Here is a 56057-nt window from a genome sequence, read left to right as displayed (position 1 = left end):
CCGCCGCACCAGCGCTCCACGTCCAGCGGGAGGAGCCAGCCGTCGGCGCGGCGCAGGAAGAGCGGACCGCGCCCGGTCCGCAGGGCCTCGGCGTAGAGGTCGTGGTCCCAGGTCGTGGCCACCGACGTGAGGGTCACGCGATCACCGTGCCCAGCTTCGCCGCTCGGGCCGCGAAGCGTCCGTACGGGGCGAGGGCGGCGACCGCGGCGACGTCGGCGGCGGTGTCCACGTCGCGCAGCGGCGGCAGCTCGCCGACCGACAGTCCGGCCGCGACGAGCCGGGCGCGTTGCTCGCGGCCGGTGTCCGCGGTCGACATCGGCACACCGAGGATGAGGGAGGCGTCGGGCCGGGCGAGGCCCAGCGCCCAGAAGCCGCCGTCGGCGGCGGGCCCGAAGTAGGCGTCGTGGCGTGCCCAGGCGTCCTCGGCGAGCGCGGGCGCGAGCTCGGCGAGTCCCGCCTGGGGCGTGTCCATTCCGATGAGCAGCGCCGGGCCGCCGGCGTGGGCGAAGGCGCCGGCGAGGCGTTGGTCGAGCCCGCCACCGCACTGGGCGACGACCTCGAACCCTTCGGGAAGCCACGGGCCGGGTTCGCCGTCGAGGACGAGGATCCGGCGGGCGACGGGCAGCGCGGCCGCCGTGGCGAGGGTGTCGGCGAGCGCGGCCTCGGCGAGGGACGCGGCCTCGGCGGGCGAGTAGGGCGGGGTGAGCCGGGTCTTGACCCGGCCCGGGATCGGGGCCTTGGCGATGACGAGCAGCGCGGTCACCGCAACACCGCCCGCATGTCGCGCACGGCGTGCCAGGTGCCCTTCCAGGTGCCGGTCACCTTCGACCTGCCGGTCCGGGGGAGGTAGGGCACGTCGATCTCCCCGACGCGCCAGCCGGTGTCGGCGGCCTTGACGACCATTTCGAGCGGGTAGCCCGAGCGCCGGTCGGTGATCCCGAGGTCGAGGAGGGCGATGCGGCGGGCGGCGCGCATGGGCCCGAGGTCGTGCAGGCCGACACCGGTGCGGCGGCGGATCATGCGCGACAGGACGAGGTTGCCGAGACGGGCGTGCACCGGCCAGGCGCCGGCGCTGGTGGGCCGCCGGCGGCCCAGGACGAGGTCGGCGCGGCCGTCGGCGACCGGGTCGGCGACGGTGGGGAGGAGGCGGGGGTCGAGGGAGGCGTCGCAGTCGCAGAAGCACACGATCGGCGCGGTCGCGGCCTCCAGACCGGCGTGGCAGGCCGCGCCGAACCCCCGGCGGGGCTCGGTGACGACCGTCGCGCCGAGCTCCGCGGCGATCTCGGGGGACCCGTCGGTGGAGCCGTTGTCGACGACGATCGCGCGGTAGCCCTCGGGGATCCGCGCCAGGACCCACGGCAGCGCGGCGGCCTCGTCGAGGCACGGGAGGACGACGTCGACGGCGTTCACGCGGGCACCCCTTCGCGCGGACCGGCGGAGGCGAACTCGGCGACGCCTTCGGCGAATCCGACGCGCGGGTGCCACCCCAGCGCGGCGATCCGCTCGATCGAGGCGGTGACATGCCGGACGTCGCCGAGCCGGTACTCCCCCGTCACCACCGGCGCCGGGCCGCCGCAGGCGCGGGCGAGTTCGGCGGCCAGTTCGCCGACGGTCCGCGGCCGGCCGCTGGCGACGTTGAAGGCAGTGAGCGCTCCCTCCTGGACGTTTCCGGCGGTCAGCGCGGCGAGGTTGGCGTGCGCGACATCGCCGACGTGCACGAAGTCGCGGCGCTGGGCTCCGTCCTCGAACACGCGCGGTGCCTCGCCCCGGGCCAGCGAGGAGCGGAAGAAGGACGCCACCCCCGCGTAGGGCGTGTCGCGCGGCATGCCCGGCCCGTACACGTTGTGGTAGCGCAGGGAGACCGCCCGGCCCCCGGTCATGCGGGCCCACGCCGAGGCCAGATGCTCCTGGGCGACCTTCGTCGCCGCGTAGACGCTGCGCGGGTCGACCGGCGCGTCCTCCCCGACCAATCCCGGCTCCAGCGGCTCACCGCAGCGCGGGCACGGCGGCTCGAAACGCCCCGCGTCGAGGTCGGCCCTGGCCCGTGGCGCGGGGCGCACTGCCCCGTGCTCGGCGCAGCGGTAGGCGCCCTCCCCGTAGACGACCATCGACCCGGCGAGCACGAGCCGCCCGACGCCCGCCGAGGCCATCGCGGCCAGCAGCACCGCCGTGCCGAGCTCGTTGCACGAGACGTAGTCGGGGGCGTCGGTGAAGTCGCGCCCGAGGCCGACCATCGCCGCCTGGTGGCACACCGCGTCCACGCCGGCCAGCGCGGCGTCCACGGCCGCGCGGTCGCGGACGTCGCCGTGCAGCCGTGTCACACCGGGATCGCCACCGCCGGGCGGCGCGGGCCTTGCGGCGTGGACGGCCGCGAGCAGCGCGTCCAGCACCACGACCTCGTACCCGGCGTCGCGCAGCGCGCCGACGACGTGTCCCCCGATGAAACCGGCGCCGCCGGTGACCAGTACCCGCATGACCTGCACCGTAAGTCCGCCAGAAGCCCGGTGTGGCCGTTATCGCCGGGTCGTCAGGGATTCGTAAGGTCTCGGCCGCCGCCCGGTCCGTAGTGTGGGCGGCGTGAACCAGTCGACATCACCGCACGGCGCGATCGGCGTCATCGGCGGCTCCGGCCTGTACTCGCTGCTCGGCGACGCCCGCGAGACCACCCGGGAAACCCCGTACGGCGCGCCGAGCGACGCGCTCACCACCGGCACCTTCGGCGGCCGCGACGTCGTCTTCCTCCCCCGCCACGGCCGCGGGCACCTCCACCCGCCGCACAAGGTCCCCTACCGCGCCAACCTCTACGCCCTCCAGACGATGGGCGTGCGCAGGGTCATCGGCGTCGGCGCCGTCGGGAGCCTGCGCGCCGACGTCGCGCCCGGCAGCCTCGTCGTCCCCGACCAGCTCGTCGACCGCACCACCGGCCGCGAGCAGACCTACTTCGACGGGCCGGGCGTCGCCCACGCCACCTTCGCCGACCCCTACTGCCCCGAAGGGCGGCGCGACGCCGTGAAGGCCGCCGCCGCGACCGGATGGCCGGCCCTCGACGGCGGCACGCAGGTCGTCATCCAGGGCCCGCGCTTCTCCACCCGCGCCGAGTCCCAGTGGTACTCGGCGCAGGGCTGGTCGATCGTCGGCATGACCGCCCACCCCGAAGTGGTGCTCGCCCGCGAGCTCGGCCTCTGCTACATCCCGCTGTGCCTGGTCACCGACTACGACGCCGGCGTCGAGGCCGGTGGCGGTGTGACGCACCAAGAGGTGCTGGCGAACTTCGCGCGCAACGTCGACCGGCTCCGCGACGTGCTGGCGGCCCTGCTGAGCGCGTTGCCCGCCGAGCCCGGCTGCGACTGCGCGTCCCTGCGGCCGCAGCCGATGTGAGTCACGGGCCCGGCAGCACGCGGGCGATCACGTCGTCGGGCAGGATCCCCGCCCCGAGCGCGTTGAGGGCCTCGACGATCTTCTTCTCCTCGTAGAGGAAGTGCGTCTCCAGGAGCGCCGAGAGGGTGTCGAGTTCCCGGCCGACGCGCAGCGCCTCACCGGGATCGGTGCCCTCGTCCAGCCCCTCGACCAGGGCCTTGATGCGGTCGAGAGTGTCGCTCACCATCACGTGGTCGGCGCGCAGCTCGTCGAGGACCGGGGCCAGTTCGGGGAACCGGGCGGCGACGGCGCCGAAGACCTCGCCGTCCTCCTCGGTGTGGTGCCGGGTGAGGACCGAGCAGAAGGTGAGGCAGTGAACGCGGAGCTCACGGGGCCGCTCACCGCCCCCCGAGAGGTAGGCGTCCACGCCGTCGGCGAGTGCCGCGAGTTCCTCACGGAGCCAGACGTGCACGGCGACGAGCTGGTTTCCGAACGCCGCGAGGCGCCCGTCGTGGTCGGTGGTGGTCATGCGTTTTCCTTGCCTGCCACGCCTCCGCGCCCTCGGCGGCCAATTGTGCCGGGTGCACTGCGACGCTGGCGACGAGTGGATCATGACGGCGGGCGCCATGTCAAGTCCTCGGCGCTAGCAGCTCTCGCCGTTGATGGTGCAGGACTTGACCTCGGGATCGCCCTCATTGGGGGCGGCGCCCTCAAAGGTGAACTCGACCGCGCCCTTGCCGGGCACCCTGGAGTTGCCGTCGGGCTCGAAGGTCACCGTGTGGCCATCGACGCGGTAACGCGCCCCGTCGGCGCCGTGCACGGTCATTCCCTCGGAAAGAACCAGCACCACCGTCCAGCCGTCGGCTTTCGCGTTCGAGGTGTTCTCGATGACGACCGTGCTGTAAACCGTCCAGAACTCCCTGTCCCAGCTGTACTCCGCCCGCAGCTCGGGCTTCTCCGGCGGTGCCTCCGGCGGCGGCGGTGGCGGGGTCGGGGACTTCGAGGAGGGTGACGGCGACGGGGACGGGGATGCCGCCGCGCCGACGCCCTTCTCCGTCCGCTCCGGGGAGGGCGAGGGCCCGTCGTCGAAGTCGGGGATCACCGGGAAATCGCTGTTGCCTTCGGGCCGGGGCGCGGCCTCGCCGCTCTGGTTGATCAGCCAGACGGCCACGAACACCACGGTGAGCACCGTGAAGACCGCGATGATGGACGACCAGCTTCCGAAGGTCCACCGACGGCGGGCACCGCTCATTGACTCCACACTTCCTTCGACGCCACGGCGGCGCCGGAGGGTCGTCTAGTCGGACATGCCCTTGGAGCGCCGGCCCATGGCCCGGGCGATCTCGCGGTCGGCGTCGCGCTTGGCGATGTCCTGCCGCTTGTCGTAGCTCTTCTTTCCCTTGGCGAGGCCGATCTCGACCTTCGCCCAGCCGTCCTTAAAGTACAGCGACAGGGGGACGAGTGTAAGCCCGCTCTCGTGCACCTTTCCGATCAGCTTGTCCAGCTCACCGCGGTGCAGGAGCAGCTTGCGCGCCCGGCGTGGCGTGTGGTTGTTCCACGTGCCCGCAACGTATTCGGGGATGTGCGCACCGTGCAGGAAGAGCTCGCCGTTGCGGATGTCGCCGAAGGCGTCGGTGAGGGAGGCGCGACCGGCGCGCAGCGACTTCACCTCGGTGCCGGTGAGCACCAGCCCGGCCTCGTAGGTGTCGAGGATGGTGTAGTCGTGGCGCGCCTTCTTGTTCGACGCGATGACCTTGTGGCCCTTCTCCCTTGGCATCCGGCCATCCTATCGAAGCCCGCGTTCACCGGCGATCGGATAACGCGCCGAGCGGTTTCAGCACAGGCAGCCGGGCAGCCAGCCCTGCGGGTTGACCGGACCGCCGTTGACCCGCACCTCGAAGTGCAGGTGGTTGCCGGTGGAGGCGCCGGTCGTGCCGACCGCGCCGATGTGCTCGCCGCGCTTGACGTGCTGCCCGACCCACACGCCGATCGACGACTGGTGCGCGTAGCAGGTCGAGATGCCCTTGCCGTGGTAGATGCAGGTGTAGTTGCCGTAGCCGCCGTTCCAGCCCGCCTGCACGACGCGCCCGCCGGCCGCCGCGCGGATCGCCGCGCCCCCGCCCGCGGCGAGGTCCATGCCGGCGTGCAGCTGCCACACGTTGTAGTACGGGTCGTAGCGCATGCCGAAGTCGGAGGACTTCCAGCCGTTCACCGGCATCGACAGCCGCCCGCCGTTCGATGAGGGCGGAGGGTCGTCATCGCCGCCGCCGTCGTCGTTCGACGAGGGGCCGTTGTCGTTGGCCGCCGCGGCGGCCTTGAGCATGCGCCCGATGCGCTCGCTCTCCTTCTCCAGGCGGTCGTAGCGCGCGAGGCTCTCGTCGCGTTCCTCCTCGGCGATGCCGGCGGCCTCGTCGCGGATGCGGTAGAGCTCGGCGAGGGCCTCCTGGTAGGCCTGCGCCTCGGCGGCGCGGGTCTCGGCGCCGGCGAGGGCCTCGTCGGCATCCTGCTTGGCCTCGTCGGCCTCCCGCTTGGCGACCAGGGTCTCGTTCTCGCGCTCCTTGGCGGCCATCCCGGCCCTCAGCACGCCGTCGAGGGCCTCGTCCTGGTTCTCGGCGAGCTTGTCCATGTACGAGAGCCGGTCGACGACCTCGCCGGGGCTCCTGGCGTTGAGGACGCTGGTGAACGCGACGGCCCCCAGGCCCTGGTAGGCGGCCGAGACGCTGGCGCCGACGGTCTCCTTGGCGTCCTCGACGGCGAGGTCGGCGGCGTCCATCCGGTCGCTCGCCGTCTCGAAGACGAGCTGGGCGGCCTCGGCCTCCTCGGCCGCGGCGCGCGCCGCGATGCGGGAGGCGGCCAGAATCCCCTCAGCCTCGGCGAGGGCGTCCTTGGCCCCTGGCAGTCTGCCCTTCACGTCCGCGAGGGCGGCAACGGCCTCCTGAGCGCGTTCGGTGGCGCCTTCGAGAGCGGCTTCGGCCTTGGCGAGCTCACGGTCGACACGCGCCTTGTCGTCGGCCGGGTCTGCGTTGGCCGACCCCGCGGTCAGCATCAACAGTCCGATGGCGACGGTGGCGGTGGCTCCGGTAAACCAACGGTGACGCATGTGCCATAACTTACTCGTGTTCGTCGGTCTGATGTGGATTTATCCCTTATATACATGAGACGGTGGCCCACTCCGAAGAGTGGGCCACCGTTACTCGTGTCCGCTGAGCGCGTGGGTTCTAGACCTTGATCTGGAACCTCAGGGTGATCCAGCCGGTGACGGCGGAGACCACGCCGGCGATGCCGGCCAGGATCGGGAACATCAGGTGCACGTTCGACCATGGGATCGGTGTCAGCACCGTGCTCTGGAACAGGCTCTTGAACGTCCCGTCGATGATGAAGATCTTCACCCCGATGAGCGTCAGGTAGGCCATGATCGCGCCGATGACGCCGGCGAAGACCGCCTCCAGGACGAAGGGCGCCTGCACGAACCAGTTCGAGGCGCCGACCAGTTTCATGATCGCCACCTCCCTGCGTTTCGAGAAGGCCGCGACCTGGATCGTGTTGGCCACCAGGAGCAGTGCCGCCAGGCCCTGCACGATCGCGATGACCAGGGCGAGCTTCTGCATGCCGCCGAAGATCTCGAAGATCTTCTCCAGCACCTTGCGCTGGTCGACGACGTTGGCCACGCCCTCCTTGCCCTTGTACTTCTCGATCAGGACCTGGGAGTTGTCGGGATCGACCGGCTTGACGCGGAACGACGCGGGCAGCGACTCGGGCTGCGCGGCGTTGACCAGGTCGGGCGCCTCCTTGAACATCTCCCGGAAGCGCTCGTAGGCCTTCTCCTGGGTCTCGAACTCGAAGCCCGCGATGAGCGGGTCGTTCTCGATCTCGACGCGGATGGCGTCGATCGCCGGCTGCGCGGCGTCCTTGTCGAAGAAGATCGAGACTTCGAGCTTGGTGTAGTAGTACTCCTCCATGTCGCTGACCTGGAAGTAGAGCAGGAGGCTGGCTCCGAGCATGGCCAGCGAGACCGCCATGGTGACGATCATGGCGATGGTCATCGTGACATTGCGCCACAGACCGACCAGTACCTCGGACAGGACGTATTTCGCGCGCATCGCTTCTCTATTCTCCTGCCTCGACCGTCAGCCGTAGACGCCGCGGGACTGGTCACGGACGACGTGGCCGCCCTCCATCTCGATGACGCGGCGGCGCATCTGGTTCACGATGTTCGAGTCGTGGGTGACCATGACGATCGTGGTGCCCGTCCGGTTGATCCGGTCGAGCAGCCGCATGATCTCCACGGATGTGTCGGGGTCGAGGTTTCCAGTCGGCTCGTCGGCGAGTAGCACCAGGGGCCGGTTGACGAACGCGCGCGCGATCGCCACGCGCTGCTGCTCACCACCGGACAGCTCATGGGGGTAACGGTGCTCTTTTCCGCCGAGGCCGACCAGTTCGAGCACCTCGGGCACGACGCGACGGGCGACGGCCTTGGACTTGCCGATGACCTCGAGCGCGAACGCCACGTTCTCGGCGGCGGTGCGGGTCGGCAGCAGCCGGAAATCCTGGAAGACGCAGCCGAGCGAGCGACGGAAGGCGGGCACCCGCCAGGAGCGCATGCCGACGACCTCCTTGTCGTTGACCCAGATCTTGCCCTTGTCGGGCGTCTCCTCACGGAGCAGCAGCTTGATGATCGTCGACTTGCCGGCACCCGTCGGGCCGATGAAGAAGACGAACTCACCCTTGTCGATCGAGACGTTGATGTCCTCGATCGACGGCCTACTGGCCCGCGCGTACTTCTTGGTCACGTGCTCAAGGCGAATCACGGGTCGAGAGTCTACGCGCGCCACCTGCGAGCGACACCACACCCCTTGGTGATTGCCGCGAACCTGGCTCTACTTCCTAGAACGACTCGACCGTTCAGCCGAAGGGTCCTCAGTCGTTGGCTCCAGAGGCTGCCGCTTCGGCCGATTCCCGCTGCTTGCGCCAGCGGACCCCGGCCTCGATGAGGCCGTCGATATCGCCGTCGAGGACCGAGTCGGGCTGATTGGTCTCCCAGCCGGTCCGCAGATCCTTCACCATCTGGTACGGGTGCTGGACGTAGGTGCGCATCTGGTCGCCCCACGACGCGGTCACGTCGCCGCGAAGCTCGTTGATCTCGGCGGCCTCCTCGGCGCGCTTGCGCTGGAGGAGCTTGGCCATCAGGACGTTCATGGCGCTGGCCTTGTTCTGGAGCTGGCTGCGCTCGTTCTGGCAGGAGGCCACCAGGCCGGTCGGCAGGTGCGTGATCCGCACGGCCGAGTCGGTGGTGTTGACGCCCTGCCCGCCGGGACCCGAGGCGCGGTAGACGTCCACGCGGATCTCGTCGTCGGGGACCTCGATCTGGTCGGTCTGCTCGACGACGGGCACCACCTCGACGGCCGCGAAGGCGGTCTGGCGGCGACCCTGGTTGTCGTACTTCGAGATGCGCACCATCCGGTGCGTCCCCTGCTCGACCGAGAGCGTCCCGTAGGTATAGGGCGCTTTGATCGCGAAGGTGGCGGACTTGATGCCCGCCTCCTCCGCGTAAGACACGTCGTAGACCTCGGTGGGGTATTTGTGCCGTTCCGCCCAGCGCAGGTACATGCGCATCAGCTGCTCGGCGAAGTCGCTGGCGTCGGCACCACCGGCGCCGGACCGGACGGTGACCAGTGCTTCCCGCTCGTCGTACTGGCCGGAAAGGAGGGTGCGAACCTCCAACTCGTCGACGAGCTTGCGCAGAACCGCGATCTCCTGGCGAGCTTCCGAGAGGGTTCCCTCGTCGCTCTCGTCGGAGGCCAGTTCCAGCAGTACCTCGGCGTCCTCGAGCCGGTGCCGCAGCCCGTTGACGCGGTTGATCTCGCCCTGTACATAGGAGAGCCTCGATGTGACCTTCTGGGCCTTGTCGGGGGTGTCCCACAGGCCCGGCTCGGCCGCGGTGGCCTCCAGCTCGGTCTTCTCCTTGGCCAGGGCGTCGAGGTCGAGCACCGACTCGACCGTCTGCAGTGTCGAGTCCAGATCACGGAGTTCGGCAGTCAGATCATGGCTGGTCACAACCGTCAACCCTACGCCCACCGCAAACCATGATCCTCAGGCGTGGCTCAGGAGACCGACTTGAGCCACGCGAGGGCGGCCTTGTGGTACCCGACGGCGAACTCCAGCGCGGCGGCGGCGTGCGGGTCGTCGCCGCGCTCCTTCGCCTCGGCGCGCACCTCGTTGAGGGCGGCCTTGTGGTACTCGTTGGCCGACTCGTACATGGACTTGACCTCGCCCGGAGACAGGTGATCGGCGAACGCCGTACGCAGGGCGACGGGGTTGCGAAGCTGCTCGAATCCGGTGTCCTCACTCAGCCAACGAGTGAACGCCTTCTTGCCGGTAGCGGTAATCTTGTAGGGAACACTGGCCCGCGGGCCGGGCTTGCCGACCTTCACGTAGCCTTCCTCGGCCAGGGCCGGGAGTTCGCGGTAAACCTGACTGCGCGTCATGCTCCAGAACGGACCGAGACGACGGTTGGCTTCCGCGATGAGTTGGCCACCGGTCATCGGCCCGTCGTGCAGTAGTCCGAGCAACGCTGCCGCAGTGGCATTCACATTCTTTTTCGCCATGTGATCAAGAATGCCATAGGGCCACTTCGGAGGTTGGCATTTGGGTCATCCAATGTGCACCGTCTCACTCGTACGCTGAACTGCGGTGACGCTCGGTCCACTGTCGAGTGACAGGCGTTTTGCCGCCCTGCAACGGAAATCAGGGGAACTGCGGCAACGGTGACCCAAGTTGGTCTTGGCCCGGGACTTGTGGAATTTCACCATTGTCATTGCCATCACCCGGATCCGTCGGCGTGTCGTCCTCTGTAGAGTCCGTTTCCGGCCCCAGTGTCGGATCCTGCGAGGGGTTCGACTCGTCCGTCGACTCGTCCTCGGGATCGGCGGGATCCGTTGTGGGAGAAGGAATCTCCGGATTTTCAGAGGTGACGGCGGCCGGTGGCTGCCCGGTTTTGTCGGTCTCCTCCGCAGGGCTCCCTCCGAAAAGGACATACGCACCAAGAGTCGCCAGGGCCACCACGGCCCCCACTCCGGCTCCAATGAGGACCCGCCGATTCCGGCGCTCCGGGGTCGTCCCCTCCACGACCCCGGAATCGGCCGGTGCGATCTGCGTCACGATCGTCGGCGGAGCCTCCGGAAGGTGCATCTCGATGGGTGGCACCGTCCCCTCTGGACGGTTCATGCCCGCCTGTCGGGATTGATACGTGTGCATACCCGCGGGCATCAGTGGGAGTGGTGGGAGATGCGTCAGCGAGGGCATCGCGAGCTGGATCCGGGAAGGCAGTTCGGCGGCGTCGGGACGCAGCTGCGGATTCAGCTGCGTGCACGCGATGATGAGCGACCACAGCTGTGGCGGACAGTTCGGGAAAGGCGCCGGCGCGCACTCGCGATGGCGTTTGAGAACCTCGTCGACCGGGCCGCCCCGATAGGGACTGCGGCCGGAGAGGGCCTCATAGAGGATCAGGCCGACGCCGTACACGTCGGACTTGCCGGAGCTGCCCGCGCCGTCGATGATCTCGGGCGCGACGTACTCGGGCGTCCCGTGCGTGGGGCCGTACTCCTGCCGGATGCGGTGGGCGACGCCGAAGTCGGCCAGCCGCACCGAACCGCCGGCGGACGGGACCAGGACGTTGCCGGGCTTGATGTCGCCGTGCACGATGCCCACGGCGTGGATCGCGCCGAGGGCCGCCGAGAGCTGGCTGACGACCGTCGCCGCCTGTGCGGGGCGCAGGGGGCCCTGCTCGCGGATCTGGCGGCGCAGGTCGACGCCCTCCACGAGGTCCATGACCAGGGCCATGACCTCGTCGGTGGACACGAAGTCGCGAGGCCGGACGATACCGGGGTGGTCGATCTCGGCGAGCACCTCGGCCTCGTCGAGGAAGGCGGACACGACGCCCGGCTCGGCCGCGGCGTCATGGCGGAGCACCTTGACGGCGACCTTCTCACCGGTGGCGGTGTCGGTCGCGCGGTAGACGGTTCCGGCGGCGCCGCGCGCGAGTTCGGTCTCGAGTACGTACCTGTCGGCCAGCCGCTCGCTCATGGTGTCTCCCCGGTCTTCGACGGTGGTGTCCCACCGACCGGTCCACGGTATGGCGGGAGACCGCCGAACGCCCGCCCACCCGGGGAGCGTGGCACGAATGAGGGAGTCGGGGCGAGCACGGGTCCCGCCCCGCCGCTCACAGCACGCTGCGCAGCTCCCACAGCTCCGGATAGCAGCGCAACTCCACCCGCGACCGCAGGTAGGCGCCGCCGGCGCTCCCGCCGGTCCCGGGCTTGGTCCCGATCTGCCGCTCGGCCATCAGCACGTGCCGCGCGCGCCAGAGCGAGAGGAGCTGGTCGTGGTCGACCAGGGCCTCGGCGAGGTCCCACAGCTGCCCGTAGTTGCCGCGGTCGGCGGCGATGGCCTTGTATGCCTCGACGCGGCGCTCCTCGGTGTCGGTCTTGAACCCCGCGTGCCGCAGCGCCGCCAGGAACCCGTCCCACAGCGACGGCTGCTCCAGCCTCGCCGTCAGCCGCGCCTGCTCGTCCTCGGTCAGCCCGCGGAAGCGCTTGAGGTAGCCCGGGTCCTTCATCCCCGAGATGAACTCCACCTCGCGGAACTGCACCGACTGGAATCCCGAGGCCGGCGCCAGCCGGTTGCGGAACTGGAGGAAGTCCTGCGGGGTCATGGTGTCGATGACGTCGACCTGCCCGACGAGGACCCGCATGATCGAGTGGCAGCGTGTCAGCCGCACGCGCGGCACGTAGGCGTCGCCCTCCATCATGCGGTCGCGGGCGTCGTCGAGCTCGTGGAGCAGCAGCTTGAACCACAGCTCGTACACCTGGTGGATGGTGATGAACAGCAGTTCGTCGTGCGCCTCGGGATCGGAGGCGGGGTGCTGCTGGTCCAGCAGTTGCGGGATGCGCAGGTAGCTGCCGTAGGTGAGGACGCCGCCCTGCTCGCCGAAACGGGGGGTGGTGGGTGTATCGGTCACGTGCTCACGGTAGCTCGTGAGGATGACGACCGTCGCGGGGACGAGTGACCCATGATCACGGGCACGCGAAGGCGGGCGCCGCCCATCTCTCGATGAGCCGCGCCCGCCCGGGGTCTCGCGGGGCTTCTACCCCTGGTGCGGGTAGCGGTGGTCGGTCGGCGGCACGAAGGTCTCCTTCATGGTCCGCGGGGAGACCCAGCGGATCAGGTTCTGCCAGGAACCCGCCTTGTCGTTGGTGCCCGAGGCGCGCGCGCCGCCGAAGGGCTGCTGGCCGACGACGGCGCCGGTCGGCTTGTCGTTGATGTAGAAGTTGCCCGCCGAGAAGCGCAGCGCCTCGCTCGCCCGCGCCACGACCGCGCGGTCGTCGGCGAAGACGGCGCCGGTGAGTGCGTAGGGGGCGGCGTCGGCGGCCTGCGCGACGACCGAGTCGAAGTCGCCGTCGTCGAAGACGTGCACGCCCAGGATCGGCCCGAAGTACTCGGTGTTGAACAGCTCGTGCTCGGGATCGGTCGACTCCACGACGGTCGGCCGCACGAAGAAGCCGACACTGTCGTCGGCAGTCGCGCCGGCCAGGACCGTGCACGACGCGTCGTCGCGGATCCGGTCGAAGACCGCGGTGTGCTTGTCGAAGGCGCGGCGGTCGATGACGGCACCACCGAAGTTCGAGAAGTCGGTGACGTCGCCGTAGGTCAGTGAACCGGCGATGTCGGCGAGCCGCTCGCGCACGCCCGCCTTCCACAGCGAGCGCGGGATGTAGGCGCGCGAGGCCGCCGAGCACTTCTGGCCCTGGTACTCGAAGGCGCCGCGGACCAGCGCGGTGACCAGGGCGTCGACGTCGGCGCTGCTGTGCGCGACGACGAAGTCCTTGCCGCCGGTCTCGCCGACCAGGCGCGGGTAGGTGCGGTAGCCGGCGATGTTCTCGCCGATCGTGCGCCACAGGTGCTGGAAGGTCGGCGTCGAGCCGGTGAAGTGCACGCCGGCCAGGTCGGGGTCGACCATCGCGACGCGGGAGACGGCCTGGCCGTCGCCGGTGACCATGTTGATGACGCCCGGGGGCAGACCGGCGGCCTCGAACACGCGCATCACGTAGTGGGCGGCGAGCTGCTGGGTCGGCGAGGGCTTCCACACGACCGTGTTGCCCATCAGCGCCGGGGCGCTGGGCAGGTTGCCGGCGATGGCGGTGAAGTTGAAGGGCGTGATCGCCACGATGAAGCCCTCGAGCGGGCGGTGGTCGAAGCGGTTCCACACGCCGGGCGAGGACTGCGGCTGGTCGGCGATGATCTGCTCACCGAAGGCCACGTTGAAGCGCAGGAAGTCGATCAGCTCACAGGCGGAGTCGATCTCGGCCTGCTGGACCGTCTTCGACTGGCCGAGCATCGTCGCGCCGTTGAGGGTGTCGCGCCAAGGGCCGGCGATGAGGTCGGCCGCCCGCAGAAAGATCGCGGCCCGGTCGGCGTACGACAGGGCGCGCCACGCGGGGGCGGCCTTCTTCGCGGCGGCCACGGCGGCGGCGACGTCGGCGTCGGTCGCGTTGTGGGTGATGCCGAGGACGTGCTGGTGGTTGTGGGGCTGCACGACCTCGATCGGGTCACCGCCCGCGGCGCGCTGCTCGCCGTCGACGGTGATCGTCAGCTCGTGCTTGACGGCGGCCAGTTCGGCGAGCTTGGCCTGGAGGCTCGCGGCCTCGGCACTGCCCGGCGCGTACGTGCCTACCGGCTCGTTACGCGGAGTCGGCACCTCAAACAGGGCGTCCATCACTGTTCTCCTCGCGGTTCGACGGCGTTGTCGGGGATCTCTGGCAGATCTCATGCTGCCACGGCGCCTCGGTTCTCGGTGCGGGGCGAGGCGAGACTGTGAGTCCCCGTACCCTGACGTGCGTGGCTAGCACGAAAGAACGGTCCGTGAAGTCCCCGCCGAAGCCTGTCGCGCCCCCTCCGCCCGGCGGTGCGACGCTCAGCGCGCTCGCGATCGTGGCGGCCCTGTGGGTCGGCCTCCAACTCGACGGCCTGCGCAAACTCCTGCGGCTGGTGGTGGTGGACGACCCTCAGGGCGTCGTCCAGCTCGTCATCTACCTGTCCGGGATCATCGTCGGCAGCACCTTCGCCGGCGCGGTGTGCGGGACCATCCTGCTGTGGTGGCTCGCCTCGCGGCCGAAGTCGTGGGCGGCCCGGCAGCCGCGGTACGTGCTCGGCGCGGGGGGCGGGTTCCTCGTCGGCGTGCTGGCCGGCGGGCTGGTGTTCTGGACCTTCGCCGACAAGCCCGGCGTCGCCTCGCTGGTGGGCGGTGTCATCGGGATCACCGCGATCGTCGGCGGGCTGATCTCGGCCGCGCGGCCGCAGATCATGGTCGCCGCGGGCCTGCTCGGCGGGGTCGCGCTGCTGGCGGTGTGGTTCATCCGGGGCTACCGCTCGGTGCAGGACGGGATCCTCGACCTGCTCAACGCCGGTACGACCGCGCGCGACCAGTTCAACGCCTACGGCTGGTACGGGCTGAGCACCTCGCTGCTCGCCGGTTTCATCGTGGGCCTCGTCGTGCACTTCTACCTGCGCCGCCGCAAGGCGAGGCTGACCCTGCTCGGGCACGTCTTCGCCGGGGCGCTGCCGGGTCTCATGGCACTGATGGCCGAGATGCTGATGTGGATCGTCGGCAACCAGCTGCTGTCCTTCGCCGGTGAGCTGAGCGTGCTCGACGAGACGAGCATCGGGCTGGCCAGCGAGGCGCAGTTCAACGGGGCCCTCGCCGTGCTGTTCGCCGGTGCGATGACCTCGCTGCTGGCGGTGGGGCTGCTGGCGCCGAAGGACGAGATGCTCGTCGCGAAGGGCAAGGGCGGCTCGTCGAAGGCCGTTCCGGCTCCGCGCAAGACGAATGGCGCGGCTCGCGCCGGCACGGGCGCCGCCGCGAAGAAGCCGGCGACGGGTAAGTCAGTGAAAAGGGAGACGCCGAGCGCCCCCGCCGAGGCGGAGAAGGCCGTGCCGGACGCCGACGAGGCTTCCGGGCCGGCCGAGGGCGTCAAGCCGGCGGGCGCAGCGAATCGACGAGGTCGCTCAGCTCAGAAGGGGCGTACCACTCCAGATCGTGCCCGTCCAAAGAATCGGCCGTAGCCTCGGCGACTCCCCCGCCGCTCAGTTCCGCGACAGCCTCATCGACGAGCCGCGTCACCTCGGGCTCGTCGCTGTCGACGTGCACGGCCGCGACGGCCTTGAGCGGGACGGGGGCGTCCACCTCGAACAGGCCGGGGCCGCCGGGGCGAAGTGCGGCGTCGGGGAGGTCGGCGGCGACCACGACGCGCCGGTGCGCGGATTCGGGGCGCGCGGCGATCCGCACCAGCGACCCGTAGGCGGCCGAGGTGAAGGCGACGTACTCGCACAGCTCCTCGTCGGCGGTCCCGCCGTTCTCGGCGAGTTCGGTCCGCAGCTCGTCGGTGACGGCGTAGGCGCCGCTGACGGGGAGCGAGCCGGTGTCGCGGAGTGCGGCGAGGTCGGCCTCGGTGGCGGGGAGATAGATACGGGTCACCCGATCATTGAACCTTCCGGGGCGTTCGTTCGTGTCAGTGGGTGAGGAGGTGACACGCGGGCGTTTTGTGCTTGGAACGTGGTCGAGTGTGCACTTAGAGTACTACTAACGAGTAACTTTCGCGTCTTTCGTGTGAGAGGGCTGGCGTTCTTACCAAAACGCCGAAACAATCACAACAACAAAAGTGGAGGCACACCTTGACCGTTGTCTCAGCCGCCGACTGGCCCCTTGAGGGCCCCCGGGTCATCGGGCTGTACGGCGCGTTCGCGACCGAGAACAGCTACGACGCCGCCGTGGCCGCCTACCCCGCCTCCGACGCCCCACCGATTCCCAAGGCACTGGGGCGCAGCCCCGGCCACGGGCCCCCGAAGGTCCAGCAGTCGGTGTGGAAGGCCGCCCACCGCTTCGTCGAGGTGTCGACGGCGGTGCTGGGCGCCCGCTGCGGCCCCGAAGTCTTGCGCCAGCTCATGAGCGAGTCCGCCTACCAGGAGTTCACCCAGGTCCGCACGCTGCTGGCCGCCGACGGGGACCGCCCCGGCTCGGCGCGCCTGTCGTCGGTGCGGATGCGCACCGCCGAGCGCGTCGAACTCGTCGCGGTCCTGCGCGGCGCACGCCGCGACCGGGCCCTGGCCGCCGCGCAGGAGTTGCGCGGCGGGCAGTGGTGGTGCACCCGCTTCCAGCTCGTCTAGGGCACGGCGGCTCCGCCTGCGGGCGGGTCGAGACGACGGCCCCGTCCTCGGGCGGGGCCGTCGCCGTGTCCGGGGGGCCGTGGCGGGGCGCCGTGGCCGGGGATCGCGGGAGTGGTGGGTCGCCGTGGGCGGGTGGGCGCCGTGGCACCATGCCCGCATGATCGCCATCGGCAAGCTCACCCCCGAAGACCGCCCCGCCTGGCAGGAGCTGTTCGCCGGCTACAACGCCTTCTACGGCCGCCCCCACGTCCCCGCCGAACTCTTCGACCGCGCCTGGGCCGAGTTTCGAGAGGACACCCGCATGCACGCCCTCGGCGCCAGGATCGAAGGCCGCCTCGTCGGCATCACCCACTTCCTCGTCCACCCGAGCACCACCTCGGCCGACGTGTGCTACCTGCAGGACCTGTTCACCACGCCCGAAGCACGCGGAAAAGGCGTGGCGCGAGCCCTGATCGCCGAGGTCGTGGAGTGGGCGCGGGCGCGCGAGTGCGACCGCGTGTACTGGTCGACGCACGAGTCGAACGCGACCGCACGGCGCCTGTACGACCAGGTGGCGGAGAACGCGGGGTTCATCCTGTATCGCGTCGGGTTGTAGCGAGGGCTTCGGCGGGGCTGCTGGGCGGGGCGCTTAGGCGAGGGCGGGCCGGGGTGGGGGCGGATGGCACGGCGACACAGCACGCATGGGCGCCGCAGCACGGCCTCGGCCCGGCAGCTCCCCCACCCAAGCGAAAGCGCCCCGGTCACCGACCGGGGCGCTTCCTCGTTCCCAAACTCCTCGCCTACGCCCGGCGACCGCCGGGCGCAAGCACCGCTACCACCACGACTATCGCAGCCGCGACCACCGCAGCACGGCTACCGCAGCCACGGCTCCGCCGTCGCTACTCTCCCCCACCGGGGGCGCCGTGGCAGCGCTTGTACTTCTTCCCCGACCCGCACGGGCACGGCCCGTTGCGCGAGGGTCCGGAGCCGACCTTCTGCCCGGCGGAGGCCTGCTTGCCTCCGACGGCGGTGTTCGACGACGGCCCCTTCTTGCGGCCGCCGCCGAGGGCCTCGGGCGTCTCCGACTCGACCTGCACGGCACCGGAACCGGCCTCGCCGTCGATGGTCGGCGACGAGTACTGGAGCCGCTCGGGCTTGCGGGGCTCGGTGAGTCCCTTGACCTGCACGCGGGGGGAGGGCTTGCGCTTGGCCGCAGCGGCGATGTCGCTGGCCTTCAACCCGACCTGCGGCCCGGCGCCGACCTTCGCGGCGGTCGCCTCGTCGGCGTCCTCGTCGGCCTCCTCGACCTTCACCTCGATGTTGAACAGGAAGCGGGCGGTCTCTTCCTTGATGCCGTCGAGCATGGCGCTGAAGAGGTCGAACCCTTCCCGCTGGTACTCGACCACCGGGTCGCGCTGCGCGTAGGCGCGCAGGTTGATGCCCTCTTTGAGGTAGTCCATCTCGTAGAGGTGCTCGCGCCACTTGCGGTCGATGACCTGGAGCAGGACCCGGCGCTCAAGGTCGCGCATGACCTCGTCGCCGATGGTCTCCTCGCGCTTGGCGTAGGCGGCGTGCGCGTCTTCGAGGACCTCTTCGAGGAGGCCGTCGGCGTCGAGGTTGTCGCGCCCGTCCTCCTCGTCGAACTTGTCGAAGTCGATGCCCACCGGGTAGAGCAGCTTGAGAGCCTTGCCCAGCTCCTCCATGTCCCAGTCCTCGGCGTAGCCGTCGGACGTGGCGCCCCGGACGTAGGCGGTGACGACGTCGTCGATCATGTTGGTGACCTGGTCGTTGACGTCCTCACCGTTCAGCACGAGGCGACGCTCGTCGTAGATGACGGTTCGCTGCTTGTTCATGACCTCGTCGTACTTGAGGACGTTCTTGCGCTGCTCGGCGTTCTGCTGCTCGATCTGCGTCTGCGCGTTGCGGATCAGGCGCGTGACCATCTTCGACTCGATCGGCACGTCGTCGGGGATGTTCAGCCGGTTCATGACCGCCTGTACCGCGGCGGCGTTGATGCGGCGCATCAGGTCGTCCTCAAGGGACAGGTAGAAGCGCGACTCACCGGGGTCGCCCTGACGTCCGGCGCGGCCTCGGAGCTGGTTGTCGATACGCCGCGACTCGTGGCGCTCGGTGCCCAGGACGTAGAGACCGCCGATCTCGACGACCTCCTCACCCTCCATGTCGCACTCCTCGGTCCACTTCTCGAGGGCCGACTCCCACTCCTTGGCGTACTTCTCCTCGTCCTCCTCGGACACGCCGCGCTGGCGCAGCTCGGCCGCCGCGAGGAACTCGGGGTTGCCGCCGAGGAGGATGTCGGTACCGCGACCGGCCATGTTCGTCGCGACCGTGACGCCGCCCTTGCGGCCGGCCTGCGCGACGATCTCGGCCTCACGTGCGTGGTACTTCGCGTTCAGGACCGCGTGGGCGATGCCGCGCTTGGTCAGCATCGACGACAGCAGCTCGCTGTTCTCGACGCTCACCGTGCCGACCAGCACCGGCTGGCCCAGCTCGTGCCGCTCGGCGATGTCCTCGACGACGGCGTCGAACTTCGCCGACTCCGTCTTGTAGATGACGTCGGAGCGGTCGTCGCGGACCATCGACCGGTGCGTGGGGATCTCCACGACACCCACGTTGTAGACCTTGTTGAACTCGCCGGCCTCCGTGGTGGCCGTACCCGTCATGCCCGACAGCTTGTCGTAGAGACGGAAGTAGTTCTGCAGGGTGACCGTCGCCAGGGTCTGGTTCTCCTGCTTGATCTGCACGCCCTCTTTGGCCTCGATGGCCTGGTGCATGCCCTCGTTGTAGCGGCGCCCGGCCAGGATGCGGCCGGTGAACTCGTCGACGATCAGGACCTCGCCGTCGCGGACGATGTAGTCCTTGTCCTTCTTGAACAGCTCCTTGGCCTTGATCGCGTTGTTGAGATACCCGACCAGGGGCGTGTTGCCCGACTCGTAGAGGTTCTCGACACCGAGGCGGTCTTCGACCTTGGCGACACCGGACTCGCTGATGGCGATGGTGCGCTTGCCCTCGTCGACCTCGTAGTCCTCGTCGCGCTTCATCCGCCCGATGATCCGGGCGAACTCGGTGTACCAGCGCGAGGAGTGCTCCGCCGGTCCCGAGATGATCAGCGGCGTACGGGCCTCGTCGATCAGGATGGAGTCGACCTCGTCGACGATCGCGAAGTAGTGGCCGCGCTGGACGAGGCCTTCCTTCGAGTGCGCCATGTTGTCGCGCAGGTAGTCGAAGCCGAACTCGTTGTTCGTACCGTAGGTGATGTCGCAGGCATAGGCCTCGCGGTGCTTCGCCGACGGCTGGTTGGGCAGCACCACGCCGACCGACAGGCCCAGGAAGCGGTGCACCTGGCCCATCCACTCGGCGTCGCGCTGGGCGAGGTAGTCGTTGACCGTGATGACGTGCACGCCTTTGCCCGCGAGGGCGTTGAGATAGGCGGGCAGGGTCGACACCAGCGTCTTTCCCTCACCGGTCTTCATCTCGGCGATGTTGCCGAAGTGAAGGGCCGCGCCACCCATGATCTGCACGTCGTAGTGGCGCTTGCCGAGGACCCGCTTGGCCGCCTCGCGAACCGTGGCGAAGGCCTCCGGCAGCAGGTCGTCGAGGGTCTCTCCGTCTTCGAGGCGCTCCCGGAACTCGTCGGTGAGCGCGCGCAACTCCTCGTCGCTCAGATCGACGTAGTCGTCCTCGATCGAGTTGACGGCATCGGCAATGGCGGAAAGGCGCTTGAGCATCCGGCCCTCGCCGGCACGCAGCAGCTTCTCAAAAATCGACACGAGTTCTTTCACCGCTCCTATAGGACGTCCTGCTTGGCAATCGTACGCGGGGCAATTGACTGGCGGGGAGTGCGAGTGCCCGGCATGCTTGCGCGATGGAACCGGTCACACTGATCGCCGACGACATCACCCTGCGGCCGGCGAAGGACGCCGACTTTCCGGCTCTCGCGGCGGCGATGGCCGATCGGGACATCTTCCGCTGGACGCTCGTCCCGGCGAACTTCGGCGAGATCAAATGGGACGACTACCTCCAGACGGTCCGCAAGCAGTGGAGGAACGACGGAGTTTACCGCTGGTTCGTTGTCGACACACAGAGCGACGAACTGCTCGGTATGGTCGGTTTCCTCGTACAACGGCATGAAACCCTCGAAATCGTCTACTGGACCACTGCGGCGGCCCGCGGGCGGGGCGTCACCGAACGCGCCTGCCGCGTCGCGATCGGCTGGGCTTTCGACGCGGCGGACGCCCGCAGGGTTTCATGGGACGCCATCATCGGCAACCACTTCTCCCGCCTGCTGGCCCTCAAGCTCGGTTTCACCATGACCGGCAAGAGCCGCTCGGCCCTCGACCAGCGCGGCGAGCGCGTGGACCTGTGGACCGGGGAGCTGCTGCCCGGGGAGCTTCGCGACAGCCCTCCGCCGGGTTATCCGGTGATGCGGGCGCGGGCGCTGGCCTTCATGGAGGAGCAGCCGGTCCTTTCGACCTCCCTGCCGGAGCTGACCCTTCGGCCCATGGCCGAGCGGGACCTCGACGGGATCGTCGAGGCCTGCCAGGACGCCGAGGCGATCCGGTGGACGACGATCCCGCAGCCCTACTTCCGTGAGCACGCCGAGGGTTTCCTCGACATCGTGCGGCGCGGCTGGGTCGAGGGCGTCAACGCCGTGTGGGTGCTCGCCGACGGCGACGACGCGTACTGCGGCACCATCGATCTGCGCCTGGGCGAGAACCTGCGGGTCGCGGAGGTGGGTTACGCGACGGCGGCCTGGGCGCGCGGGAAGGGCTACATGACCGCGGCGCTGAAGGCGCTGACCGCCTACGGCTTCGACGTGCTGGGCTGCGAGCGCATCACGTGGAAGGCCTACGTCGGCAACGATGCCTCGCGGCGGGTGGCCGAGAAGGCGGGCTTCACCGTCGAGGGCGTGCTGCGGGCCGAGCAGTCGCATCGCGGCGAACCGCGGGACTGCTGGCTGGCGTCGCGGCTGAGAACGGATCACCTTGAGGAGCAGAAGTGAGCGAAGGCGTGTTCCCGCTGGAGGACATCGTCACCGAGCGGCTGCGCCTGCGGCCGATGGCCCTCTCGGACGCCGAGGACGTCGCGGCGGCCTGTTCGGATCCGTCGACCCGCCGTTTCCTGCCGATGCTTCCCGACCCCTACACGGTCGACGTCGCCGTTCACTGGATCACCGAGCAGGCGTCGAAGGCGCACGGCGAGGGCCGCGCGCAGTGGGCGATCGCCGACAAGGACACCGGCAAACTGCTGGGTTCGATCGGTCTGCCGATGGTCATGCATCCCCGAGGGGTCGCCGAGGTCGGTTACTGGGTGGCGCCGTGGGCGCGCGGTCAGGGACTCGCCACCGAGGCGGTCACCGCGGTCACCGACTGGACCTTCGCCAACGGGATCCACCGGATGACGCTGATCGCCGACCTGGCCAACGTCGGCAGCCAGAAGGTGGCGCTGGCCTCGGGGTTCCGTCGCGAGGCGACCCTGCGCGGCCAGAACCGGACCGCCGACGGGGGGTTCTTCGACAACGCCATGTTCGTGCGACTGTCCTGCGACGAGCCGGGTCGCGTGCCGCGCCTGCTCCCCGATCTGCCGGACGGGCGGCTGACCGACGGTGTGGTGACGGTGCGGCCGCTCGAAGCGGCCGACGCCGAGGACTCCTTCGCCGCGCGCAGCCTTCCCGAGGTGGTCCGGAGTTCGGCCCGCCCGGTTCAGCCGGTCTTCGCCGACACCGCCAAGTACGTCTCCACCGCCTATGCGCAGTGGCTGGCCGGTGAGGCCGCGCGCATGTCGATCCGCGACGCGGCCACCGACGCCTACGCCGGCGAGATCGACCTGTACGCGCGCGGCGGGCAGGCGAGCGTCGCGATGCTCGGCATCCACCTCAATCCGGGCGGCCGGGGCAAGGGCTTCGCGAGCCGTTCGGTTCGCCTCGTCGCGAAGTGGGCCTTCGAGCAGGTGGGGGTGCGGCGCCTGGAGGCCGGCACCGCCACCTGGAACGAGGCCTCCCAGGCCGTCGTCGCCCGTCTCGGGTTCACGCGTGAGGGCGTCCAGCGCTCCTACTTCGGCGGCCCCGACGGGGAGCGGACCGACAACATCATGTGGTCGCTGCTTCCAGGGGAACTCACCGGCGAGTAATGCCACGTGCGCACCGACGAGGGCGGCTTCCGCGATCGCGGAAGCCGCCCTCGTCGACTTGGTGTTCCCACGTGCCCGTGATGCCCACCTGCACGTGTGGCGACTGCTGCCGCGGGGTCCGGGTACCGGGCGCGCCTGTTCGTCGATGTGAGCCGGGCCGTCGGCGCTCGGCGGCTGTCTGTCCGCCGGCGGATGCGGCCGGGATGTTCGCGCTCGCGGGGAGTCGGTGTCCCTCGCGGGCCGGCGCCGGGGTTGTGGAGACCATCTGGTCTCGCAGGTCACCCACCGGTCGCCGTCGCCTCGCGGTCGTCCGCGGGCGAGCGGAATGGGTCCTAGGTGTCGAGCCTGATCAGCCCGTAGTCGTAGCCCTTGCGCCGGTAGACCACGCTGGGCTTGCCGGACTCCTTGTCGTGGAACAGATAGAAGTCGTGACCGACCAGTTCCATGTGGAACAGCGCGTCGTCGACGGTCATCGCCTCGGCCGCGTGGTCCTTCTCGCGGACGATGCGGCCGGGGAGATCCTCGTCGACGAGGTCGGCGTAGGGATCGGTCGCTTCCAGGTCTGCCGCCGGAAGGCTCGCGACGGGCCGGCTCGCGCCGTTGGCGGGAGCACCGACGGCCACGGGCAGATCGGCGGTCGCGGCGGCGACCGAAACGGGAGTGCGGCGTCCGCGATGGACGCGCCGCCGGTCGGCGGACTTGCGAAGTCGGTTGTTGAGCTTCTCCACTGCCGCGTCGAGCGCGGCATAGAAGTCCTTGGCGCATGCTTCGGCGCGAATCACCGGCCCCCTCGACAGGCAGGTCAGCTCGACCCGCTGGCAGCGTTCCGACTGCCGGCGATTCGGTTCGTGGAGGAGCTCCACTTCGATCCGGATCACCTTGTGGTCGAACTTCTCGACCTTCGCCAGTTTCTCTTCGACGAGCTGGCGGTAGTGCTCGGGGACCTCGACGTTACGGCCTTTGACAACGATCTCCACGCCTGACCTCCCACGCGATCATCATGTGATCTGACGTTGGGTTAACCAAGGGGTTAACCGGGATTTTCTTCGGCCCGACCGCCGGGAAGATGGGCGGCCGGTGAATGCAACACGCACCTCCTCTCCACCATCTCGATACCGTCGCGTTACCTTCTCGCGATGCTTAGACACTAACCGCTGATCACTGGGATGTCACCGGTCGAACGCCTGTGAATCACCTGAAGGTTCAAGCGACGTACCCACAGGTTAAGCCTGTTGAAACATGGGTAGGGGCGGGATGCTCAGGTCGATCGGCCTATTTCGCGTGGCGTCCGGCGGCGGCGAGCACCGCGGCTCCGGCCGGTCGCAGGCCCATGTCCCGCAGGACGCCGGCGACCGCGCTGAGGGTGGCCCCGGAGGTCATGACGTCGTCGACGATCACGACCGCCGTGCCCTCGCGCGGCCATCTCCCGAAGCGTGGCGTGAAGGCACCCTCGGCCGAGCTCAGGCGGGCCCGGCGGTCCCGGCCGACCGAGTCCGGCCGGCGTCTGGCGCGCAGGCAGGGGACGACGGTCCCGCCGGCGAGCCGGGCGGCCGCTTCGGCGAGCGGCCCGATGTGGTCGCACCCGCGCCGGCGGCGGGCCGCTCGGGTGCTGGGGACGGGGACGAGCACCGGGGATCCGGTGCCGGGCAGCGCGATGACCGTGCGCGCCAGAAGGTCGGCGAGAGGCCGCCGCAGGTCGTGCCTGCCGCGTTCCTTGTAGGCCAGGATCGCCTCCCGCAGTGTCCCGGCATATGGACCGCCGGCGAAGCAAAGGGGCATCCCTGGCGGGGGCGGGTCCGGCGGGGAGGGGCCGGGGTCCTTGAGTTCGAGAGTGAGGAGGCAGGACCCGCACATTCCCGGGCGCGGATGGCGAAGGCTTCCCCCGCATCCGGCGCAGGACAGCGGAAGGACCAGTTCGGTGACGGCCCGCAGGGGGCCCGAATCGATGAGCGGCATGCGTCAACCTTCGCCCGCGTCGCCGGCCGTGCCCAGCCCTGACCGAACGGGCCTGTGGACAACGACCCACTTGTGGATAACTTGCGGATGACCCTGTCAGCGACCGCCGTCGCGCGCATCCTCCAGACGGTATGGTGCGCAGGAGATCCACCGCCGTTCGCGAGGAGTTCGAAGGTGATCGGACTCGACGACATACGCAGGTTCGCCACCGCCCTTCCCGAAGTCGAGGAGGGCGTCCACTTCCGGCGGCCGAGTTTCAAGGTCCACGGCCGCCCGTTCGTCGGCCCCGAGCAGGGCGAGACGCACGCCGTGGTGGCCGTCGGCCGCGAAGAGGCCGCGATCGCCGTGGCCGAGGACCCCGACGTCTACGAGGAGGTCTGGCGGGTGGAGGAGACCGACCGCGTCTTCGTCGGCCTGCGCGTCGACCTCGCCAAGGCGCCCGCCGACCGCTTCGCCGAACTCGTCGTGCACGCCTGGCGCAACCAGGCGCCGAAGGAGTTGATGGCCGGCTACGACGCCGACGACGGCGGCTACGCGTAGAACGGGGCCGAGCCGAAGACCTCGGCGCCGTCGACGTCCATCGGGCGCAGGCCCTGCGACTCGGTCTGGTAGAGCATGCCGCCGACCGTCACGACGACCTCGGTGGACACCGCCCGGATGTCGGCGGGGCTGTCGCAGGAGACCGCGAGGCTGTCGGGCGGGAAACTCGGCCCCTCGTCCTCGTACTTGAAGATGTCGACGTTGTCGATGGTGGCGCGCACGAGGAACCTCTCGGGGGCGGCGCCGAGCAGGACGAGCCGGTGCTCCTCGCTCCATCCCACGTCGATGACCTCGTCGTTGCCGCGGTCGACGACCCTGCGGTCGCCGAGCGCGACGGTCCCGTCACCTTGCGGCAGGACCGGCACGACATAGGCGCGGCCACCGACGGTCATCGCCAGCCGCCCGCCGTCGAGCGCCGCCGAGACACGGCCGACTCCCGAGGCCAGACTGCCCTCCTGGACGCGCCAGACGCCGTCCTCGCCGACGTTGACCGCGAGCAGCTCCCCGCCGACCGGGACCAGCAGCGTCTCCTCGCCGATCCAGGTCGGGCGCCCCACGGCCCCGCCGGGCATGCCTTTGACCTTCGATGAGGTCACGACCTCTTCGGCCTTCTTCATCGTCTTGACGTGCACGGTCACCTTCCCGTCGTCGCCGACGGAGACGACGTGGTCCTTCTGGATGCTCGTGGCCACGTACTTGGCGTTCTTGACGTCGCTGTACAAGGCGTCGGCGGAGTCGTCGACCCTGCCCTTGGTCAGGTAGTGCACCTGAGGGGCGCTGTCGGAGGAGTAGGCGGCCGTTGGGTTGAGGTCCCGGAAGGCGCTGAAGGCGTTCTGCAGCACCGGCTGGCCGTTGAGCCGCAGGTCGAGCACGTACTCGTTGCCGACCCCCCACAAGGTCCACGCCAGTTGCGCGGCCATGCGGTTCTCGTCGCCGGTGACGGCGTCGCTGCCCAGGTCCACGATCAGATTGTTCTTGTCGAGGAAGGGCGGCTGGTTGAGCTTGGTGGCGCTCGGGAAGGCCGTCGTCACCGCCGAGGCGAGCCACTCCGAGGGGCCGTCCAGCAGCCAGGTCACCAGGTCGACCCGTTTGCGGTCCCTGGTGGCGTCGGCGTAGATGTAGCGCACGTCGGGCACCAGCGAGGTCGAGTCCCGGCGCTGGAAGTACAGGGGTGCGACCTGGTACTCGGCGTTGAAGGTGCCCGCCCGCAGCAGGATCTTCGAGGGAGGGTCGACCAGGCGCCACTTCCCGTCGGGCTGGCTGCGCGCCAGTTTCATGTCATAGCTGAAGTCGCGTTTGCCCTCGGGCGGCGACAGCTGGCCCCACTGGTCGTAGAGGCCGACGATCTCGCCGCTGACCCGAAACCTCGCCTCCTCCTGATCGGAGGTGCGCAAGGGGTGCATGTCATGGACGTCGACGACATTGACGATCTGGGCGGGGTCGAGGGGCTCCGAGGGCGGGTTCTCGTAGAACTGGTTGAGCCGTTCCCCTCTCGTGCTGGGGTTGCCCGCCGCGACGGACAGGTAGTTGTCGAGCGACAGCTCGGCGTCGGTGTGCGGGCTGAGCACCTCGCCGGAATTCGCGCCCGCGCCGGTCCCGTCGTTCTGCTCGACGTCGATCTCCTCGGCCGGGCCGTCGGAGGGCACACCGCAGCCGGAGAGCGCCAGAGCCGCCGTCAGCAGCAGCGTCAACAGGCCGGTTCCACCGCGTTTATCCACTGTGCACACCTCCGGCCGCTTCCTGGGGTTCGTGTTCGTCGTTGTCCCCGGCATCGTCACCGGGTCCACCGACGGTCAGCGCCAGCGGCGAGGACAGGAGCCGGTCGCCGCTGCGCATGGGCAGCGTCAGCCGGAAGACCGAGCCTGCGCCGGGTTCGCCCGCCGCCTCAAGCCAGCCGCCGTGCAGCTTGGCGTCCTCCACGCTGATGGACAGGCCGAGGCCCGTCCCGCCGGTCTGGCGGGCGCGCGAGGGGTCGGCGCGCCAGAAGCGGTTGAAGACCAGCTTCTCCTCGCCGGGTTTGAGGCCGACGCCCCTGTCGCGGACGGTCACCGCCACCGCGGTGTCCGAGGCGGCGAGCTCGACGTCGACGGGGTTGCCCTCGGCGTGTTCGACGGCGTTGCCGACGAGGTTGCGCAGGACGCGCTGGACGCGCCGCCCGTCGACTTCGGCGATCGTCGGCGCCTGGGGGATCTTGACCCGCACCTCGACCGCGCAGCGCTCGGCGAGGGAGTCGAAGGACGCGACGACGGAGCGCACGATCGGGTTGAGGTCGACGGCGTCGGCGTCGAGCTGGGCGAAGCCGGCGTCGAAGCGGCTGATCTCCAGCAGCTCGCCGAGCAGGTCCTCGAAGCGGTTGAGTTCGTCCTGGAGGAGTTCGGCGCTGCGCGCGGCCTCCGGCGGGAAGTCCTCGCGGGAGAAGTGCAGCAGGTCGGCGGCCATCCGGACGGTGGTCAGCGGGGTGCGCAGCTCGTGGGAGACGTCGGAGGTGAAGCGGCGCTGGAGGCGCGACATCTCCTCAAGACGGACGATCTGCTGCTGGAGGTTTTCGGCCATGAGGTTGAACGAGCCGGCCAGTCTGGCCAGGTCGTCGGCGCCCTTCACGGTCATCCGTTCGTGCAGGAGACCGGCCGACAGGCGCTGGGCGGTCCTGGCCGCCACCCTGACGGGCGTCACCACCAGGCGCGTCACCAGCGCGGCGAGGACGGCGAGGAGGAGGACGAGGGCGGTGCCGCCGATGAAGAGGGTCCGGCCGACGATGGCGCTCGACTCGGCCTCGTCGTCGAGGGGGAAGAAGTAGTAGAGCTGGAAGGAGCCCCAGTTGGCGATGCGCAGCGGCGTGCCGAAGACGACGTAGGGCCGGGTCGGTTTGTCGTCGATGGTGGTCTCGACGAACTTCTTGCCGGCGCGGCCGTCGGAGACGAGCGCGCGAAGGTCGTCGGGGACGCTCATGGACGTCGCGACGGCGGGGTGCCCGAAGCCGTCGTGGTAGGCGGCGTCGAGGTCGACCATCGTGGGGCCGGGAACGAGCAGGACCTCGTAGGGACTGTTGCCGCTGCCGGGCTGGGAGGCGAGGGTCTTGACGAGTTCCGTGGCGACTCTCGGCAGCCAGGTGTCCTGGGATCCGGCGAGCGCCGAGAGCTCCTTGACGGCCTGCTCGCGGCCGCTCTCCAGCACGTCCACCGAGCTCTCGACCCGCTGGTCGACCAGTCCGTCGGAGATGGACTTGGCCGCGATCAGGCCGAAGGCGCCGACCATGAGCGTCGAGGCGACCAGGGTGACCGCGACGACGCGCAGCTGGAGCGAGCCGCGCCAGGTCCGGATCAGGGGCCGCGCCATCCGCAGCGACGCCCGGTAGGTACGCCGCAGGAGCGTCCGGACTTTCGGCCGTCGCCAGGGAGGAGTGAACGCGGGGGGCAAGGTTCGGTCTAACCTATGCCGGCCTTGTAGCCGACGCCGCGCACGGTCTGGATGAGCTGCGGGTTCTCCGGGTCGGGTTCGATCTTGGCGCGCAGCCGCTGCACGTGGACGTTGACCAGGCGCGTGTCGGCCGCGTGCCGGTAGCCCCAGACCTGCTCTAGGAGGACTTCGCGGGTGAAGACCTGGCGCGGCTTGCGGGCCAGCGCGACCAGCAGGTCGAACTCCAGCGGGGTCAGCTTGACCTCGGCGTTGTTGAGCGTGACGGTGTGCGCGGGCACGTCGACGACGACCCGCAGGCCGGGAGTCCCTATCGTCAGGCGCTCGGGCATGTCGTCCTGGCTGCCGCGCAGGCGGGCGCGCATCCGCGCGACCAGTTCCTTGGGCTTGAAGGGCTTGACGACGTAGTCGTCGGCGCCCGACTCCAGGCCGAGGACCACGTCGACGGTGTCGCTCTTGGCCGTCAGCATCACGATCGGCACGCCCGACTCGGCGCGGATGGCCTTGCACACGTCGATGCCGCTCATGCCGGGGAGCATGAGGTCGAGCAGCACGATGTCCGGTCCGTTCTCCCGGAACGCCGAAAGCGCCCGCTCCCCATCCGACACGAACGACGGTGTGAACCCCTCGGTGCGCAGCACGATGCCGAGCATCTCCGCGAGGGCGGGATCGTCGTCAACCACCAGTACCCGTGCTCTCATGCGCTCCATAGTTCCACCCCGGTGAATAAATCGATAACCGTGTCGACCTTGGATACTCACTGTTAGGAGACGAATAGGCATTGATCATGACATTTTGCGCGTCGTGAGTCTCGTTACCGTCCGAACGGCCAGGTAAGGAGGCGTTCCGGGACGGCCCCGGCCGACCGCACGTCGCCCGTCGGATGGGCCGAACGCACTGCCTCCACGCGCTCCGACCCCCGCGAGCACGCCCATGGCACGATGGGCGGACCACGGCGTCGGAGAGGGGACCAGGTGAGCGGCGCGCAAGTGCTTCCGCTGCGGCCGATGACGGTCGGGGAGCTGCTCGACGCCGCCGCATCGCTGCTGCGCGCGCACTGGAAGCCGCTGCTGGCGGGCTCCTTCGCGCTGGCCGCCGTCGAGCAGGTCTTCATGACCTGGCTGCGCCTGTCGACCGAGAGCGCGCTGACGCCCCGGTACCGCGGCGACGTGATGGGCGACCCGGCGGTCGTGTGGCTGTGGATGATCGTCGGCCTGACCACCGAGATCATCGTGATCACCCTCCTGGCCGTACCCGCGAGCCGCGCCGCCCACGCGACGGTCCTCAACCGGCCCGCGCCGACCTTCACCGACCTGTTCCTCCGGCGCGTGCCCTGGGGGAACGTGCTCGGCGTCGTGGCGATCCTGATCCCGCTGGCGGCGTTCACCGCCGCCATGTGCGGACTGCCGTGGTTCGTGCTCTACGCGTTCGTCGGGCTGATCGTGCCGGTGATGATCATCGACGGGGCGTCATTCGGCGCGGCCGTCGGCCGGGGCCTCTCACTGGCCGGGCGGGCCGGTGCCCGCGCGGCCTTCGTGCGCGTCCTCGGTTACTGCTCGTGGATGCTGGTGCGGCTGGCCATCACCTGCGGGGCGTGGGCCGCCGCCGACGAGTTCGCGTCCTACTCGGCGATCCTGGAGGGCAACCTCCTGCTCGTCCTCGGCTTCGCCTACCTGGCCATCAACACCATGGCCTACGCGATGCTCGCCTGCCTCGACGCGGTCACGCTCGTCGAGACGCGCATCCGCACCGAGGGCCTCGACATCGTGCTCACCCGGGCCGCCGCCCGCGGCGACACCCCGAACCTCGCGCCGCCGATGATGCTCGTGCGGCCACCGTATGGAGGGCCGCCGAGTTGAGCGTGACCGAGGGACCCGTCTCGGGCGGGTTCACGCGCTGGTGGTCGCAGCTGGTCGCCGACATCGCCGACTGGTACCCGCTGGGCGTGCCCGGGCTGCTGCTGACCCTGCTGATCCTGGCCACCGTCGCCGCGCTGTTCTCGCACGGAACGAGCTGGATGCGCCTTCGCGGGGAACGCCACTACGACGACACCCCCGCCTACGACAAGGCCGAGGAGGTCGCCGACGAGGCCGTCCCCGACCTGCCCGCCGACCGCCTGCGCGCCCGGGCCCGCGCCTACGCCGAGGCCGGCGACCACCGCCTCGCCGTGCGCGAGTGGCTGCGCGCGAGCGTCCGCGACCTCATCGACCGCGAGATCATCGACCACCGGCCCGGCTGGACCGTCACGGAGCTGGCCGGAGCGGCCTCCTCGGCGCTCCCGGCGGCGGCCGCGGCCATGGACGACGCCGCCCGGGTCTTCTCCGACATCTGGTACGGCCAGCACGAGGCGCAGGCCGCCCACTCACGGCACATGGCCGAGCTCGACGCGCAGGTCGCCGCCGCCGCGGGCGGCCGCCTCACCGGGAGCGCGACATGACGACGACCGCGCCCGAGAAGACCACGTTGAAGGCCCCGGTGAAGAAGACCCGCTGGCGGGCGTGGCGGCTGCTGACGCCCTACCTCGTGGCCGTCGCCCTGGTCATCCTCACCATCGTCGCGGTGTCCGTCGAATCCCCTGACACCGGCGACGCCGAGTACCTCTCCCCCACCGCCACCGGCGACTTCGGCGGGAGTGTCCTCGCCGGCCGCCTCGCCGAGCAGGGCGTCGAGGTGCGGACCGTCACCGACGCCGACGAGGCCGTCGAACTCGCCGCCCGGCCCGGCTCGGTCCTGTTCATCCCCGCCGTCGACTACCTGCGCGGCGACCAGCTCGCCGAGCTTGCCTCCCTTCCCCCTGACACCCGCATCGTGCTGGTCAAGCCCGGACAGCTGCGCCTGACGATGCTGACCGGCCTCACCGTCGCCGAGACCCGTCTGGCCACCGGACTCGCCGACCCCGGCTGCACCCTCGCCGAGGCGGCCGCGGCCGGCCCCGCCGAGGTCTTCAGCGACCGCTACACCACACCGCGGCCCCCGGAGGGCGAGCAGAAGGTGGCGATCGGCATGCCCTGCTACGGCGGTTCGCTGACGGCGATCCCGGCGAGCGAGGTCATGCCCGAGACGATCGTGGTCGGCGCGGCCGACCCGTTCACCAACGGCCGCATCAACGCCGCCGGGAACAGCGCCCTCGCCGTCGGGCTGCTGTCGGCGGGCTCCCATCTGGTGTGGCTCGACCTCCACGCCACCGAGCCGCTCCCGCCGCAGGAGACCGTCGAGCAGGAGCAGGAGCCCTACGAGCCTCCGCCCGCGAGCAGCCCGGAGAACCCCCTCTACAAGGCGTTCCCGTCATGGGTGTGGGCAATGCTCATCGGCCTTCTCGCCCTGTTCGCGCTCGCCGCGATGGCTCGCGGGCGCAGGCTCGGCCCGCCGGTCGTGGAGCCGCTGCCGGTGCAGGTCCCGGCCGCCGAGACCGTCTACGGCCGGGCGCGCCTGTACCGCAGGGGCGCCAGCCGCGAGGCGGCGCTCCAGGCGATGCGCGACGGTGCGCTCAGCCGGATGCTCCCGGTGGTGGGCCTCTCCTCGAAGTCCGACCGCTCCCAGGTCGTCTCGACCGTCGCGGCCCGCGCCGGCTGGGACGACCAGCAGGTGCGCAACGTCTTGTTCGGGCCCGAGCCGGGCTCCGACCAGGACCTGCTCAACTCGATCCACGCGCTCGACACGCTGGAGAACGCCGTCCTCGGCGAGCGCCCTCATGAAAGGCACCGAAGGTGACCGAGAATCCCGTCAGCGCCACGGCCGGGGCCAGGTGGTCGGGCTCCGCGTCCGTGTCACCGAGCCCGTCCGTCTCCGCGCCGCAGGTCAGCGCGGCCGACATGGCCCGCGCGCGGGCGGCTCTCGGCCGCCTCCGCGACGAGGTCGGCAAGGTGATCGTCGGTCAGCAGGCGACGGTGTCCGGGCTGGTCATCGGCCTGTTGTGCCGGGGGCACATCCTCCTGGAGGGCGTGCCCGGTGTCGCCAAGACGCTGATCGTGCGGACGCTGGCGGCCGCGTTGTCGCTGGACACCAAGCGCCTGCAGTTCACGCCCGACCTGATGCCGGGCGACGTGACCGGTTCGCTGATCTACGACACGCACTCCTCGGCCTTCGAGTTCCGGCAGGGCCCGGTCTTCACGAACCTGCTGCTGGCCGACGAGATCAACCGGACGCCGCCGAAGACGCAGGCGGCGCTGCTGGAGGTCATGGAGGAGCGGCAGGTCACCGTCGAGGGCGTGCCGCGCAAGCTGCCCGAGCCGTTCCTGGTCGCCGCGACGCAGAACCCGGTGGAGTACGAGGGGACCTATCCGCTGCCCGAGGCGCAGCTGGACCGGTTCCTGCTGAAGCTGACCGTCGAGCCGCCCTCGCGGGAGGAGGAGCTGAACGTGCTGCGCAAGCACCACGCCGGTTTCGACCCGCGCGACCTGGCCGCCGCCGGTGTCCGTCCGGTGGCCTCGGCCGAGGACATCGCCGCCGCGCAGCGGGCGGTGGCCTCGACGCAGGTCGCCGACGCGGTGATGGGCTACATCGTCGACATCACGCAGGCGACGCGGCATTCGCCGTCGCTGTCGCTGGGCGCTTCTCCGCGTGCGGCGACGGCGCTGCTGAACGCGTCCAAGGCGTGGGCGTGGCTGGCCGGCCGCGACTACGTGACGCCCGACGACGTGAAGTCGCTGACGCGTCCGTGCCTCCGCCACCGGATCCAAGTGCGGCCCGAGGCCGAGCTGGAGGGCATCGCCTCCGACGACGTGCTGAACTCGCTGCTGGCGACCGTCCCGACGCCGCGATGATCACCTGGCGCCCGGTCGCCGGTTTCGGTGTCCTGCTGCTGACCCTGCCGCTGTGGACGCAGCCGTGGCTGGGGCTGGTGGTGTACCTGCTGCTCCTGGCAGCGGTGTGCCTCGCCGACGCGATGATGGCCGCGCCGCTGGCGCGGGTGGCCATGTGGCGCTCCGGGGACCGGATGGTGCGCCTGACGGGAACGGCGTCGGTGACGCTGCACGTCCGCAACGACGGGCCCCGCACGCTCTACGGCGCCTTGCACGACTCGTGGGTGCCCTCGGCGGGCGCGTCGCCGGCCTCGCAGCCGGTCGTGCTCCCGCCGGGCAAGATCCGCGACCTGGTGACGACGCTGACGCCCACCCGGCGCGGCGACCGGCCCGCCGTGCGCGTCATCCTGCGCTCGTACGGGCCGATGCGGCTGGCCTACCGGCAGACGCCCCGGGTGCGCGCCGAGCGGGTGAGCCCGCCGTGGACGCTGCGCGTGCTGCCGCGCTTCGACTCGCGGCGCCACCTTTCGGAGAAGTACTCGCGGCTGCGGGTGCTCGAAGGCGCGGTCGCCGCGCGCGGGCGCGGGCAGGGCAGCGAGTTCGACTCGTTGCGCGAGTACGTGATCGGCGACGACATCCGCTCCATCGACTGGCGCGCCTCGGCGCGGCGGGAGTCGGTGATCGTCAAGACCTGGCGGCCCGAGCGCGACCGGCGCGTGCTGTGCGTCCTCGACACCGGCCGCACCTCGGCCGTGCAGGTCGGCGACGCCTTGGGCGGCGACCGGGCCGAGCCGCGTCTGGACGCGGCCATCGACGCGGCGCTGCTGCTGTCGGCGGTCGCCGCTCGGGCCGGTGACCGGGTCGACGCGCTGGCCGTCGACACCGAGGTCCGCGCGGTCGTCGAGGGCGGTACGCGCAGGGGTCTGCTGCCGAAGCTGATCCGCGCGCTGGCGCCGCTGGAGCCGGCGCTGGTCGAGACCGACTTCGGGCTCGTCGTCGCCGAGGTCCTCAAGCGCGAGGCCAAACGCGCGCTGGTGGTCATCTTCACCTCGCTGGAGCCCGGCGCGATCGCCGAGTCGCTGCTGCCGGCCCTGCCGCAGTTGTCGTCGCGGCACAAGGTGATCGTGGCGGCCGTGAGCGACCCGGTGATCGCCCGCATGCGCTCCCGTCGCGGGTACGGCGACGGGGACCCCATGGACGTCGCCTACCAGGCTGCCGCCGCGGAGAAGTCCCTCGTGGAGCGCCGCCGGGTCGCGGCGAGCCTGGTGCGCTACGGCGTCGAGGTCGTCGACCAGCCCGCCGACGTGTTCGCCGGCAAGGTCACCGACGCCTACCTGACGCTGAAGGCCAGCGGGCGTCTCTAGGACGCGCCCTGGGCCTGCTCGACGGCCTCGCGCAGCGGGGTCGCGGGGCGTCCCGTCAGGGTCGCCACCGCCTCGGATACGACGTCCATCTCGCCCGTGGCGATGGCCGCGTACGAGGTGATCCAGCCTTCGACCTCCCACTCGGCGGCGCCGTAGGAACCGCGCGAGGCGCGGGCCTCGTCGAGAGTCTCGGGGATGTAGTGCACGCCCCGGCCCGTGGCCGCCGCCAGGACCTCGGCGGTCTCCACCATGGTCAGCGTCCGCGGCCCCGTGAGGTCGTAGGTGCGGCCGTCGTGGCCGTCGGTCATGAGCACCGACGAGGCCGAGTCGGCGACGTCGGCGCGGGCGACCCAGGCGATGCGCCCGCTGCCCGCCGGACCCCGGATGGCGCCGTCGTCCCAGACCATCCCGGGAACGTAGTCGGCGTAGAGACTCGGGCGCAGGAAGGTGTGGGCGAGGCCGGAGGCCTTGATGTACTCCTCGGTGTGGAAGTGGTCGCGCGCGAAGGTGAAGGTCGCCTCGGGCGCGGCGGCGAGGAACGAGAGGTAGACGATCCGGCCGACGCCGGCGGCGACCGCCGCGTCGACGGCCGAGCGGTGCTGTGCGACGCGGTCGGCCGACTCGGTGGCCGAGACGAGGAAGACGGTCGTCACGCCGTCGAAGGCCGCGCGCATGGCCTCGGTGTCGCCGTAGGAGCCGGCGCGCCGGACCTCGGCACCGGGATACGACGGCGCTCGGGAGGGGTCGCGCACGACGAGGGTCATCGCCGCGCCCGCCGCGGCGACGTTCGCCGCGACCGCTCCGCCGATCGCGCCGGTGGCGCCCGTGATGGCCAGTCCGCTCATGGCTCGTTCCTACCAGAGCGGAGAGGGAAAACCGCGAGACCCGGCCACATCGCCGCCGTAGTCTCGGCGTTCATGGACCCTTCGGCTCTCCTGGCCCATCTCGGTCTCGACGCACCGGCCGCCCCGATTCACGGCGGCTGGGCCTCCTGGACCTTCGACCTCGGCGGCTCGCAGATCCTGCGCGTGGCGCGCAGTCCCGAGATCGCCGCCGCGCACCGGCGCGAAGAGCGGCTGCTGCCCGAACTGGCCGCCTACCTCGACTACGCCGTGCCCGTGCCCACCACCGTCGGCGAGTTCGACGGGCACACCTACATGCTCTACCCGCGCCTGCCGGGCCGGGCGCTCCAGCCGGGCGACCGCGTGGGAGACGTGGCGGGGATGCTGCGGCGGCTGCACTCCTTCCCGGTCGAGCGGGCGGCGCGGCTGCTGGGCTGCGAGGTCGACGGCTGGCGCGCGGGCTACCTCGCCGACTGGGAGTGGATGACGCGGAAGGTCCTGCCGCGCCTCGACGCGCCGCTGCGGGCGGAGGTCGAGAGCCGGTACTTCGAGGCGCTGTCGCTGATGGAGGGCTTCACGCCGGTCCTGGTGCACCGCGACCTCGGGACCGAGCACATCCTCTGCGACGCCGGTGGTGTGCCGACCGGGATCATCGACTTCGAGACGGCGACCGCCGGGGATCCGGTGATCGACTTCGTCGGCCTGTGGGCGACCTTCGGCGAGGAGGAGGGGCGGCGGCTGATCGACGCCTACGGTCTCCCGGTGTCGCTGGAGCGGCTGCACTTCTACCTGTGGATGGGCGCGGCGCACGCGATCCGCTACGGCGTCGACGAAGGCGACGAGTCGATCGTCGCCGACGGCGTCGACGGGCTTCGGAAGCGACTGGGGCGGGTGGGCGCGTGAGCACCGAGGATCTGACCGCGCGGGCGCAGGCGCTGTGGTGCGGCCTCGCCGAGGCCCCGGTCGCCTTCGCCACCACCGGGATGGACGTGGCCGTCTCGCCGAGTTCGCTGCTCTGCCCGCCGGGTTGGGTGGGCATCGTCGCCATCGGAGGCGCCGCGATCGCGACCGCGCCCGACGAGCGGTCGGTGGCACTGGTCCGCAAGGCCCTCGTCGGGTTGTCGGCGGGTGAGGTCGTCGACCCCGACGTCATCCGGAAGGTGCTGCCCGTCGCCAAGGTGCTCGGGCCCGCGGCACTGGCCTATGTGGACGCCGATAGTTTCCGGCCGGCGGGGGCCGAGGTGACCGAACTCGATCCGCGCGACCCCGGCATCCTCGCGATGGAGGCCCTCGCGGGCGAGGACGAGGCGGGTGAGGCGAGTCTCGACGACAGCACCTCGCCGGCCTTCGCCGTCGTCCGCGAAGGAGCGGTGGCGGCGGCCTCGGGGTACCGCGTGTGGGCCGGCTCGACCGCGCACATCGGCGTGCTCACTGCGCCGGAGCAACGCGGGCGGGGCCTGGCGAAGGCCGCCGGATCGGCGTCGACGGCCCACGCGCTGGCCGCCGGGCTGCTTCCCCAGTGGCGGGCCCGGATCGACGCTTCCCGGAGTGTCGCGCGAGCCCTCGGGTTCAGCGAGCTCGGCGCCCAGCTCAGCGTGGAACTCGGCTAGGGCCGGGGCTTCGGCCCCGTCGCTCGGCCCTCGTCCGGTCCGGCTTTCTGCCCGGTTCTGCCCCACTATTGGCTACCGGTAGGTAAAGTGCGGCGGATCCTATCGATCCGGAAAGGAGCAACATGACCCGTTTCGCATTACCTCGCATGCGGACAGTGATCGCCGTCGCCGCGGCCATCGCCATGCTCGCCGCCAGCCTCTGGCTGGCACGGCCCGCTTCGGCCGACGCGCCCCCTGAGGGAATCGACGTGTCGGGCCACCAGGGCAACGTGGACTGGGGCGCCGTGGCGGGCGCCGGCATCAAGTTCGCGATGGTCAAGGCGACCGAGGGCACGAGCTACACCAACGACTATTTCGCGCAGCAGTACGTCGGCTCCTTCAACGCCGGACTCATCCGGGGCGCCTACCACTTCGGGCTCCCCAACGCGTCCTCCGGCGCGGCGCAGGCGAACTTCCTCGTCGACAACGGCGGGGCCTGGTCGGCCGACGACCACACGCTCCCGGCGACACTCGACATCGAGTGGAACCCCTACGGCGCCTCCTGCTACGGCATGTCGGGCGCCTCGCTGGTCGCGTGGGTGCACGACTTCGTCAACACCTACAAGGCCCGCACGGGCCGCGATCCGATCATCTACACGGCGGCGAGCTGGTGGAACGACTGCACCGGCGGTGCGACCGACTTCGTCGCCACCAACCCGTTGTGGATCGCGCACTACGGGGTCTCGGCGCCGAACATGCCGAACGGGTGGCCGGTCTACACCTTCTGGCAGTACACGTCGACGGGTTCGGTTCCCGGCGTGAACGGCAACACCGATCGCAACATCTTCAACGGCGGCCTCGACCGATTGCTGGCCCTGGCCAACAACACCTAGCCACCCGCGAAGCGCACCACCCGGCATGCGCCCGGGCCCCGTCACCGGGGCCCGGGCGTTCTCACGGCGAGCCGACGTGACGAAGCTCACTTCCTTGTCCTGCCTGGTATCCGGCGACGGTCTCGCCGTCCGGCTGGTCCCCGAACACGCCGCTGCCGTCGCGGGAGAGCCTGGTCCTTGCCGACATGCTCGCCCAGTTGCGGCACGGCCCGATGCGCGCCGGCCTCATCGCGCCGGTGCTGGCCGTCGTCGGGCAGGTCGCCGCCTACACCTACGTGCCACCGGTGCTGAGGGAGTCCTCCGGGCTCGGCCCGGGCGCCGTCGCCACCGCCCTGGGCCTCTACGGCGTGGCCGGGGTGGTCGGGAACCGCCGGGACGGTGCTGGTGCCGGCCCGCAGGCGTCAGAGCGCGCCCTGAGGTCAGTGCCCGAGCTTCTGCGCGGTCGAACCGTAGAGGGTGTCCCAGACCTGCGCGGTGGCCGCGCGGCTGGCGGCCAGGCGCCCGGCGTTGCGCCGGTAGCGTTCGGCGAGCACGGCGCTCATGAAGGCCCAGCCCGGCGTGCCCGGAGGGGGCGGCGGGGTGACCTTGGCGCCGAGTTCGGCGGCCAGCGCCAGCCCGAGGGAGGTGCGGGCGGGTTCGCGGATCTGGGCGTTGCGGGACAGGAAGTGCCGCACCGCCAGCGCCAGTTCGTCGTCGAGGTCGGACAGGTCGGTCAGGGACGCCCAGGCGGCCAGCGGCGGCGGCATCAGCGGCACCCAGCCCCACACCGCCGGGGAGCGCTCGTGGATGACCACGGTGCCCGCGGCGAGGTCGCCGATGCGCTTGCCCGCCGGGTTGACCAGCATGGTCCACAGGCCCGCGATCCAGGTGATGCCGGGCAGCAGGATGCCGGGGAACTCCAGAGTGAGGCCGACCAGCGCGCGGACGAGCGCGTGCCGGAAGCGGATCGGCCCGCCGTCGTCGCGGACCACGCGCAGCCCGGCGGCGAGCTTGCCGATCGAGCGGCCCTTGCTCAGGGTCTCCACCGTCGCGGGGATCGCCACGAACAAGATCACCAGATTGATGACGAAGATCGCGCCGACGAGCGCGGCGTCGACCTCGATGCCGCCTTCGGCGAGGGAGGCGACCAGGTAGGTCGACACGATCAGCAGCACCACGGCGACGAAGCCGAGGACGAGCAGGTCGAGGGCGAAGGCGAGCATGCGCGAGCCCAGTCTGGCGACGCGCACGTCGAGCTCGACCGCTTCGCCGCTGACGAAGCGGCCCGGAAGGATCGTCGACGCGTCGGCTGCCACCCGCCAAGTGTGCCGTACGGCCGCCCGCCGCCGGGTGCGCGTCTGCGGACGCGGCCGTTGCCGCCGACCGGTACCGTCGCAGCGTGGACCTGGATGCCTACGTCGCCGAACACAACGCCGAGTGGCTGCGCCTCGACCAGCTCAGCCGCGGCGCGCGACTGACGGCCGAGCAGTCCGACGAGCTGATGATGCTCTACCAGCGCGCGGCCACGCACCTGGCGGTCGTGCGCAGCCGCATGCCCGACCCGCTGCTGGTCGCGCGCCTGTCGCAGCTGGTGCTGCGGGCCCGCAGCAGCATCACCGGCACCACCCGCACCTCCCCGCGCCAGCTCGTGCGCTTCTTCACGCACACGTTCCCGGCCTCGGTGTACCGGGCCTGGCCGTGGTGGGTCGGCGTGATCGCCGCCTTCGTCGTGTTCGGCGGCGGACTGATCTGGTACGTCGCGGAGCATCCGGCCACGCAGCTCGCGCTGATGACGCCGACGCAGATCGACCAGCTCGTCAACCAGGACTTCGAGGCCTACTACAGCGAGTTCGCGGCGCAGAACTTCTTCCTGCGGGTGTGGACCAACAACGCCCTGGTGGCCGCGCAGGCGCTGATCGGCGGGGTGCTGATCGTGCCGACGCTGTACGTGCTGTGGCAGAACATCCTCAGCCTCGGCATCACCGGCGGCGTCATGGTCGGCAACGGCGGCGCCGACACGTTCTTCCTGCTCATCGCCCCGCACGGGCTGCTGGAGCTGACGGCGGTGTTCGTCGCCTCCGGGGTCGGGCTGCGGATCGGCTGGTCCTGGATCGCGCCGGGGCCTTCGCTGACACGAGGGCAGTCGCTGGGCGCGGCCGCCCGCTCGGGCGCGATGGTCGCGATGGGACTGGTCGCCGTGCTGTTCGTCAGCGGCCTGGTCGAAGGCTTCGTCACGCCCTTCCTTCCCTCACCGATCGCCATCACGATCGGCGCGCTGGTCTGGATCGGCTTCCTGGCCTACGTGGTGTACTTCGGGCGCCGGGCCGTCGCCGAAGGCGAGACCGGCGACCTGGGCCGTGACGTCGGCTGACGCTGGCGCTTCCCGGCTGGCAGGCCGTATCGTGGCGGGACCGGCCACAGTGGAGCGAGATGGGGGAGGCCCGCGTGGACCTGCGGATCGAACTGGACGCCGCCGAGGGCGATGAGACGGCGCTGTCCGATCTGACCGGGCTGCTGCGCGACGAGGGCGTCCCCTACCGCCTCGCCGAGTCGGACGATCCCCTGGCGATGGGCCCCGATCCGATCGCGATCGTCAACGCCGTGCTGGCCGGCGTCAACACCATCTGCGCGGTCGCGACCCTGGTGGTGAACCTGCGCGCCGGACGCGCCGGACGCATCGTCGCCCCCGACGGCCGCAAAGCCCCGATCGGGCGCGAGCCCGGCGAACTCGGCGAGACCCTGCACGGCTGGATCTTCCCGGACGGGCCGAAAGAGCCCTAGCGTGGAGATCGCCAACAGGTACGCGCGACTGTACGGGGTGCGCGACTACCAGCCGCTGAGCGGAATCCCGGAACTCCCCGCCGCCGAGACCAACCTCGATCTCCTCCACAGCGCGCTGGAGGCCTGGGGCTTCACCGTCAACGCCGTGCTCAATCCCGTGCGGGAGCAGATAACCGTCGACCTGAGCGTCTCGGCCCGCCGGGTCGGCGCCGACGATCTCTTCCTGCTCTACCTCACCGGGCACTCCTTCCCCGGCGAGGGCAGCCGCGACATCTACTTCGCCACCGGCAACACCCACGACCCCGGCGACATCAGCGAACACGGCCTCGCCCTCGACCGGATCATCGACCGCCTCGGGAGAGTCCGCGCCAGGGCGAAGGTCTTGATCCTCGACTCCTGCTACTCCGGCGCCGTCGCGCACCTGCCCCGCACCCTCGACATCTCCCCGGCCGGCACCAGCCTCGCCGTGATGGCCTCCAGCCGGCTCGGGAGGAAGTCCTTCGTCGTGGCCACCGGTCCCGAAGAGGACCCCTTATCGGTCTACACCCGGGCCTTGCTGGCCGCGATCGCCGGCTTCGAGGACGCCGGCGCCGAGACCGTCTCCCTCGCCGAGTTCACCGACTCCGTCCACCACGCGATGGCCTCGGGGTCCGCAGGGCAGGAACCGCGCCATCTCGTCCACGGGCTCGGCGGCGTGCCACTGCTCAAGCGCAGACCGCCCGCGCGGCCCTTCGGACACCTTCAGAACGGCTTCGGTGCCACAGTGGAGACCGGACCGGACTTCGCCGACCTCGGCGGCCTCGCCTCGGCCGTCGGCGGCGATCCCGACCGGGGCTACCGGGCCCGGGCCGGGCGGCTGCGCCGGGTCACCAACGAGCGCACCGTCATCCGGACGGTCAACGCCGAGGGCCAGACCACGATGATCAAGACCGTCACGCGGCAGACGATCGAGGAGTGGGACCACGCGCCGCCCGCCGCGATCCGCTCCTCCAACGAGGCCCGATACCGCCTCTCGCTGCCCGATCAGCCCACCGAACCCGAAGAGGAAGCCCGAGGGACATGACCGACCCGACCGAAGGTTCAGCGGCCGAACTCGCCGAGGTCGTCGCCGAGCAGCTGCACACGATCCGCGACCTGCGCCGGGAACTGGACCGCCTGCGCGAGCGCTACGGCGTCCTCGACGTGCGGGTCCACCGGCTGGAGTCGGCGGCGAAGTCGCCGGGGCGCGGCGGACCGATCGACTGGACGCGGCTCGACGGTGCCGAGCGCGCCCGGGTCCTCGCCGAGCTCGCCGGCTTCGTCGGCGGGCTCGTCGAAGGCGAGCGGCTGCACGACGCCGTGGCGCCCTGCTGGTGGCGGCACGCGGCCGCCGTCGAAGAGCTGGGCGCGCTGTGGCAGGCCCGGGAGTACGCCTACGGTCCCGGCCGCGAGGCCGACCTGCCGTGCTGGTGGCGCGAGGTCCTCGACCGCGCGATCCCCCGCCTGCGTGTGCTTTTCGCGCCCTGCGCCGAGGGCCACACCGAGCCGGCCCCGTCACGGTCCGAAGTGGACGATGCCGGCTTGGCGGCGCACCTCGCGGAGCTGCGCGCCGAGGCGGGTTAGGGCGTGTCCGGTGGATCACCGCGGGGCTGGGGCTCGTCGCGCCCCTGGAGTGCACCATCGCTTCGGCCGAGTACAACACCGGTACCAGGTGGTGTCCTGGTGATCATGGGAGCCAGATCGTGATGGCGGCGATGAGCAGGCTGGCGGGTGGATGGAGGCGTACGGCGTCTCCGTCCACGCGGTCCGCCGTGCGGCCGGCAAGGTGATGAAGGGCCCGCGTTTCAGTCCGCCCGGCGCCGCCGACGTTCTCGGCCTCACCCCCGTCTACCGGCCGCGCGCCTGACGGGCCCCCGCCCCCGCGTCCGGCGGTCGCCCCTTCCCAGGACCGGGAAGTCCTCTCCCGAAAACGGGAAGAAGGATTCCGCCGCCGGGCAAGCAATGGATGTGACGACACTTCACTCCGACATCCTCGGCCTCGTCGCGCGCGGCAGTCCCCGCCGCGAGGCCACCACTGCCGAGGCCGATCCGGCTGACATCGGGACCCGCGAGGGCTTCATCGTCCTCTTCGACCGGTACGCCGCCGCGCTGCACCGCTACTGCGCGCGCCGCGTCGGCCCCGACGTCGCCGAGGACATCGTCTCCCAGACGTACCTCACGGCCTTCGCCAAGCGGCACCGGTACGACCCGGCCCGCGCGTCGGCGATCTCCTGGCTGTACGGCATCTGCACCAACCTCCTCCGGCGGCACCGCCGCGGCGAGGCGCGCGCCCTGCGGACCCTCGCCCGAACCGGCGTAGATCCCCTCGCCGACTCCGGTTCGGTCGACCGCAGCCTCGACCGGGTGGCCGCGCAGAGCGAGTCCCGGCGCCTCGCCGAGGCCCTCGCCTCGCTGAAGGCCGGGCAGCGGGAAGTGCTCCTGCTGTTCGCGGTCGCCGAGTTGTCGTACACGGAGATCGCCGCAGCCCTTCGCGTCCCCGAGGGCACCGTCGCCTCCCGCCTCGCCCGCGCGAAGGCACACCTGCGCCGCAAGCTCGCCGACCCCCACACGACATCCCGACGGAGCACGCCATGACCGACACCAACGACCACCTCGCCGAGGTCGCGGCCTTCCGCGACGGCTTCGACGCCGACACCACCCCCCGGATGGCATCCATGCGTGCCACCGTCTTGAAGGGAACCGCCATGCAGACCACGACCCGCCGCACCTCGTATCGCCTCGCCGCACTCGCCCTGCCCGTTGCCGCCGCGGTGGCGATCGGCGTGGGCGTTGTCGTCGCCGACGACGACGACGACAAGAACCCGACCGGCGAACAGAAGCAGACGCAGACCTCCGACCTGGCCACTATGGCGGCGGGCGACGTCCTCGCCCTCGCCGCGAACAACGTCGACAAGTACGCCTCGTACGACGCGGCCGACGGCGCCTTCGTGTACCGCCGCACTACCGGCCAGGTCCTCGACGACGACGCCGGCGCGCTGGTCGACTACACAGCCGACCGCTGGTACCAGGTCGACCACGGGATGCGCGTGGTCGTGCAGCACAGCACCGTCGACGGTGAGGAGGACCCGAAGGGAACCTTCGACCTGCGTCAGGACGAGGGCTACGACCTGCCGTTCGACGAGGCCGACGCGGGCCTGTGGTCACCCAGCGAGGCGTGGCTGGCGGCCCTGCCGACGGAATCGGCCGCGCTGCTGACGGTGCTGCTGGAGCAGTCGACGGCGTACGTGCACGCCGAGTACCAGGACACCGGCTGGTACGACGGCCGAGAGGAGCTGTTCGTGGCCGACATGTCCATGGTCGTGCTGGCCAACGCGAGCGCGATCATGACGTCCGAGACGCGCGCGGCCTTCTTCGGAATGCTGTCCACGATGGACGAGGTGACCCGCGTTGACGGCATGGTCGAAGACGGTCTCGGCCGCGAGGGAGTGGCCTTCGCGCTGACGGTCACCTTCCCCGGGGCCGATGGTGCCGACGCCCCGTACACGAGGGAGATCATCCTCGACCCGAACACCAGCGCGATCCTCGGCACCCGCCAGTCCGACGGCGGGAGTGTCGTGGAACTCATGGCATTCGAAGACGAGGTCGTCGCCGAAATCGGAGACTGACCGCGCCGCGAGAAACCGACGGGGATGGGCGACGGGCGGCGGAAACGCCGGTCGTCGCCCTCGCATGACGGGCGCCCAGGGTGCCCGCGCACATCCCGGCCGGCCGGCGCCGCCGCGACGGCCCGCCTCTCCACCGGGTCCCGCGAGCCGTGCGCTCGGCGAACTGCCGTCACCGCGCGGTCTCCCGAGCCCTCGCCGGACCCTCCGGGGCCGGGCCCCGCTCGGGCCGAAGGACGCGGTCCGCCGCTCAGCGGCCAGCGGATGACCGCGCTCGTGCGCGTCGATCATCCACTCGTGCCTCACGTCCAGCCACCGCAGCCACTCGACGCCCTCGGCGACCTGTTCGCACTGCGCCGAGAGCCTGCCGGGCGTCTGCCGTCCGGTCGTCCACACCCGCTCGGATCCCGTGCGGCCTGAGACCGATCTCCCGGTACACCGTGATCCGCAGCGGCGTGACCTGGGCCAAACGCGCCTCCATCCACCACGCCGGTCTCCCGCCTCGCACCCACGAGACAAGCCCTAGCAGCGGTCGATGTAGACGCAGCTGGTCGACACCAGGACGGGCATCGCGTTGAGGAAGCCGGTGAGCAGCACCTCGGGGTCGTCGATGAGGGTGATGTCGTCGTGCCCGGCGTCGGCGTTGGCCTGCGCGGCCTCGGCGGCGATCATCGAGATGGCCCCCCACAGATCGCCGGCCTGGTGGGCGAACAGCCACATGTGGTAGACGTCGTAGCCGACCGTGGCCCGCGCCGCGTTGGGCATGCCGATCTGGAAGCCGCCGAGGTGGGTCGGCGAGTTGCCCAGTCCGAGCGCCAGCGGCCGGATCTGGTGGCCGCGCGCGAACTCCAGCGCGGCCGGTCCGCTGGTCCGCAGCCGGACGAGCAGGCCGTCCTTGAGCAGGCCCTCGAACAGTGAAGCGGGTTCGCGCACCCCGGCTCGCTCGGCGGCGTCCTCGACCATCGCGCGCGTCGTCGGGGCCGAACCGACCAGTTCGGGGTCGCCGTGCGCCACCGCCCACACGGCGTACTCGGCGGCGCTCAGGGAGAAGACGCCGTCGCGGTAGCGGACCTCGAAGGACTCCGGCGCCTCGGCGTCGGGCCGGGTGTACATCGGGCCGGCGAAGTGGCCGACGGGCAAGACGAGCTCCACATTGGAGTTGTCCAGGCCTTCGGCGCCGTATTCGGCGACCTCCTGGCGCAGGCGCCGGGCCTCGGCCAGCAGCGCGCCGACGTCGGCCGCTCCCGAGTTGTTCGGTGACACCACCGCAAGCCCCCTCCACCCGTGTCCTTGACCGGTCTCATTCTGCGCGAGGCGCGGCACCGTCACAAGGGCCACCCTGCACGGTTGCGGGTATTGAACTGCGAAAGCGGTCGGGCAGACCGGTCAATGTAGACAGTGCGGAGGGCCTTGCGAACCCCGTTGCGCGTCCCTCGAACCGGCGGCGGGCAGGATGCGAGGGTTCGGTGGCCACGCCGTTCCCATCAGGTGTGTCGTGGTTGCCCGCCACGTAAGGGGCGCCGACGGCCTAGGCTGCGGGGATGACCGAGCTGATCCTCCTTGGCACCGGCGGCGGCCCGTCGCCGAAGCGCACGCGCTCGGCGCCCGCGCAGGCCGTCGTCGTGGGCGGCCGGACGTACGTGATCGACTGCGGGAACGGGGTCGGACGGCAACTGCGGCTCGCCGGGATCGGGCTGCACACCATCCGGGCCGTCGCCGTGACGCACCACCACTCCGACCACAACGCCGACCTGGGGACGCTGCTGCACCTGTCGTGGTGCGCCAACCTGTCGACGCCGGTGGACGTGATCGGACCGAAGCCGCTGGCGTCCATGATGGACGCCTTCCTCGCCTTCGCCGAGGTCGACATCGCCACCCGGATGGCCGACGAGGGCAGGCCGGGGCTGGCGCCGCTGATCCGCACGCAGGAGGTCGACAAGCCCGGGATCGTGTTCGAGGACGAGCGGGTGCGGATCACCGCCGCCACCGTCCGGCACCCCCCGATGAACGCCTACGCCTACCGGATCGACACCGACGATCGGTCCATCGTCATCTCCGGCGACACCGCCCCCTGCCGCTCCCTGGTGGAGCTGGCCCGCGGCGCCGACGTGCTCGTGCACGAGGTCATGATGACCTCGCGCATCGGGGCGGTGCTCGGTGCCGCCACCAACGGCCGCCGGCTGCGCGAACACCTCATCGCCTCCCACACCGACGTCGGCGCGCTGGGCGCCATCGCCGCCGCCGCGGGCGTGGGGACACTGGTGCTGTCGCACTTCGTGCCCGGCGACGCCGGCATCGGCGACGCGGAGTGGGCGGCGGGCGTCGACGCGGACGGGAGCGGCTTCGAGGGACGCGTGGTGGTGGGGCGGGATCTGGCGAGGGTGTGAGGACCGCGGAGGGCCTGCGCGGGGCGCATGCTCGCACAGCGGCCCCATCCCGGCCGGCCCGTCGCCCTGCCAGCCCAACGCAAAACCCGCCGGCGCCCTGGGCGCCGGCGGGCCGCGAACCTGCCGTTCTACCGCTCCTTCGTCTTCCCCACCTCACCATCCGGACCGCCGGACGTCCCCGAGTCCCCCGGTTCCTCTGAGTTCCCCGAGTCCCCCTCCAGGTCCCGCGCCAGCGCCGCCTTCTCCGCCGACAGCGGCGTCGCCACGCTCTCCAGCGACTTCCGCTCGGCGTTCACCCCGAGCGTGATCGCCGTGATCCCGCCGAGGCACATCAACCCCGCCCCGAGCAGGTAGCCGATGAACAGCGGCGTCCGGCTCGACGCGTCGCCGATCAGCATCCCGAACAGCCAGGGTGCGATGACGCCGCCGCAGAACTGGGCGATCGCGAAGAAGAACGCGATCGCCTGGCTGCGCAGCTCCAGCGGGAAGATCTCGCTCACCGTCAGGTACCCCGAGGACGCGGCCGCCGATGCGATGAAGAAGACGATGCACCACATGATCGTCTGCGTGACCGCTGTGAGCGCGTCGATCCAGAACAGATATCCGCTCACCGCCAGGATCACCGACGACACCAGGTACGTGCCGCCGATCATGGCCCGCCGGCCGATCGTGTCGAAGTACCTCCCCAGCACCAGCGGACCGGCCAGGTTGCCCAGCGCGAAGGGGATGAAGAACCACGGGATCGTCTCGTCGGCGATGCCGTAGAAGTCGGCGAGCACCAGTCCGTAGGTGAAGAAGATGGCGTTGTAGAGGAAGCTCTGCGTCACCATCAGCACGAAGCCGAGCGTGGAGCGCCGCAAGTACTTCTTCAGCATGACCGAGGCGATCTCGCGGTAGGTCACGGGCGGATAGTGCCGTACCTCGATCGCCTCGTCTTCGTGCACGTCCTCGATCTCGCCGCCTTTGGACCGCACGTAGTCCTCGATGCCCTTGACTGTCTTCTCGGCCTCCTCCGCGCGACCGTGCGTCATCAGCCAGCGAGGGCTCTCGGGGATGTGCTTGCGCAGCTGCCACACGCACGCGCCGATGAGCGGCCCGACGAACATGCACAGCCGCCAGCCGACGTCCTTGCCGAAGATGTCGGGGTCGAGGAAGAAGGCGCCCAGGACCGCGCCGAGTGCCGCGCCGGCCCAGTAGGTGCCGCTGATGGCCAGCGACACCCGCCCCCGGTAGCGGGCTGGCATGAGCTCGTCGATCGCGGAGTGGATGGCGGCGTACTCACCGCCGATGCCCATGCCGGCGATGAAGCGGAAGACCGCGAACATCCAGAAGTTCAGCGAGAGGCCGGCCAGGCCGTTGAAGACCAGGTAGAGCGTCAGCGTGAGGATGAACATCTTGCGGCGGCCCTGCCGGTCGGCGAGCCGGCCGAACAGAAGCGCGCCGACGACCTGCCCCAGCAGGTAGATCGAGGCCGAGGCGCCGACCTCGGCGGAGGTGAGGGCGAGCGTGTCGGCGTCGGTGAGGACCGACGCGATCGACGCGGCCATCTGGATTTCGAGACCGTCGAGCACCCAGGCGGTGCCCAGCGCGATGATGACCAGCCAGTGGAATCTCGACCAGGGCAGGCGATCGAGTCGGGTCGGCACCGTGCTCTTGATGGAAGTCGTGGTCATGGGGTCTCCCCGCTGAGCTCGTCGGCATTTACGACCGTCGATACCCACGCCGAAAGGTCATGACGCATCCCATATCGTCGGCGAACTCAGGCTAACCGCAGGACTGTCCTCTTTAGGACTTTTTCTCCACAAAGGGCAGATAAGCGGGCAGCGACTCGGGGTTGGCCAGCGCTCCCTTCGCGGCGGCCTCGTCGACGGGCGTGCCGGTGAGGATGCGCTTGACGGGGACCTCCAGCTTCTTCCCCGACAGCGTCTTCGGCACCGCGGGCACGGCGTGGATCTCGTCGGGCACATGCCGGGGCGAGAGGTTCACGCGCAGCTCGGTGCGGATCCGCTTCACGAGCGCGTCGTCGAAGGCGACCCCTTCGGCCGGGACGACGAACAGCAGGAGCCGCCCGGCGCCGCCCTCGTCGTCTTCGAGGTGGACGACGAGCGAGTCGGCGACCTCGGCGAGCCCTTCGGTCACCGAGTAGAACTCGGCCGTGCCGAGCCGCACGCCGCCTCGGTTGAGGGTCGCGTCGGAGCGGCCGGTGATGACGCAGCTCCCCCGCTCGGAGACGGTGATCCAGTCACCGTGCCGCCAGACGCCCGGGTAGGTGCCGAAGTAGGCCTCGCGGTAACGGCTGCCGTCCTCGTCGCCCCAGAACGCCACCGGCATGGACGGCATGGGCGCGCTGATGACCAGTTCGCCCAGCTCGCCGACGACGGCCTTGCCCTCGGGCGTGTATGCCTCGACACGGGCGCCGAGGCAGCGGCAGGTGATCTCACCGGCGACGACGGGCAGGATCGGCACGCCTCCGACGAAGCCGGTGCACACGTCGGTACCGCCCGACAGCGAGGTCAGCACGACGTTCGGGGAGATCGCCTCGTAGACGTAGCGCCAGCCCTCGGGGGGCAGCGGCGCGCCGGTCGAGCCGACTCCCCGCAGCGCCGACAGGTCGGCGAGCTCGGCGGGCCGCAGTCCGGCCTTGCGGCAGGCGAGCAGGTAGGGCGCGGAGGTGCCGAAGTAGGTCATGCCCGACTCGCCGGCCAGGCGCCACAGGCGGCCGAGGTCGGGGTGGGCGGGGTTGCCGTCGTACATGACGACCGCGGAGCCGACGGCCGGCGCGGAGACGAGGTAGTTCCACATCATCCAGCCGGTGGTGGAGAACCAGAAGAAGCGGTCGCCGGGCCCGAGGTCGTGGTGGAGGGCGAGCTGCTTGAGGTGCTCCAGGAGAATGCCGCCGTGGCCGTGCACGATCGGTTTGGGCAGGCCGGTGGTTCCCGAGGAGTAGAGCACGTACAGCGGGTGCCCGAAGGGGACGGAGGCGAATTCGAGCGGCGCTTCCTCGGCGAGGAAGTCCTTCCAGGCCACGGTGTCGGGGAGCTCGGTGTCCACATAGGGCACGTGTACGACGTGGGTGAGCGAGGGCAGGGCGGCGCGGATGGCGGCGACCTCGTCGCGGCGGTCCACGGTCTTGTCGCCGTAGCGGTAGCCGTCGACGGTGACCAGGACGCTCGGCTCGATCTGGCGCCAGCGGTCGCAGACGCTGCGGGTGCCGAACTCGGGCGCGCAGCTGGAGAAGATCGCACCGAGACTGGCCGAGGCGAGCAGCACGATCAGGGCCTCGGGGATGTTGGGCAGGTAGGCGGCGACGCGGTCGCCGCGCCCGACTCCGGCGCGCACGAGTCCCGCCCGGCAGCGGGCGACCTGGTCGCGCAGCTCGGCGAGGGTCAGCACGACCGGGTCGCGGGAGTCGGAGTAGCCGAACACGACCGGGTCGCCGTCGGCGAGGCCGGGGGCGCGCAGGACGCGCTCGGCGTAGTTCAGCTCCGACTCGGGGTACCACTTCGCGCCGGGCATCTCGGCCGGGTCGAGGGCCGGGCCGCGCCGCTCGCCGACGTCGAAGAAGTCCCAGATCGAGTCCCAGAAGGCCGGCAGGTCGGTCGTCGACCACTCCCACAGCTCGGCGTAGCCGCCGAAGTCGAGGCCCCGCTCGGCGCGCAGCCAGTCGAGATAGCCGCCGATGCGGGTGTTCCGTGCCGACTCGGGCGTCGGTGTCCAAAGCTCGTCGGCCATGATCGTCCGTCCTCCCACAACACTGTGACCGCGCCCATCCTGCCATTCGGGATCACGGCCGCACAGAGGGTGGCGGCCCGGGTGCCGTTTCGCCCGTTCAGTCCGCCGGTGCGGTCTGGGCCAGCAGCGCGGTGTAGCGCTCGGCCATCGCCCGGCGGTCGGGGCCGCCGGCGGCGCCGGTCAGGTCGACGAGCCGTGCGAGGTCGGCGCGGTCCCTGGGCCGCAGCTCCAGGCCGGTGGCCGCGACCGTGTGGACGAGCGCGCCGACGGTCAGGCTCCACTCCCCCGCCGCGTCCTCCTCACGGACGAAGGCGACCTGCTCGGCCGTGCCCTCGGCCCGCTCCAGGGCGGGCAGGAGGGAGCGCAGGAGGTTCTCCTCCAGCGCGAGGAAGACCTTGAGGGCCCCCGACGCGCGGTTGCGGCGGTTGCGCGTCACGCCCTCGCCGCCCAGCGGGTGCCCGGTCCAGATCGAGCCGTCGGCTTCGAGGATGACGCGCAGGGCGACGCCGTCGCGCACGCCGTCGCAGATCCAGCCCTCGCCGCCGTCGAAGTCGGACAACGGGCGAGGCCGCTCGTCGGGGTACTTCGCGACGTCGACGAGGGCCTCGACGACGGTCGCGTCGGTCCAGGCCCGCGGGAAGAGCGCCTTCCCGGCGATGGCGGAGCCGAAGGCGTGTCCTCCGTGCACGGGTTCCTCAGGCCGCCGGGATCCGGCTGAGGGCGGTCAGCGACCGCTCGCCCTGCGAGGAGACCTCGGCGCTGGCCGAGGTCCGCTCGAAGGTGAACAGCCGCACCAGGTCGGCACGGTCGGCATCGCCGATGGCGACGCCCTCCTTCGCCAGCATGTTGACCAGCGTCGTCAGGGCCTCCTGCCACTCGCCGGCCTTGGCCGACAGCCGCACGATGTCGGCATATGGGGCCATGCCCGCCTGCGAGGCCAGCACCGGTGTCAGCCGGCCGACGACGGCGTCGGTGAGGTCCATGTACTCGCGGTCGGACATGCCCCTTGTCATCGCGCTCCCCAGCTCATCGGTCATCTCGGATTAGTGTGCACGCCGGGGCCGCCGGTCGGGTAGGCGGACCAGATACTGCCGTCGCGGTTGAGGTGCACCTGGATCTGCACTCCGTCACGCGTCCCGGAGACGGTCCAGCCGATGTCGTCGCCGTTCTCGTTGTAGCGCTTGACAGGTGTGGAGGCCGGGTTGTCCGTCACCGACTTGACCTCGTCCATCACCCGATCCTCGTCCCAGCCCTCGGGGAACTCGGTCTTACCGGGGCGCCCGGTCCCGAAAAGGTGCCCGCCCTTGGTCTGGTCGTTGATGTCGCCGTGCAGGATGTGGTGTTCCCGGCTGGGCAGGCATTCGCCGTGGCGGGTCATCCCGTCGCGGATCTTGGTCATCTCCGGGTCGTTGTCCCAGCCGCCGCGTCGCGGCCCCTTCGGCGCGTCCGGAGCGTCCGGCGCCTTCCCCGGCGGGTCGGTCTTGCGCAGCAGGTTGGCGTCCTGGGAGATCTTCTTGCCGAACTTGCCCATCATCGCCGGTGACGGCCGGGGCCCCTTGCCGCCGGGTCCCTTGGTCATCCGAGGAGCTCCTCGATCGCCATGTTGATGATCTGGTCGATGATGACGCCGGTGATCGCCTTGAAGATGGGGATCTCGGCCAGCGTCGCGCCGAAGCTCGGCCCGGCCGTGGCGATCGCCTGGGCGATCTGGATCGCCAGGATGATGAGCTGGACGATCACGGTGATCTTCAGCGCCAGCACGATCGCGGCGGAGATGAACACGCCGATGCCGACCAGCACCACGTCGTCGCCGGCGTCGGCGAGGTTCACCGAGGCGAAGTTCTGGTCGGTCCACTTCGCCTTGAACGCCTCGACGGCGTCGCCCTGGTTCTGCGCCCACACGCCCTGCGCCGGCCCGTCGAGGGCGGCCGTCCCGCTCTTGAGCGTCGAGCTCAGCCCCATCCACAGCCGGCCCAGCTCGAACAGCTTCGTCTCGTCGCCCTCGGGCCAGGTGTAGCCCAGCTCGTCGAGCAGCGTGATCAGCATGCCCGGCAACTGCATCCCCATGTCAGCCGCCCAACTGGAAGGGCGCGAAGGAGGCGATGATGTCGTTCTCGGTGGTCTCGTAGGAGTCGGCCATGCTGCCGAGCTTCTCGGTGCAGTAGTCGACCGCGCCCAGCGCCGAGTCGAAGCACTCGGCGGCCACGTCCATGCAGACCTGGTGGGCGGTGCCGATGATCATGCCGATCATGTCGCCGCCGAAGGGGTCGCCGAGCGCGGCCACCTCCGACTTGAAGGCCTCGATGGCACCCGCCAGGTCCTCTTTGGACCCGCCGATGCCCGTCATCGCCGACCGGAGCCCATCGGGGCTCACCGACAACGGCTTGGAGACGGTCACCGGCGCGCCTCGACCTTCGCCCAGACGTTGTTGAGGACCTCGGTGAGCTTGCGCATCTGGTCGAGGCCCTGGTCCTGCAGGTCGCGCAGGTTCTCCTCGAGCGCACCGAGATCGGGCGCGTGCCCGTCGAACTCGCCGCCGCTCTTGGCGTCCAGCAGTGCCGCGTTGACCGCCTCGCGCACCACCTCGCCCAGGTCCTCCGCCGACAGGTACATCACCCGCGAGCCGAACTCCACGCCGCTGACCAGGCCGTCGGCGCCGACCTCGACGCGGACCTGCCCGTCGAGAGCCACACCCTCACCCGTACGGGCCTCGGCGGTCTCGGCCGCCGCCTCCCGTGCCGTGCGCAGCGAGTCTCGCGTCTGGCGCAGCAGTCCCTCGAAGTCGACCCGCTCGAAACCACCGGACATGGCTCCCCCTCGATATTGGTGATCGTCGAAGCCAAAGTAGACAGTCCCCGCAAGTCCGCACGACGGTCCACGACCGGTCCCGCGCGTCTGCGGCCCGACCGCCGCCGTGATCGGTAGCGTCGGGTGACCTCGGCGAGACCCGACCTCCATGGAGCGTCCATGCGCACGATCGTGCTGTTGTTCACCCGCGACCTGCGCGTCGTCGACAATCCGATGCTCGCGACGAGCTGCGCGGTCGCCGACCGGGTCGTGCCGCTGTTCGTGGTCGACCCGGCGATCGAGGCCTCGCCGATCCGGCGGCGCTTCCTCGCCGAGAGCCTGACCGACCTGCGCGAGTCGCTGCGGACGCTCGGCGGCGACCTGCTCGTCCGCGAGGGCGAGCCGGCGGAGGTCGCCGCGACCGTGGCCGCCGAGGCGGGCACGAACCAGGTCGCGATCACCGCCGACGTCAGCGCCTACGCCAAGTCGCGCGAGGAGCGGCTTCGCGAGCGGGGACTGGAGGTGCGCGCGTTCCCCGGGGTCACGGTCGTTCCGGCCGGGAAGGTCCGGCCCTCGGGCGGCGGGGACCACTACAAGGTCTTCACGCCGTACTGGCGGGCGTGGGAGGCGACGACGTGGCGGGATCTGGCCGAGGCGCCCAAAAGCGTCACGCTTCCCGACGGCATGACCGGCGACGACCCGCGCGTGATCCTGGGCGATACCTCGCCGTCGACGCTGATGCCCGGCGGCGAGCAGGCCGCCCACGAGCGCCTCGACGCCTGGGCGCCGCGCGCCGGGGACTATCCCGACCTCCACGACGCGCTCGGCGAGGACGGCACCTCGCGGCTGAGCCCGTACCTGCACTTCGGCTGCGTCTCACCGCTGGCACTGGCCACCGACCCGCGCGTGCACCCGGCCTTCGTCCGCCAACTGTGCTGGCGCGACTTCTACCACCAGGTCCTCGCGGGGTTCCCGAGGCTCGGCAGCGAGGCATACCGGCCGGGCGTCGTCGAGGACTGGACCGACGACCCGGCCGCCTTCGAGTCGTGGAAGGCCGGCGAGACCGGCGTCGAGGTCGTCGACGCCGGCATGCGCCAGCTGCTCGCGGAGGGCTGGATGCACAACCGCGCGCGGATGATCACCGCGAACTACCTGACCAAGACCCTCGGCCTCGACTGGCGCCGGGGAGCCGCCTGGTTCGCAGAACGGCTCCTCGACGCCGACGTGGCCAACAACAACGGGAACTGGCAGTGGGTCGCCGGGACGGGCAACGACTCCAAGCCCTACCGGCGCTTCAACCCCGTAAGGCAGCAGGCTCGCTTCGATCCGGAAGGGGACTACGTTCGGCGCTGGCTCGGCTGAGTCGCGACGGCCACCAGATCGCGCGGCCGATGTCGACCGACAGGGCCGGGACCAGCAGCGAGCGCACGATGAGCGTGTCGAGCAGGACGCCGAAGGCGACGATGAAGGCGATCTGTGCGAGGAAGAGGATCGGCAGGACGGCCAGCGCGGAGAAGGTCGCGGCCAGCACGACACCCGCCGAGGTGATGACCCCGCCGGTGACGGTGAGGCCGCGCAGTGTCCCCTTCCTGGTGCCCAGGGTCTTCGACTCCTCTCTGACCCGGGTCATGAGGAAGATGTTGTAGTCGATGCCCAGGGCGACGAGGAACACGAAGCCGAACAGCGGGACCACCGGGTCCGCGCCGGGGAAGCCGAAGACGTGGTTGAAGACCAGTGCCGAGATGCCCATGGTCGCCGCGAAGGACAGCACGACGGTCGCGATGAGCAGGACCGGCGCGAGCAGGGAGCGCAGCAGCAGCGCGAGGATCAGGAAGATCACCAGCAGGACGATGGGGATGATCAGGTTGCGGTCGTGCTCGGAGGTCGTCTGCGTGTCGAGCTGGATCGCGGTGGGACCGCCGACCTTGGCGTCGGCGCCGGGCACGGCGTGCACGGCGTCGCGGATGCGGCCGACGGTGGCCACGGCGTCCTCGGAGTCGCTGGGGTCGCTCAGGACGGCGCTGATGCGGACGAGTCCGTCGACGACCTGCGGCGGGGCTCCGGGAGGACCGGCGTAGGCGACCTGCTCGACGCCGTCGACCTTCGCGGCGGCGATGACGGCGTCGGCCGAGTCGGCGTTGGCGATGATGACGGTGGGCGCGCCGGTGCCGCCGGGGAAGTGCCGGGAGAGGACTTCCTGGCCTTCGACGGAGTCGACCTCGGTGAGGAAGATGTCGGACTGGGCGGTGCCCTCGGCCTTCAGCTGCGGCACGAAGGCGACGCCGATGAGCAGGACGAGCACGGTCACGATCCACACGACCCGCGGCTTGCGCGAGATCAGGCCGGCGACGCGCGCCCACACGCCGCCCGACTCGGGGTGCGGTGAGCCGTGCAGCGGCCGTTTCGGCCAGAACGCCGCCCGCCCGAGCAGGGCGAGCGCGGCGGGCAGGAAGGTGACCGAGGCGAGCAGGGCCGCGGCGATGCCGATCGCGGCGACCGGGCCGAGGGTGCGGTTGGAGTTGAGGTCGCTGAACAGCAGGCAGAGCACGCCGAGGATGACGGTGCCGGCCGAGGCGGCGATGGGTTCGATGGTGGCGCGCCAGGCCTTGCCCATCGCGCGGTAGCGGTCCTCGGTGTCGCGCAGTTCCTCACGGAAGCGGGCGACCAGCAGGAGGGCGTAGTCGGTCGCGGCGCCGAAGACCAGGATGA

Annotated in this window: 58 protein-coding genes (2 of these 58 only partly in view); 24 read left to right on the top strand and 34 right to left on the bottom strand. The window is 70.7% G+C overall.

The window, feature by feature from the left end:
- The 4 genes in view from AB0I28_RS27545 to AB0I28_RS27530 are tightly spaced (each overlapping or abutting the next) and all read right to left on the bottom strand, a layout consistent with a single transcriptional unit that may run on beyond the window.
- Positions 1-137, bottom strand: partial view of a methyltransferase domain-containing protein gene (locus AB0I28_RS27545; protein WP_357498061.1) — the beginning only. 520 nt of this gene lie to the left of the window's left edge; 137 of the gene's 657 nt are visible here — the first part of the coding sequence; its start codon is at positions 135-137; its stop codon lies beyond the left edge, outside the window.
- A complete protein-coding gene (locus AB0I28_RS27540; protein ID WP_357498059.1) occupies positions 134-763 on the bottom strand; it encodes a DUF2064 domain-containing protein in 630 nt (209 codons plus the stop codon). The genes AB0I28_RS27545 and AB0I28_RS27540 overlap by 4 nt, the downstream gene beginning before the upstream one ends.
- Complete coding sequence (locus tag AB0I28_RS27535) at positions 760-1410, bottom strand: glycosyltransferase family 2 protein (protein ID WP_357498057.1); 651 nt, start codon at positions 1408-1410, stop codon at positions 760-762. Before AB0I28_RS27535 ends, AB0I28_RS27540 begins: the two co-directional genes overlap by 4 nt.
- Entirely contained in the window at positions 1407-2474 is a 1068-nt protein-coding gene (locus AB0I28_RS27530; protein ID WP_357498056.1) for an NAD-dependent epimerase/dehydratase family protein, read from the bottom strand. The genes AB0I28_RS27535 and AB0I28_RS27530 overlap by 4 nt, the downstream gene beginning before the upstream one ends.
- Before the next feature lie 103 nt (positions 2475-2577).
- On the opposite strand from AB0I28_RS27530, the gene AB0I28_RS27525 reads away from it, so the two are divergent.
- On the top strand, positions 2578-3378 hold the full coding sequence (locus tag AB0I28_RS27525) for an S-methyl-5'-thioadenosine phosphorylase (RefSeq protein WP_357498054.1): 801 nt from the start codon (positions 2578-2580) through the stop codon (positions 3376-3378).
- A gap of 1 nt (position 3379) precedes the next feature.
- Here AB0I28_RS27525 and AB0I28_RS27520 read toward each other — a convergent pair whose 3' ends face one another.
- From AB0I28_RS27520 to pruA, 11 genes are all read right to left on the bottom strand, one after another.
- Positions 3380-3886, bottom strand: coding sequence for a hemerythrin domain-containing protein (locus AB0I28_RS27520; protein WP_357498052.1), 507 nt, complete (start codon positions 3884-3886; stop codon positions 3380-3382).
- Between the two features lie 114 nt (positions 3887-4000).
- Positions 4001-4609, bottom strand: a complete 609-nt coding sequence (locus tag AB0I28_RS27515; protein WP_357498050.1) for a cellulose binding domain-containing protein — start codon at positions 4607-4609, stop codon at positions 4001-4003.
- A 45-nt stretch (positions 4610-4654) separates the two neighbouring features.
- Entirely contained in the window at positions 4655-5134 is a 480-nt protein-coding gene (gene smpB / locus AB0I28_RS27510) for an SsrA-binding protein SmpB (protein WP_357498049.1), read from the bottom strand.
- 57 nt (positions 5135-5191) lie between these two features.
- Complete coding sequence (locus AB0I28_RS27505; protein WP_357498047.1) at positions 5192-6457, bottom strand: M23 family metallopeptidase; 1266 nt, start codon at positions 6455-6457, stop codon at positions 5192-5194.
- A gap of 118 nt (positions 6458-6575) precedes the next feature.
- On the bottom strand, positions 6576-7457 hold the full coding sequence (gene ftsX / locus AB0I28_RS27500; RefSeq protein WP_357498045.1) for a permease-like cell division protein FtsX: 882 nt from the start codon (positions 7455-7457) through the stop codon (positions 6576-6578).
- Between the two features lie 27 nt (positions 7458-7484).
- Positions 7485-8165 (bottom strand): cell division ATP-binding protein FtsE, encoded by a 681-nt coding sequence (gene ftsE / locus AB0I28_RS27495; RefSeq protein WP_357498044.1) that lies wholly within the window; start codon positions 8163-8165, stop codon positions 7485-7487.
- A gap of 109 nt (positions 8166-8274) precedes the next feature.
- On the bottom strand, positions 8275-9411 hold the full coding sequence (prfB, locus tag AB0I28_RS27490) for a peptide chain release factor 2 (RefSeq protein ID WP_357498042.1): 1137 nt from the start codon (positions 9409-9411) through the stop codon (positions 8275-8277).
- Between the two features lie 47 nt (positions 9412-9458).
- Complete coding sequence (locus AB0I28_RS27485) at positions 9459-9962, bottom strand: PadR family transcriptional regulator (RefSeq protein WP_357498040.1); 504 nt, start codon at positions 9960-9962, stop codon at positions 9459-9461.
- Between the two features lie 139 nt (positions 9963-10101).
- Positions 10102-11439 (bottom strand): protein kinase, encoded by a 1338-nt coding sequence (locus AB0I28_RS27480; protein WP_357498038.1) that lies wholly within the window; start codon positions 11437-11439, stop codon positions 10102-10104.
- 136 nt (positions 11440-11575) lie between these two features.
- Complete coding sequence (locus AB0I28_RS27475; protein WP_357498036.1) at positions 11576-12373, bottom strand: tryptophan 2,3-dioxygenase family protein; 798 nt, start codon at positions 12371-12373, stop codon at positions 11576-11578.
- A gap of 126 nt (positions 12374-12499) precedes the next feature.
- Positions 12500-14128 carry an L-glutamate gamma-semialdehyde dehydrogenase gene (gene pruA, locus AB0I28_RS27470; RefSeq protein WP_357498035.1) on the bottom strand — a complete coding sequence of 543 codons (1629 nt, stop codon included), beginning with the start codon at positions 14126-14128 and terminating at the stop codon, positions 12500-12502.
- A 122-nt stretch (positions 14129-14250) separates the two neighbouring features.
- On the opposite strand from pruA, the gene AB0I28_RS27465 reads away from it, so the two are divergent.
- Positions 14251-15474, top strand: coding sequence for a hypothetical protein (locus tag AB0I28_RS27465; protein ID WP_357498033.1), 1224 nt, complete (start codon positions 14251-14253; stop codon positions 15472-15474).
- Here the strand turns inward: AB0I28_RS27465 and AB0I28_RS27460 are convergent.
- Complete coding sequence (locus tag AB0I28_RS27460) at positions 15383-15886, bottom strand: hypothetical protein (protein WP_357498031.1); 504 nt, start codon at positions 15884-15886, stop codon at positions 15383-15385. The genes AB0I28_RS27465 and AB0I28_RS27460 overlap by 92 nt on opposite strands.
- A 197-nt stretch (positions 15887-16083) precedes the next feature.
- On the opposite strand from AB0I28_RS27460, the gene AB0I28_RS27455 reads away from it, so the two are divergent.
- Both AB0I28_RS27455 and AB0I28_RS27450 read left to right on the top strand, forming a co-directional pair.
- The gene (locus AB0I28_RS27455; RefSeq protein ID WP_357498029.1) at positions 16084-16575 is read left to right on the top strand and encodes an Rv3235 family protein; all 492 of its coding nucleotides are present in this window, start codon (positions 16084-16086) and stop codon (positions 16573-16575) included.
- Positions 16576-16732: 157 nt separating this feature from the next.
- The gene (locus AB0I28_RS27450; protein ID WP_357498027.1) at positions 16733-17170 is read left to right on the top strand and encodes a GNAT family N-acetyltransferase; all 438 of its coding nucleotides are present in this window, start codon (positions 16733-16735) and stop codon (positions 17168-17170) included.
- Between the two features lie 283 nt (positions 17171-17453).
- On the opposite strand, the gene secA is transcribed toward AB0I28_RS27450, so the two are convergent.
- Positions 17454-20342: a preprotein translocase subunit SecA gene (gene secA / locus AB0I28_RS27445; protein ID WP_357498025.1), complete on the bottom strand. Its 2889-nt coding sequence runs from the start codon at positions 20340-20342 to the stop codon at positions 17454-17456.
- A gap of 95 nt (positions 20343-20437) precedes the next feature.
- Between secA and AB0I28_RS27440 the strand changes: the two genes are divergently transcribed.
- Positions 20438-21574, top strand: a complete 1137-nt coding sequence (locus tag AB0I28_RS27440) for a GNAT family N-acetyltransferase (protein ID WP_357498023.1) — start codon at positions 20438-20440, stop codon at positions 21572-21574.
- A complete protein-coding gene (locus AB0I28_RS27435) occupies positions 21571-22701 on the top strand; it encodes a GNAT family N-acetyltransferase (protein WP_357498021.1) in 1131 nt (376 codons plus the stop codon). Before AB0I28_RS27440 ends, AB0I28_RS27435 begins: the two co-directional genes overlap by 4 nt.
- Positions 22702-23033: 332 nt before the next feature.
- Here the strand turns inward: AB0I28_RS27435 and raiA are convergent, their stop codons facing one another.
- Positions 23034-23678, bottom strand: a complete 645-nt coding sequence (gene raiA, locus AB0I28_RS27430; protein WP_357498019.1) for a ribosome-associated translation inhibitor RaiA — start codon at positions 23676-23678, stop codon at positions 23034-23036.
- Between the two features lie 295 nt (positions 23679-23973).
- Complete coding sequence (locus AB0I28_RS27425; protein WP_357498017.1) at positions 23974-24657, bottom strand: phosphoribosyltransferase family protein; 684 nt, start codon at positions 24655-24657, stop codon at positions 23974-23976.
- A gap of 174 nt (positions 24658-24831) precedes the next feature.
- Between AB0I28_RS27425 and AB0I28_RS27420 the strand changes: the two genes are divergently transcribed.
- Positions 24832-25197 carry an MmcQ/YjbR family DNA-binding protein gene (locus AB0I28_RS27420; protein ID WP_357498016.1) on the top strand — a complete coding sequence of 122 codons (366 nt, stop codon included), beginning with the start codon at positions 24832-24834 and terminating at the stop codon, positions 25195-25197.
- Here the strand turns inward: AB0I28_RS27420 and AB0I28_RS27415 are convergent.
- The 3 genes from AB0I28_RS27415 to mtrA all read right to left on the bottom strand — a co-directional run bounded on the left by AB0I28_RS27415 (position 25188) and on the right by mtrA (position 29312).
- Positions 25188-26915, bottom strand: coding sequence for an LpqB family beta-propeller domain-containing protein (locus AB0I28_RS27415; protein WP_357498014.1), 1728 nt, complete (start codon positions 26913-26915; stop codon positions 25188-25190). The two genes, AB0I28_RS27420 and AB0I28_RS27415, sit on opposite strands and share 10 nt — an antisense overlap.
- A complete protein-coding gene (gene mtrB / locus AB0I28_RS27410; RefSeq protein WP_357498012.1) occupies positions 26908-28533 on the bottom strand; it encodes an MtrAB system histidine kinase MtrB in 1626 nt (541 codons plus the stop codon). Before mtrB ends, AB0I28_RS27415 begins: the two co-directional genes overlap by 8 nt.
- Positions 28534-28622: 89 nt before the next feature.
- On the bottom strand, positions 28623-29312 hold the full coding sequence (mtrA, locus tag AB0I28_RS27405; protein WP_184792729.1) for an MtrAB system response regulator MtrA: 690 nt from the start codon (positions 29310-29312) through the stop codon (positions 28623-28625).
- A 273-nt stretch (positions 29313-29585) separates the two neighbouring features.
- Between mtrA and AB0I28_RS27400 the strand changes: the two genes are divergently transcribed.
- From AB0I28_RS27400 to AB0I28_RS27380, 5 genes are all read left to right on the top strand, one after another.
- Positions 29586-30470 (top strand): hypothetical protein, encoded by an 885-nt coding sequence (locus AB0I28_RS27400; RefSeq protein ID WP_357498010.1) that lies wholly within the window; start codon positions 29586-29588, stop codon positions 30468-30470.
- Between the two features lie 2 nt (positions 30471-30472).
- Positions 30473-31048 carry a DUF4129 domain-containing protein gene (locus tag AB0I28_RS27395; RefSeq protein ID WP_357498009.1) on the top strand — a complete coding sequence of 192 codons (576 nt, stop codon included), beginning with the start codon at positions 30473-30475 and terminating at the stop codon, positions 31046-31048.
- Positions 31045-32322 carry a DUF4350 domain-containing protein gene (locus tag AB0I28_RS27390; protein WP_357498007.1) on the top strand — a complete coding sequence of 426 codons (1278 nt, stop codon included), beginning with the start codon at positions 31045-31047 and terminating at the stop codon, positions 32320-32322. The genes AB0I28_RS27395 and AB0I28_RS27390 overlap by 4 nt, the downstream gene beginning before the upstream one ends.
- A gap of 101 nt (positions 32323-32423) precedes the next feature.
- A complete protein-coding gene (locus AB0I28_RS27385; RefSeq protein ID WP_357498269.1) occupies positions 32424-33374 on the top strand; it encodes a MoxR family ATPase in 951 nt (316 codons plus the stop codon).
- Complete coding sequence (locus AB0I28_RS27380; RefSeq protein WP_357498005.1) at positions 33371-34717, top strand: DUF58 domain-containing protein; 1347 nt, start codon at positions 33371-33373, stop codon at positions 34715-34717. The genes AB0I28_RS27385 and AB0I28_RS27380 overlap by 4 nt, the downstream gene beginning before the upstream one ends.
- Here the strand turns inward: AB0I28_RS27380 and AB0I28_RS27375 are convergent.
- Positions 34714-35562, bottom strand: a complete 849-nt coding sequence (locus tag AB0I28_RS27375; RefSeq protein WP_357498003.1) for an SDR family oxidoreductase — start codon at positions 35560-35562, stop codon at positions 34714-34716. The genes AB0I28_RS27380 and AB0I28_RS27375 overlap by 4 nt on opposite strands.
- A 72-nt stretch (positions 35563-35634) precedes the next feature.
- Between AB0I28_RS27375 and AB0I28_RS27370 the strand changes: the two genes are divergently transcribed.
- The 3 genes from AB0I28_RS27370 to AB0I28_RS27360 all read left to right on the top strand — a co-directional run bounded on the left by AB0I28_RS27370 (position 35635) and on the right by AB0I28_RS27360 (position 38041).
- Positions 35635-36462 (top strand): aminoglycoside phosphotransferase family protein, encoded by an 828-nt coding sequence (locus tag AB0I28_RS27370; protein ID WP_357498001.1) that lies wholly within the window; start codon positions 35635-35637, stop codon positions 36460-36462.
- Positions 36459-37169 carry a GNAT family N-acetyltransferase gene (locus tag AB0I28_RS27365; RefSeq protein ID WP_357497999.1) on the top strand — a complete coding sequence of 237 codons (711 nt, stop codon included), beginning with the start codon at positions 36459-36461 and terminating at the stop codon, positions 37167-37169. The genes AB0I28_RS27370 and AB0I28_RS27365 overlap by 4 nt, the downstream gene beginning before the upstream one ends.
- A 146-nt stretch (positions 37170-37315) precedes the next feature.
- The gene (locus tag AB0I28_RS27360; RefSeq protein WP_357497998.1) at positions 37316-38041 is read left to right on the top strand and encodes a lysozyme; all 726 of its coding nucleotides are present in this window, start codon (positions 37316-37318) and stop codon (positions 38039-38041) included.
- Between the two features lie 419 nt (positions 38042-38460).
- On the opposite strand, the gene AB0I28_RS27355 is transcribed toward AB0I28_RS27360, so the two are convergent.
- Complete coding sequence (locus AB0I28_RS27355) at positions 38461-39336, bottom strand: RDD family protein (protein ID WP_357497997.1); 876 nt, start codon at positions 39334-39336, stop codon at positions 38461-38463.
- An 83-nt stretch (positions 39337-39419) separates the two neighbouring features.
- On the opposite strand from AB0I28_RS27355, the gene AB0I28_RS27350 reads away from it, so the two are divergent.
- The 7 genes from AB0I28_RS27350 to AB0I28_RS27320 all read left to right on the top strand — a co-directional run bounded on the left by AB0I28_RS27350 (position 39420) and on the right by AB0I28_RS27320 (position 44445).
- Positions 39420-40391: a stage II sporulation protein M gene (locus AB0I28_RS27350; RefSeq protein ID WP_357497995.1), complete on the top strand. Its 972-nt coding sequence runs from the start codon at positions 39420-39422 to the stop codon at positions 40389-40391.
- 74 nt (positions 40392-40465) lie between these two features.
- On the top strand, positions 40466-40801 hold the full coding sequence (locus AB0I28_RS27345; protein WP_357497993.1) for a hypothetical protein: 336 nt from the start codon (positions 40466-40468) through the stop codon (positions 40799-40801).
- 1 nt (position 40802) lies between these two features.
- A complete protein-coding gene (locus AB0I28_RS27340) occupies positions 40803-41864 on the top strand; it encodes a caspase family protein (RefSeq protein WP_357497991.1) in 1062 nt (353 codons plus the stop codon).
- Positions 41861-42403 (top strand): DUF4913 domain-containing protein, encoded by a 543-nt coding sequence (locus AB0I28_RS27335; RefSeq protein ID WP_357497990.1) that lies wholly within the window; start codon positions 41861-41863, stop codon positions 42401-42403. Before AB0I28_RS27340 ends, AB0I28_RS27335 begins: the two co-directional genes overlap by 4 nt.
- 151 nt (positions 42404-42554) lie before the next feature.
- Positions 42555-42686, top strand: a complete 132-nt coding sequence (locus tag AB0I28_RS27330) for a hypothetical protein (protein ID WP_357497988.1) — start codon at positions 42555-42557, stop codon at positions 42684-42686.
- Between the two features lie 101 nt (positions 42687-42787).
- Positions 42788-43414, top strand: coding sequence for an RNA polymerase sigma factor (locus AB0I28_RS27325; RefSeq protein ID WP_357497986.1), 627 nt, complete (start codon positions 42788-42790; stop codon positions 43412-43414).
- Positions 43411-44445, top strand: a complete 1035-nt coding sequence (locus AB0I28_RS27320; RefSeq protein WP_357497984.1) for a hypothetical protein — start codon at positions 43411-43413, stop codon at positions 44443-44445. The genes AB0I28_RS27325 and AB0I28_RS27320 overlap by 4 nt, the downstream gene beginning before the upstream one ends.
- Before the next feature lie 519 nt (positions 44446-44964).
- On the opposite strand, the gene AB0I28_RS27315 is transcribed toward AB0I28_RS27320, so the two are convergent.
- Positions 44965-45708 carry a hypothetical protein gene (locus AB0I28_RS27315; RefSeq protein WP_357497982.1) on the bottom strand — a complete coding sequence of 248 codons (744 nt, stop codon included), beginning with the start codon at positions 45706-45708 and terminating at the stop codon, positions 44965-44967.
- 275 nt (positions 45709-45983) lie between these two features.
- Between AB0I28_RS27315 and AB0I28_RS27310 the strand changes: the two genes are divergently transcribed.
- Complete coding sequence (locus AB0I28_RS27310; protein ID WP_357497980.1) at positions 45984-46829, top strand: MBL fold metallo-hydrolase; 846 nt, start codon at positions 45984-45986, stop codon at positions 46827-46829.
- Between the two features lie 128 nt (positions 46830-46957).
- On the opposite strand, the gene AB0I28_RS27305 is transcribed toward AB0I28_RS27310, so the two are convergent.
- From AB0I28_RS27305 to AB0I28_RS27270, 8 genes are all read right to left on the bottom strand, one after another.
- Complete coding sequence (locus AB0I28_RS27305) at positions 46958-48502, bottom strand: MFS transporter (RefSeq protein ID WP_357497978.1); 1545 nt, start codon at positions 48500-48502, stop codon at positions 46958-46960.
- Positions 48503-48614: 112 nt separating this feature from the next.
- The gene (locus tag AB0I28_RS27300) at positions 48615-50561 is read right to left on the bottom strand and encodes an acetoacetate--CoA ligase (protein WP_357497976.1); all 1947 of its coding nucleotides are present in this window, start codon (positions 50559-50561) and stop codon (positions 48615-48617) included.
- A gap of 97 nt (positions 50562-50658) precedes the next feature.
- Entirely contained in the window at positions 50659-51249 is a 591-nt protein-coding gene (locus AB0I28_RS27295; protein WP_357497975.1) for a hypothetical protein, read from the bottom strand.
- A 7-nt stretch (positions 51250-51256) separates the two neighbouring features.
- Complete coding sequence (locus AB0I28_RS27290) at positions 51257-51598, bottom strand: DUF6189 family protein (protein WP_357497973.1); 342 nt, start codon at positions 51596-51598, stop codon at positions 51257-51259.
- Complete coding sequence (locus AB0I28_RS27285) at positions 51595-52140, bottom strand: EndoU domain-containing protein (RefSeq protein ID WP_357497971.1); 546 nt, start codon at positions 52138-52140, stop codon at positions 51595-51597. Before AB0I28_RS27285 ends, AB0I28_RS27290 begins: the two co-directional genes overlap by 4 nt.
- Positions 52137-52628: a hypothetical protein gene (locus AB0I28_RS27280; protein WP_357497969.1), complete on the bottom strand. Its 492-nt coding sequence runs from the start codon at positions 52626-52628 to the stop codon at positions 52137-52139. The genes AB0I28_RS27285 and AB0I28_RS27280 overlap by 4 nt, the downstream gene beginning before the upstream one ends.
- Before the next feature lies 1 nt (position 52629).
- Entirely contained in the window at positions 52630-52959 is a 330-nt protein-coding gene (locus AB0I28_RS27275) for a hypothetical protein (RefSeq protein ID WP_357497967.1), read from the bottom strand.
- Positions 52956-53369: a YbaB/EbfC family nucleoid-associated protein gene (locus AB0I28_RS27270; protein ID WP_357497965.1), complete on the bottom strand. Its 414-nt coding sequence runs from the start codon at positions 53367-53369 to the stop codon at positions 52956-52958. Before AB0I28_RS27270 ends, AB0I28_RS27275 begins: the two co-directional genes overlap by 4 nt.
- A gap of 159 nt (positions 53370-53528) precedes the next feature.
- On the opposite strand from AB0I28_RS27270, the gene AB0I28_RS27265 reads away from it, so the two are divergent.
- Complete coding sequence (locus AB0I28_RS27265; RefSeq protein ID WP_357497963.1) at positions 53529-54710, top strand: deoxyribodipyrimidine photo-lyase; 1182 nt, start codon at positions 53529-53531, stop codon at positions 54708-54710.
- Here AB0I28_RS27265 and AB0I28_RS27260 read toward each other — a convergent pair.
- On the bottom strand, positions 54643-56057 hold the 3' portion of the coding sequence (locus AB0I28_RS27260) for an MMPL family transporter (protein WP_357497962.1). The gene runs 733 nt beyond the window's last position; 1415 of the gene's 2148 nt are visible here — the last part of the coding sequence; the start codon falls outside the window, past its right edge; it ends in the stop codon at positions 54643-54645. The genes AB0I28_RS27265 and AB0I28_RS27260 overlap by 68 nt on opposite strands.

Origin of the sequence: Phytomonospora sp. NPDC050363 (assembly GCF_040655735.1) — a bacterium.
GTDB lineage: Bacteria > Actinomycetota > Actinomycetes > Mycobacteriales > Micromonosporaceae > Phytomonospora.
This window is presented reverse-complemented; position numbering and strand designations above follow the sequence as displayed.

What these genes read in the sequence shown, in the direction of transcription:
- AB0I28_RS27520 (WP_357498052.1), bottom strand. Translation starts at nt 3,886, where the DNA reads ATGACCACCACCGACCACGACGGGCGCCTCGCGGCGTTCGGAAACCAG.
- mtrA (WP_184792729.1), bottom strand. Translation starts at nt 29,312, where the DNA reads ATGAGAGCACGGGTACTGGTGGTTGACGACGATCCCGCCCTCGCGGAG.
- pruA (WP_357498035.1), bottom strand. Translation starts at nt 14,128, where the DNA reads ATGGACGCCCTGTTTGAGGTGCCGACTCCGCGTAACGAGCCGGTAGGC.
- AB0I28_RS27320 (WP_357497984.1), top strand. Translation starts at nt 43,411, where the DNA reads ATGACCGACACCAACGACCACCTCGCCGAGGTCGCGGCCTTCCGCGAC.
- AB0I28_RS27515 (WP_357498050.1), bottom strand. Translation starts at nt 4,609, where the DNA reads ATGAGCGGTGCCCGCCGTCGGTGGACCTTCGGAAGCTGGTCGTCCATC.
- AB0I28_RS27285 (WP_357497971.1), bottom strand. Translation starts at nt 52,140, where the DNA reads ATGACCAAGGGACCCGGCGGCAAGGGGCCCCGGCCGTCACCGGCGATG.
- AB0I28_RS27440 (WP_357498023.1), top strand. Translation starts at nt 20,438, where the DNA reads ATGGAACCGGTCACACTGATCGCCGACGACATCACCCTGCGGCCGGCG.
- ftsX (WP_357498045.1), bottom strand. Translation starts at nt 7,457, where the DNA reads ATGCGCGCGAAATACGTCCTGTCCGAGGTACTGGTCGGTCTGTGGCGC.
- AB0I28_RS27305 (WP_357497978.1), bottom strand. Translation starts at nt 48,502, where the DNA reads ATGACCACGACTTCCATCAAGAGCACGGTGCCGACCCGACTCGATCGC.
- AB0I28_RS27330 (WP_357497988.1), top strand. Translation starts at nt 42,555, where the DNA reads ATGGAGGCGTACGGCGTCTCCGTCCACGCGGTCCGCCGTGCGGCCGGC.
- AB0I28_RS27480 (WP_357498038.1), bottom strand. Translation starts at nt 11,439, where the DNA reads ATGAGCGAGCGGCTGGCCGACAGGTACGTACTCGAGACCGAACTCGCG.
- AB0I28_RS27505 (WP_357498047.1), bottom strand. Translation starts at nt 6,457, where the DNA reads ATGCGTCACCGTTGGTTTACCGGAGCCACCGCCACCGTCGCCATCGGA.
- AB0I28_RS27380 (WP_357498005.1), top strand. Translation starts at nt 33,371, where the DNA reads ATGATCACCTGGCGCCCGGTCGCCGGTTTCGGTGTCCTGCTGCTGACC.
- mtrB (WP_357498012.1), bottom strand. Translation starts at nt 28,533, where the DNA reads ATGGCGCGGCCCCTGATCCGGACCTGGCGCGGCTCGCTCCAGCTGCGC.
- smpB (WP_357498049.1), bottom strand. Translation starts at nt 5,134, where the DNA reads ATGCCAAGGGAGAAGGGCCACAAGGTCATCGCGTCGAACAAGAAGGCG.
- AB0I28_RS27390 (WP_357498007.1), top strand. Translation starts at nt 31,045, where the DNA reads ATGACGACGACCGCGCCCGAGAAGACCACGTTGAAGGCCCCGGTGAAG.
- AB0I28_RS27375 (WP_357498003.1), bottom strand. Translation starts at nt 35,562, where the DNA reads ATGAGCGGACTGGCCATCACGGGCGCCACCGGCGCGATCGGCGGAGCG.
- AB0I28_RS27385 (WP_357498269.1), top strand. Translation starts at nt 32,424, where the DNA reads ATGGCCCGCGCGCGGGCGGCTCTCGGCCGCCTCCGCGACGAGGTCGGC.
- AB0I28_RS27360 (WP_357497998.1), top strand. Translation starts at nt 37,316, where the DNA reads ATGCGGACAGTGATCGCCGTCGCCGCGGCCATCGCCATGCTCGCCGCC.
- AB0I28_RS27290 (WP_357497973.1), bottom strand. Translation starts at nt 51,598, where the DNA reads ATGACCGATGAGCTGGGGAGCGCGATGACAAGGGGCATGTCCGACCGC.
- AB0I28_RS27300 (WP_357497976.1), bottom strand. Translation starts at nt 50,561, where the DNA reads ATGGCCGACGAGCTTTGGACACCGACGCCCGAGTCGGCACGGAACACC.
- AB0I28_RS27265 (WP_357497963.1), top strand. Translation starts at nt 53,529, where the DNA reads ATGCGCACGATCGTGCTGTTGTTCACCCGCGACCTGCGCGTCGTCGAC.
- AB0I28_RS27425 (WP_357498017.1), bottom strand. Translation starts at nt 24,657, where the DNA reads ATGCCGCTCATCGATTCGGGCCCCCTGCGGGCCGTCACCGAACTGGTC.
- AB0I28_RS27370 (WP_357498001.1), top strand. Translation starts at nt 35,635, where the DNA reads ATGGACCCTTCGGCTCTCCTGGCCCATCTCGGTCTCGACGCACCGGCC.
- AB0I28_RS27270 (WP_357497965.1), bottom strand. Translation starts at nt 53,369, where the DNA reads ATGTCCGGTGGTTTCGAGCGGGTCGACTTCGAGGGACTGCTGCGCCAG.
- AB0I28_RS27485 (WP_357498040.1), bottom strand. Translation starts at nt 9,962, where the DNA reads ATGGCGAAAAAGAATGTGAATGCCACTGCGGCAGCGTTGCTCGGACTA.
- AB0I28_RS27310 (WP_357497980.1), top strand. Translation starts at nt 45,984, where the DNA reads ATGACCGAGCTGATCCTCCTTGGCACCGGCGGCGGCCCGTCGCCGAAG.
- AB0I28_RS27530 (WP_357498056.1), bottom strand. Translation starts at nt 2,474, where the DNA reads ATGCGGGTACTGGTCACCGGCGGCGCCGGTTTCATCGGGGGACACGTC.
- AB0I28_RS27450 (WP_357498027.1), top strand. Translation starts at nt 16,733, where the DNA reads ATGATCGCCATCGGCAAGCTCACCCCCGAAGACCGCCCCGCCTGGCAG.
- AB0I28_RS27335 (WP_357497990.1), top strand. Translation starts at nt 41,861, where the DNA reads ATGACCGACCCGACCGAAGGTTCAGCGGCCGAACTCGCCGAGGTCGTC.
- AB0I28_RS27280 (WP_357497969.1), bottom strand. Translation starts at nt 52,628, where the DNA reads ATGGGGATGCAGTTGCCGGGCATGCTGATCACGCTGCTCGACGAGCTG.